The sequence below is a fragment of the Yoonia maricola genome, assembly GCF_002797915.1.
Classification (GTDB): domain Bacteria; phylum Pseudomonadota; class Alphaproteobacteria; order Rhodobacterales; family Rhodobacteraceae; genus Yoonia; species Yoonia maricola.
On record NZ_PGTY01000002.1, the window covers coordinates 57,114 to 114,204 of the forward strand.

At 54.9% G+C, this 57,091-nt stretch carries 56 protein-coding genes (2 of these 56 only partly in view); 23 read left to right on the forward strand and 33 right to left on the reverse strand.

Features of this window, described 5'->3' with window-relative positions; genetic code table 11:
- From BC777_RS10480 to BC777_RS10505, 6 genes are all read left to right on the forward strand, one after another.
- A protein-coding gene (locus BC777_RS10480) for a KpsF/GutQ family sugar-phosphate isomerase (protein WP_100368146.1) crosses the window boundary here: on the forward strand, positions 1 to 365 show its final stretch. The gene continues 604 nt to the left of window position 1, outside the view; only the last 365 of its 969 coding nucleotides appear in the window; its start codon lies off the left edge, out of view; it ends in the stop codon at positions 363 to 365.
- 2 nt (positions 366 to 367) lie between these two features.
- Positions 368 to 970, forward strand: coding sequence for a hypothetical protein (locus BC777_RS10485; RefSeq protein ID WP_100368147.1), 603 nt, complete (start codon positions 368 to 370; stop codon positions 968 to 970).
- A gap of 17 nt (positions 971 to 987) precedes the next feature.
- Positions 988 to 1,473, forward strand: a complete 486-nt coding sequence (locus BC777_RS10490; protein WP_100368148.1) for an LptA/OstA family protein — start codon at positions 988 to 990, stop codon at positions 1,471 to 1,473.
- Complete coding sequence (lptB, locus tag BC777_RS10495) at positions 1,473 to 2,237, forward strand: LPS export ABC transporter ATP-binding protein (RefSeq protein ID WP_100368149.1); 765 nt, start codon at positions 1,473 to 1,475, stop codon at positions 2,235 to 2,237. The genes BC777_RS10490 and lptB overlap by 1 nt, the downstream gene beginning before the upstream one ends.
- A 236-nt stretch (positions 2,238 to 2,473) precedes the next feature.
- Positions 2,474 to 3,049, forward strand: a complete 576-nt coding sequence (gene hpf, locus BC777_RS10500) for a ribosome hibernation-promoting factor, HPF/YfiA family (protein WP_100368813.1) — start codon at positions 2,474 to 2,476, stop codon at positions 3,047 to 3,049.
- Positions 3,050 to 3,078: 29 nt separating this feature from the next.
- Positions 3,079 to 3,543 carry a PTS sugar transporter subunit IIA gene (locus BC777_RS10505; protein ID WP_100368150.1) on the forward strand — a complete coding sequence of 155 codons (465 nt, stop codon included), beginning with the start codon at positions 3,079 to 3,081 and terminating at the stop codon, positions 3,541 to 3,543.
- Here BC777_RS10505 and BC777_RS10510 read toward each other — a convergent pair.
- The 7 genes from BC777_RS10510 to cysQ all read right to left on the reverse strand — a co-directional run bounded on the left by BC777_RS10510 (position 3,540) and on the right by cysQ (position 11,354).
- The gene (locus tag BC777_RS10510) at positions 3,540 to 4,973 is read right to left on the reverse strand and encodes a sulfotransferase family 2 domain-containing protein (RefSeq protein ID WP_100368151.1); all 1,434 of its coding nucleotides are present in this window, start codon (positions 4,971 to 4,973) and stop codon (positions 3,540 to 3,542) included. The two genes, BC777_RS10505 and BC777_RS10510, sit on opposite strands and share 4 nt — an antisense overlap.
- Positions 4,970 to 6,673, reverse strand: coding sequence for a DUF5927 domain-containing protein (locus tag BC777_RS10515; RefSeq protein WP_100368152.1), 1,704 nt, complete (start codon positions 6,671 to 6,673; stop codon positions 4,970 to 4,972). Before BC777_RS10515 ends, BC777_RS10510 begins: the two co-directional genes overlap by 4 nt.
- On the reverse strand, positions 6,670 to 7,680 hold the full coding sequence (locus BC777_RS10520) for a glycosyltransferase family 2 protein (RefSeq protein ID WP_168769138.1): 1,011 nt from the start codon (positions 7,678 to 7,680) through the stop codon (positions 6,670 to 6,672). The genes BC777_RS10515 and BC777_RS10520 overlap by 4 nt, the downstream gene beginning before the upstream one ends.
- A 39-nt stretch (positions 7,681 to 7,719) precedes the next feature.
- Entirely contained in the window at positions 7,720 to 8,745 is a 1,026-nt protein-coding gene (locus BC777_RS10525) for a glycosyltransferase family 2 protein (RefSeq protein ID WP_100368153.1), read from the reverse strand.
- Positions 8,746 to 8,752: 7 nt separating this feature from the next.
- The gene (locus tag BC777_RS10530; protein WP_100368154.1) at positions 8,753 to 9,646 is read right to left on the reverse strand and encodes a UTP--glucose-1-phosphate uridylyltransferase; all 894 of its coding nucleotides are present in this window, start codon (positions 9,644 to 9,646) and stop codon (positions 8,753 to 8,755) included.
- A gap of 110 nt (positions 9,647 to 9,756) precedes the next feature.
- Positions 9,757 to 10,557, reverse strand: coding sequence for a 3-deoxy-manno-octulosonate cytidylyltransferase family protein (locus tag BC777_RS10535; RefSeq protein WP_100368155.1), 801 nt, complete (start codon positions 10,555 to 10,557; stop codon positions 9,757 to 9,759).
- The gene (cysQ, locus tag BC777_RS10540) at positions 10,557 to 11,354 is read right to left on the reverse strand and encodes a 3'(2'),5'-bisphosphate nucleotidase CysQ (protein ID WP_100368156.1); all 798 of its coding nucleotides are present in this window, start codon (positions 11,352 to 11,354) and stop codon (positions 10,557 to 10,559) included. The genes BC777_RS10535 and cysQ overlap by 1 nt, the downstream gene beginning before the upstream one ends.
- Before the next feature lie 120 nt (positions 11,355 to 11,474).
- Between cysQ and BC777_RS10545 the strand changes: the two genes are divergently transcribed.
- From BC777_RS10545 to radC, 4 genes are all read left to right on the forward strand, one after another.
- Entirely contained in the window at positions 11,475 to 12,296 is an 822-nt protein-coding gene (locus BC777_RS10545; RefSeq protein ID WP_168769139.1) for an ABC transporter permease, read from the forward strand.
- 206 nt (positions 12,297 to 12,502) lie between these two features.
- Positions 12,503 to 14,407, forward strand: coding sequence for a molecular chaperone DnaK (dnaK, locus tag BC777_RS10550; protein ID WP_100368157.1), 1,905 nt, complete (start codon positions 12,503 to 12,505; stop codon positions 14,405 to 14,407).
- Positions 14,408 to 14,480: 73 nt separating this feature from the next.
- Positions 14,481 to 15,626, forward strand: a complete 1,146-nt coding sequence (gene dnaJ / locus BC777_RS10555) for a molecular chaperone DnaJ (RefSeq protein ID WP_100368158.1) — start codon at positions 14,481 to 14,483, stop codon at positions 15,624 to 15,626.
- Positions 15,627 to 15,667: 41 nt separating this feature from the next.
- Positions 15,668 to 16,435: a RadC family protein gene (gene radC / locus BC777_RS10560; protein ID WP_100368159.1), complete on the forward strand. Its 768-nt coding sequence runs from the start codon at positions 15,668 to 15,670 to the stop codon at positions 16,433 to 16,435.
- Here radC and BC777_RS10565 read toward each other — a convergent pair.
- Both BC777_RS10565 and secA read right to left on the reverse strand, forming a co-directional pair.
- On the reverse strand, positions 16,432 to 17,424 hold the full coding sequence (locus tag BC777_RS10565; protein WP_133122542.1) for a hypothetical protein: 993 nt from the start codon (positions 17,422 to 17,424) through the stop codon (positions 16,432 to 16,434). The two genes, radC and BC777_RS10565, sit on opposite strands and share 4 nt — an antisense overlap.
- A gap of 103 nt (positions 17,425 to 17,527) precedes the next feature.
- Positions 17,528 to 20,227, reverse strand: a complete 2,700-nt coding sequence (gene secA / locus BC777_RS10570) for a preprotein translocase subunit SecA (protein ID WP_100368161.1) — start codon at positions 20,225 to 20,227, stop codon at positions 17,528 to 17,530.
- Positions 20,228 to 20,422: 195 nt separating this feature from the next.
- Here secA and BC777_RS10575 point away from each other — a divergent pair, with 195 nt between their 5' ends.
- The 3 genes from BC777_RS10575 to mutT are packed head-to-tail and all read left to right on the forward strand — an operon-like array spanning position 20,423 to position 22,884.
- A complete protein-coding gene (locus tag BC777_RS10575; RefSeq protein WP_100368162.1) occupies positions 20,423 to 21,268 on the forward strand; it encodes a peptidylprolyl isomerase in 846 nt (281 codons plus the stop codon).
- 6 nt (positions 21,269 to 21,274) lie between these two features.
- A complete protein-coding gene (gene argJ, locus BC777_RS10580; protein WP_100368163.1) occupies positions 21,275 to 22,489 on the forward strand; it encodes a bifunctional glutamate N-acetyltransferase/amino-acid acetyltransferase ArgJ in 1,215 nt (404 codons plus the stop codon).
- On the forward strand, positions 22,486 to 22,884 hold the full coding sequence (gene mutT, locus BC777_RS10585) for an 8-oxo-dGTP diphosphatase MutT (RefSeq protein WP_100368164.1): 399 nt from the start codon (positions 22,486 to 22,488) through the stop codon (positions 22,882 to 22,884). The genes argJ and mutT overlap by 4 nt, the downstream gene beginning before the upstream one ends.
- Here mutT and BC777_RS10590 read toward each other — a convergent pair.
- The 6 genes from BC777_RS10590 to rimP form a co-directional block, all read right to left on the reverse strand.
- Positions 22,881 to 23,648 (reverse strand): anti-sigma factor family protein, encoded by a 768-nt coding sequence (locus tag BC777_RS10590; protein ID WP_100368165.1) that lies wholly within the window; start codon positions 23,646 to 23,648, stop codon positions 22,881 to 22,883. The two genes, mutT and BC777_RS10590, sit on opposite strands and share 4 nt — an antisense overlap.
- Complete coding sequence (locus BC777_RS10595; RefSeq protein ID WP_100368166.1) at positions 23,645 to 24,151, reverse strand: RNA polymerase sigma factor; 507 nt, start codon at positions 24,149 to 24,151, stop codon at positions 23,645 to 23,647. Before BC777_RS10595 ends, BC777_RS10590 begins: the two co-directional genes overlap by 4 nt.
- 456 nt (positions 24,152 to 24,607) lie before the next feature.
- Complete coding sequence (gene infB, locus BC777_RS10600) at positions 24,608 to 27,088, reverse strand: translation initiation factor IF-2 (protein WP_100368167.1); 2,481 nt, start codon at positions 27,086 to 27,088, stop codon at positions 24,608 to 24,610.
- On the reverse strand, positions 27,085 to 27,717 hold the full coding sequence (locus BC777_RS10605) for an RNA-binding protein (RefSeq protein ID WP_100368168.1): 633 nt from the start codon (positions 27,715 to 27,717) through the stop codon (positions 27,085 to 27,087). The genes infB and BC777_RS10605 overlap by 4 nt, the downstream gene beginning before the upstream one ends.
- Positions 27,718 to 27,742: 25 nt before the next feature.
- Positions 27,743 to 29,359 (reverse strand): transcription termination factor NusA, encoded by a 1,617-nt coding sequence (gene nusA, locus BC777_RS10610; protein ID WP_100368169.1) that lies wholly within the window; start codon positions 29,357 to 29,359, stop codon positions 27,743 to 27,745.
- The gene (gene rimP, locus BC777_RS10615) at positions 29,359 to 29,934 is read right to left on the reverse strand and encodes a ribosome maturation factor RimP (protein ID WP_100368816.1); all 576 of its coding nucleotides are present in this window, start codon (positions 29,932 to 29,934) and stop codon (positions 29,359 to 29,361) included. Before rimP ends, nusA begins: the two co-directional genes overlap by 1 nt.
- 224 nt (positions 29,935 to 30,158) lie before the next feature.
- On the opposite strand from rimP, the gene BC777_RS10620 reads away from it, so the two are divergent.
- Positions 30,159 to 31,094 carry a glycosyltransferase family 92 protein gene (locus BC777_RS10620; protein WP_168769140.1) on the forward strand — a complete coding sequence of 312 codons (936 nt, stop codon included), beginning with the start codon at positions 30,159 to 30,161 and terminating at the stop codon, positions 31,092 to 31,094.
- 52 nt (positions 31,095 to 31,146) lie between these two features.
- Here the strand turns inward: BC777_RS10620 and BC777_RS10625 are convergent, their stop codons facing one another.
- From BC777_RS10625 to pip, 5 genes are all read right to left on the reverse strand, one after another.
- Positions 31,147 to 32,697: an ABC transporter substrate-binding protein gene (locus tag BC777_RS10625; protein ID WP_100368171.1), complete on the reverse strand. Its 1,551-nt coding sequence runs from the start codon at positions 32,695 to 32,697 to the stop codon at positions 31,147 to 31,149.
- Positions 32,698 to 32,771: 74 nt separating this feature from the next.
- On the reverse strand, positions 32,772 to 34,421 hold the full coding sequence (locus BC777_RS10630) for an ABC transporter ATP-binding protein (protein WP_100368172.1): 1,650 nt from the start codon (positions 34,419 to 34,421) through the stop codon (positions 32,772 to 32,774).
- Positions 34,418 to 35,614: an ABC transporter permease gene (locus tag BC777_RS10635; protein WP_100368173.1), complete on the reverse strand. Its 1,197-nt coding sequence runs from the start codon at positions 35,612 to 35,614 to the stop codon at positions 34,418 to 34,420. Before BC777_RS10635 ends, BC777_RS10630 begins: the two co-directional genes overlap by 4 nt.
- Complete coding sequence (locus tag BC777_RS10640) at positions 35,611 to 36,603, reverse strand: ABC transporter permease (protein WP_100368174.1); 993 nt, start codon at positions 36,601 to 36,603, stop codon at positions 35,611 to 35,613. The genes BC777_RS10635 and BC777_RS10640 overlap by 4 nt, the downstream gene beginning before the upstream one ends.
- Positions 36,604 to 36,663: 60 nt before the next feature.
- A complete protein-coding gene (gene pip, locus BC777_RS10645) occupies positions 36,664 to 37,659 on the reverse strand; it encodes a prolyl aminopeptidase (protein WP_100368175.1) in 996 nt (331 codons plus the stop codon).
- A 47-nt stretch (positions 37,660 to 37,706) separates the two neighbouring features.
- On the opposite strand from pip, the gene ubiG reads away from it, so the two are divergent.
- The 3 genes from ubiG (at position 37,707) to BC777_RS10660 (ending at position 40,505) form a co-directional block, all read left to right on the forward strand.
- The gene (gene ubiG, locus BC777_RS10650) at positions 37,707 to 38,459 is read left to right on the forward strand and encodes a bifunctional 2-polyprenyl-6-hydroxyphenol methylase/3-demethylubiquinol 3-O-methyltransferase UbiG (protein WP_100368176.1); all 753 of its coding nucleotides are present in this window, start codon (positions 37,707 to 37,709) and stop codon (positions 38,457 to 38,459) included.
- 67 nt (positions 38,460 to 38,526) lie between these two features.
- On the forward strand, positions 38,527 to 39,555 hold the full coding sequence (locus BC777_RS10655; RefSeq protein WP_133122543.1) for a glycosyl transferase family 90: 1,029 nt from the start codon (positions 38,527 to 38,529) through the stop codon (positions 39,553 to 39,555).
- The gene (locus BC777_RS10660; RefSeq protein ID WP_245834305.1) at positions 39,555 to 40,505 is read left to right on the forward strand and encodes an NAD-dependent epimerase/dehydratase family protein; all 951 of its coding nucleotides are present in this window, start codon (positions 39,555 to 39,557) and stop codon (positions 40,503 to 40,505) included. Before BC777_RS10655 ends, BC777_RS10660 begins: the two co-directional genes overlap by 1 nt.
- 2 nt (positions 40,506 to 40,507) lie before the next feature.
- On the opposite strand, the gene BC777_RS10665 is transcribed toward BC777_RS10660, so the two are convergent.
- Genes BC777_RS10665 through BC777_RS10680 form a run of 4 tightly spaced genes read right to left on the reverse strand, consistent with a single transcriptional unit; the run spans position 40,508 to position 42,791 of the window.
- Positions 40,508 to 40,951 carry a MarR family winged helix-turn-helix transcriptional regulator gene (locus BC777_RS10665; RefSeq protein WP_100368179.1) on the reverse strand — a complete coding sequence of 148 codons (444 nt, stop codon included), beginning with the start codon at positions 40,949 to 40,951 and terminating at the stop codon, positions 40,508 to 40,510.
- Positions 40,951 to 41,781 (reverse strand): carbon-nitrogen hydrolase family protein, encoded by an 831-nt coding sequence (locus tag BC777_RS10670; protein WP_100368180.1) that lies wholly within the window; start codon positions 41,779 to 41,781, stop codon positions 40,951 to 40,953. Before BC777_RS10670 ends, BC777_RS10665 begins: the two co-directional genes overlap by 1 nt.
- The gene (grxC, locus tag BC777_RS10675) at positions 41,778 to 42,035 is read right to left on the reverse strand and encodes a glutaredoxin 3 (RefSeq protein WP_100368181.1); all 258 of its coding nucleotides are present in this window, start codon (positions 42,033 to 42,035) and stop codon (positions 41,778 to 41,780) included. Before grxC ends, BC777_RS10670 begins: the two co-directional genes overlap by 4 nt.
- A gap of 33 nt (positions 42,036 to 42,068) precedes the next feature.
- A complete protein-coding gene (locus BC777_RS10680; RefSeq protein WP_100368182.1) occupies positions 42,069 to 42,791 on the reverse strand; it encodes a ComF family protein in 723 nt (240 codons plus the stop codon).
- Between the two features lie 13 nt (positions 42,792 to 42,804).
- Between BC777_RS10680 and BC777_RS10685 the strand changes: the two genes are divergently transcribed.
- The 4 genes from BC777_RS10685 to BC777_RS10700 all read left to right on the forward strand — a co-directional run bounded on the left by BC777_RS10685 (position 42,805) and on the right by BC777_RS10700 (position 46,597).
- Positions 42,805 to 43,638, forward strand: coding sequence for a methyltransferase domain-containing protein (locus tag BC777_RS10685; protein WP_168769141.1), 834 nt, complete (start codon positions 42,805 to 42,807; stop codon positions 43,636 to 43,638).
- A 52-nt stretch (positions 43,639 to 43,690) separates the two neighbouring features.
- A complete protein-coding gene (gene hemH / locus BC777_RS10690) occupies positions 43,691 to 44,776 on the forward strand; it encodes a ferrochelatase (RefSeq protein WP_100368184.1) in 1,086 nt (361 codons plus the stop codon).
- Between the two features lie 50 nt (positions 44,777 to 44,826).
- Positions 44,827 to 45,078 carry a DUF6522 family protein gene (locus BC777_RS10695; RefSeq protein WP_100368817.1) on the forward strand — a complete coding sequence of 84 codons (252 nt, stop codon included), beginning with the start codon at positions 44,827 to 44,829 and terminating at the stop codon, positions 45,076 to 45,078.
- A gap of 226 nt (positions 45,079 to 45,304) precedes the next feature.
- The gene (locus tag BC777_RS10700) at positions 45,305 to 46,597 is read left to right on the forward strand and encodes a serine/threonine protein kinase (RefSeq protein ID WP_100368818.1); all 1,293 of its coding nucleotides are present in this window, start codon (positions 45,305 to 45,307) and stop codon (positions 46,595 to 46,597) included.
- Between the two features lie 62 nt (positions 46,598 to 46,659).
- Here BC777_RS10700 and BC777_RS10705 read toward each other — a convergent pair whose 3' ends face one another.
- Complete coding sequence (locus BC777_RS10705; protein WP_100368185.1) at positions 46,660 to 47,241, reverse strand: L,D-transpeptidase; 582 nt, start codon at positions 47,239 to 47,241, stop codon at positions 46,660 to 46,662.
- 170 nt (positions 47,242 to 47,411) lie between these two features.
- On the opposite strand from BC777_RS10705, the gene dalA reads away from it, so the two are divergent.
- Entirely contained in the window at positions 47,412 to 47,963 is a 552-nt protein-coding gene (gene dalA / locus BC777_RS10710) for a divisome-associated lipoprotein DalA (protein WP_100368186.1), read from the forward strand.
- Here dalA and BC777_RS10715 read toward each other — a convergent pair.
- The 8 genes from BC777_RS10715 to hslO all read right to left on the reverse strand — a co-directional run bounded on the left by BC777_RS10715 (position 47,960) and on the right by hslO (position 56,739).
- Positions 47,960 to 48,451 carry a L,D-transpeptidase family protein gene (locus tag BC777_RS10715; protein ID WP_245834307.1) on the reverse strand — a complete coding sequence of 164 codons (492 nt, stop codon included), beginning with the start codon at positions 48,449 to 48,451 and terminating at the stop codon, positions 47,960 to 47,962. The genes dalA and BC777_RS10715 overlap by 4 nt on opposite strands.
- A gap of 87 nt (positions 48,452 to 48,538) precedes the next feature.
- The gene (locus BC777_RS10720) at positions 48,539 to 49,741 is read right to left on the reverse strand and encodes a class I SAM-dependent RNA methyltransferase (RefSeq protein ID WP_100368188.1); all 1,203 of its coding nucleotides are present in this window, start codon (positions 49,739 to 49,741) and stop codon (positions 48,539 to 48,541) included.
- Positions 49,742 to 51,574, reverse strand: a complete 1,833-nt coding sequence (locus tag BC777_RS10725; RefSeq protein ID WP_100368189.1) for an ABC transporter ATP-binding protein — start codon at positions 51,572 to 51,574, stop codon at positions 49,742 to 49,744.
- Positions 51,571 to 53,418: an ABC transporter ATP-binding protein gene (locus BC777_RS10730; protein ID WP_100368190.1), complete on the reverse strand. Its 1,848-nt coding sequence runs from the start codon at positions 53,416 to 53,418 to the stop codon at positions 51,571 to 51,573. The genes BC777_RS10725 and BC777_RS10730 overlap by 4 nt, the downstream gene beginning before the upstream one ends.
- A 44-nt stretch (positions 53,419 to 53,462) precedes the next feature.
- Positions 53,463 to 54,044 carry a LysE family translocator gene (locus BC777_RS10735; protein ID WP_100368191.1) on the reverse strand — a complete coding sequence of 194 codons (582 nt, stop codon included), beginning with the start codon at positions 54,042 to 54,044 and terminating at the stop codon, positions 53,463 to 53,465.
- Positions 54,037 to 55,173: a CCA tRNA nucleotidyltransferase gene (locus tag BC777_RS10740; RefSeq protein WP_100368192.1), complete on the reverse strand. Its 1,137-nt coding sequence runs from the start codon at positions 55,171 to 55,173 to the stop codon at positions 54,037 to 54,039. Before BC777_RS10740 ends, BC777_RS10735 begins: the two co-directional genes overlap by 8 nt.
- Positions 55,170 to 55,754 carry a CoA pyrophosphatase gene (locus tag BC777_RS10745; RefSeq protein ID WP_100368193.1) on the reverse strand — a complete coding sequence of 195 codons (585 nt, stop codon included), beginning with the start codon at positions 55,752 to 55,754 and terminating at the stop codon, positions 55,170 to 55,172. Before BC777_RS10745 ends, BC777_RS10740 begins: the two co-directional genes overlap by 4 nt.
- Complete coding sequence (hslO, locus tag BC777_RS10750) at positions 55,747 to 56,739, reverse strand: Hsp33 family molecular chaperone HslO (protein ID WP_100368194.1); 993 nt, start codon at positions 56,737 to 56,739, stop codon at positions 55,747 to 55,749. The genes BC777_RS10745 and hslO overlap by 8 nt, the downstream gene beginning before the upstream one ends.
- 77 nt (positions 56,740 to 56,816) lie before the next feature.
- On the opposite strand from hslO, the gene BC777_RS10755 reads away from it, so the two are divergent.
- A protein-coding gene (locus tag BC777_RS10755) for an NUDIX hydrolase (protein WP_100368195.1) crosses the window boundary here: on the forward strand, positions 56,817 to 57,091 show its 5' portion. 178 nt of this gene lie beyond the right edge of the window; only the first 275 of its 453 coding nucleotides appear in the window; the start codon lies at positions 56,817 to 56,819; the stop codon falls past the right edge of the window.

A 57,091-nucleotide genomic window follows, 5' to 3' on the forward strand; every position in this document is an offset into this window, starting at 1 on the left:
ACCTGATGCATGTAGCAGACGCCATACCGCTTGTGCCTGCTGACACGCCGATGAGCGAAACGCTCTTGGTGATCAGCCAAAAGGGTTTTGGCGTTGTCGGTGTGACTAATGAACAGGACTGCCTGATCGGTATCGTTACCGATGGCGACCTGCGGCGCCATATGACAGGTTTGTTGGACCATACCGCACAAGAGGTGATGACCGCAGAGCCGACAACAGTGGCACCCGAAGCGCTTGCTGAAGAGGCTGTCGCCTTGATGAACGCCAAAAAGATCACCTGCCTTTTCGCCGTTGATCCCAAGGGATCAGGTGCAGCGGCGGGCTTCTTGCATATCCATGACTGTTTGCGCGCAGGGATCGTCTGAACATGGGCCCCACCGACAACCTTTATTCACAGATTGTCGGCTGGGCGAAAATTATTCTGCCGCTTTGTGCACTTGGCCTGTTATCCACACTCTTCCTCTTTGCACGCTCGACCACCGAACCCAGCGACATCGCGCTGGAAGAGGTCGAAGCCATCGCGCGCGAACAGCGCGTGTCCGCGCCGGAGTTTTCGGGTCTGACGGATGACGGTGCAACCATCGTGATATCGGCCAATGCAGCCCGCCCCGATGACACAAAACCCGACACGGTCAATATCGACAACATCAGGCTGCGCATGGACAACACCGACGGCAGTAATATCGAGATCACGGCAACGCAGGGTGAGATTGATGGCCGCGCCGCCTTGGCCAGCTTTCTGGGGCTTGCCCGCCTGACGACATCAACCGGCTATGAGATGGAAACCAACGGATTGGTCGCAGAACTGGAAACCGGACTGGTCACCAGCAGCGGGCTTTTGGAAATTCACGCGCCTTTCGGGCAATTGGCCGCTGGCAAAGTTACCTTTCAGGTGTCATCAGAAGATATCGCGCAGCAGATGCTGTTCACTGACGGGGTACGCCTGCTATACGTACCGCAAACCCCATGACAAAGGATAAGGCAACGATGCTCCGATTGATCGCTTTTTGTGCATCGCTTTTGATTGCGACAGCAGGGTCAGCCATCGCGCAAACCAACGTCAATCTGGGCGGGATCGCAGTTGATACGAGCGCCGCAGTCGAGGTAACGGCCGACAGTCTTGCGGTTGATCAAGCCAGCGGAAAGGCCGTTTTCAATGGCAATGTGATTATCGCGCAGGGCGATTTGCGCCTGACGGCAGGCCAGGTTGAGGTGGTTTATGGCGCTGATACATCGCAGATTGCGCGTTTGATTGCTTCTGAAGGTGTCACCTTTGTCACGGCAGAGGAGGCAGCCGAAGCACAGCAAGCCGACTATGATGTTGTCAGCGGGCTATTGATTTTGGCGGGCGAGGTTTTGCTGACGCAAGGACCAAGCGCCATTTCCGCTGACGAAATGACCATCAATGTCACCGACGGCACCGCCGAAATGGAAGGGCGTGTGCGCACCATTTTACAACAAGGCGATAACTGATGAAGGACGCCAGCCCTCAACTGACAGTTCAGGAAGGCGATGTCGGACTTCACATCGTCAACCTGCGCAAGAGCTATCGCAAAAGGCCGGTGATCCGCGATGTCAGCATCGATCTGGCGCGCGGCGAAGTCGTGGCACTGCTTGGGCCCAATGGATCTGGCAAGACGACGTGCTTTTATTCGATCGCGGGGTTGGTCACGCCCGAAGGTGGGCGCGTTGTGATTGATGGGCGCGATGTCACGACCTGGCCAATGTATCGCCGGGCGCAGTTGGGTATCGGGTATTTACCACAAGAGATGTCGATCTTTCGGGGCATGTCTGTCGAAGACAACATCATGTCAATCCTTGAGATTTCAGTCTCCAACAGCCATCGCCGCCGCGAGCGGCTGGAAGAACTGTTGTCAGAGTTTTCCATTGAACACTTGCGCCGTGCCTCTGCGATGGCGCTATCGGGCGGTGAACGTCGCAGGGTGGAAATCGCGCGCTGTCTTGCGGCGGGGCCAAACTATGTTTTGCTGGACGAACCTTTTGCAGGTGTCGACCCGATTGCCGTTGGCGAAATTCGGCATTTGGTGGCCGACCTCAAGAACCGGGGGATCGGTGTGCTGATCACGGATCACAACGTGCAGGAAACGCTGCAAATCGTCGACCGTGCCTATATTTTGCACGATGGCAAAGTTTTGATGAGTGGAACAACAGCCGAAGTTATTCAGGATGAAAATGTCCGCCGCGTCTATCTTGGCAACAACTTCCGTGTGAACTGATTCTTTTGTGACGTTAACCACTGCATCATTGACAATCGCTAGGGATTCATCGCCAAATAGGATTGATGACTGACCCGTTTAATTCCCCTGCACATGCGCCGGTGTATCGCCGGTTGATGGGGATAACTTTAATAATATCCGGGTGTTATCGTTATCCACTCATATGACGAAACATGGTGAGTCCCTATTTTCGGGCCCCAAATCCTTGTCCTGTCATGATCACCGAAGGAGAAACGATGCGTTACCAAATCAGCGGAAAACAAATCGATATTGGCGCGGCACTGCAAACCCACGTAAAAACCGAGCTGGACGATATCCTGAGCAAATATGCCGGACGACCAACAGAGGCTTACGTTGTTTTTTCCAAGTCAGGGCATGAGTTTGTTTGCGAATCTGTAGTGCATCTTTCGACAGGCCTGAATGCCCAGGCGACCGGCAAAGCGACCGAAATTTATGCAGCTTTTGATGCAAGTTCTGAGAAAATGGACAAGCAGCTGCGTCGATATAAGCGCCGCCTTAAAGATCACCATAAGGAACGCTCTCAACCAGTTGAACTTTCGGACGCGGGATCATATATCCTCGAATCAAGAGATGAGTCCGATGAGGTTGAGCAGGACTCTGTGAATGCGATGATCGTCGCTGAGATGGAGACGAAAATTCCGTCACTGTCTGTTGGTGAAGCGGTTATGCAAATGGAACTGGCGAGTGCCCCGGTACTGGTATTCAGAAATGAGAAACATAACGGTGTGAACGTCGTCTATAGACGTGACGACGGAAACATTGGATGGATCGACCCACGCACATCGGGTTAGACCCGCATATCAACTGAGAGACACGATTAATGCAACTTAGCAGCATTTTGAAAGCCGATGCGGTAAAGTCTATTGCATCTTGCACAAGCAAGAAGCGACTTTTCCATGATCTGGGTGAAGTTGCTGAGTCCTGCTATGGTTTGAATGCCAGTGATGTTGTCGAAGCATTGATCGACCGCGAAGGTTTGGGTCCAACGGGCGTTGGTCAGGGCATCGCCTTGCCACACGCCCGTCTGGAAGATGCAAAGAGCGTCTTTGGTCTGTTCTTGCGTCTGGAAAAACCGCTCGATTTTGATGCGGTGGATCGTCAGCCTGTCGATTTGGTGTTTGCGTTGATCGCACCCAAGGACGCGGGTGTTGACCACCTCAAGGCGCTGGCGCTGGTATCACGCACGCTGCGCGACAAGGCGGTTTGTACAAAGCTGCGGTCAAACAGCGACGCCAATACATTGCACACGATCCTGACCGAGGTTGAGGCGTCTCAGGCCGCTTAGGCCCAGCTTCCAAACCCGAAAGCGGCGTAGTCGCGCGCATAGGCGACGCGCGCCGCGTCCTCAAGCGATTGATCATAGATCTCTGCCAACCGTCCTTGCCAGCGATGCGTGGTATCGCCCAAGGCGGGCGGTTTCGCCACGTGCATCTGCTGCGCTAGATGGTTTAGGTCATCGTCCAAACCTTCTTCTCGCAGCACCATATCCGGTACTGCAAATTGCGCCATACCTTGCAAAAGCGTCAGCTGGCTGGCCCACGAGGGATCAACGCGAATGCTTGTCTGGCCTGATAAATTCATCTTCAGAAATGTCAGGAAACCCAAGAATGCACGGCGGTGATCTTCGTCAGAATAGGCCGCGAGATCATCCAATGCAGGGGCGAAATCAGGCATTTTCAGCTTATGCACTCTGATCAGATTGGCCCGGATTTCAGGTAAACCGCGAGGCCCATCTAGCAAAATCCGGTCGCAAAATGCCGCATGCGCGCGTGCCAAAGGGTGGCGCAGTACGGCAAAGCTGCGGTGTGGCTGATGGGTTTCCTGCCACATACGCAGCGACTTTTGCGTGAACTTTTGGATCAGCGCATCAGTCGGCGCATCATCGACCGCCGCTAACCACTGCCGCACCGCGCGATCAGGGCCCGATCGAAGCGGCATATACATCAGCCCCGTTTTGGGTGCCGCGATATAGGTCGGGATGGCGGGGCCGCGCCCTTGTTCGAAATGTGGAGTGCAGGTGAGGCCGAATGGATCAAGATCGGCCAGGGCCGCTTTCATTTCATCAAAGTTTGTAACCTTGTATTCCAGCGGTTCGGGGTTTTGCTTTTTCAGTTTTTTATGCACGTTTGACAGCCGCGATTTGACACCCAGAAACTGCACCAGACCGTTCAACACATCGACATCGCGTAGGTCATCATAGGCGATATGGAATGCCGTTTGCCCGCTGATCTGCAAGGCGCGGTGAATGCGGGCCTGAAAGGCTTGCGTGGCCTTCAAATGCGCGTCAAATGCGTCCACGTCAAATGTGATTGCTGTCGATTTGGAATGTGTAGCATTGGTCAGCTTCCACTGCCCTGTGGCCTGTGCGATTTTCCAACTGATAAAACTGTCCAGCGGGTTGCGCGTTAGGATGATCTTGGCGCAAAGCGGGTCATCGATACAGATGTCCAGCACCCGTGGGTCATGGTCGTGGAAAAAACGAAAGCCCGCTAAGTCATCGCTTTGCTTGATCTTCTCCAGCAAGGCTAGCGGATCCTTTTCTCGCGCATCCCGATCAATCCCCAGCACCTCATCTATTTTCGGGTAACCCACGAATGACGGATTAAACGCCTCACCATAGCAACTAATGTCATCAAGCATGTTCAGGTTTGCTTCCAACAGGTTTGACCCGGTGCGCATTTCGGCCAGCAGAATGAACGATTGAAATCTGCTCATTGCCCGCTGATCACGTAAGGTTTGCGACGGACCGCTGGTATGGTCTGTTGGGTATTGCCGACGGTAATGTCGCCTGTCAGGAACGGATGCATCCCTTGGTTTTTAAGATCTTGCAGGAAGTCAGGTAAACCCGTCAGATCAGGCATTTTCGGCACTTCCTTCAACGCATTCCCGCGATGCCCGGCGATATCATCAATGATCGTCTGTAACACATCCATCGGTGCCTCGATGAACTGCGCCAACGTCATGATCTTGATCCGTGCGCGTGCATCGGGCGACCGCAGCACCCTAAGGAATTTATCCTCAATGCGTTGCAAGCGCGCGGCCTCGGTCCTGACCTCACTCGCCGACCGGCCAGAGTCATAGAGCGGGATCGACCATGCGCCCGAGACGACCCAGATACTGGCGTTTGTGTCCTTGGCCAATGTCCAGCGAATATCTTGCGTATCGGCAGGCCCGAACTGAAAACAATGATGTTGGTCACGACCATTCCAGATCAGGTTGGTCAGGAACATCTTGCCATTATAATCGCGCAACCGCGCATTATCGGATAGCCCACCGCGATAGACCTCACTTTCGTCGGCAAAATGGGCCCTGTCCTTTGCAAAAAGGTGGCCGTGCACCTGCGCACCGGTCTGTCGGGTCAACCATGCCGAAAAATCGGGAAACACATCATCAAGCCCCTGCAACACCGCATAGGGGGCGGCAGCAATGCTGGTTTGTCGGTCGCTGCTGGGATAGCGGCTTTGCATGTAGAGCCCCGGACGGCCAAGTGTACGCCGCTCGACCGCTTGCGAAAACACGCGGTCCACTGCACCAGAATTGGGTTCTTCATCGGCACGCAGTGGGTCGTCAGGTAAAGGGAAAGTCTGATACAGCAGATGCGCATCATGCCAAATCTTGCGCGCAACAAAGCTTTTTGAGCGTTGTAGCAGTTCGGCATGGTCATCGAAAAAGATGTGTGGCTTACCCTGATAGTCAAACTTGGCCAACGTTAGCGACCGGCTTTCCACAATGCGCGCATGCAGCCGCGTTAGGGTCTGATAATAGCTTTCGTCGGGGATCCAGACTTTGCGAAAGTAGGCATCATAGGTCGGGCGATGGGGATCGCGCAGTATCGCATCAAGCGTTTGCCGTGTGAGGCACCACCATTGTGACCCCATGTGTGGCACGATCCCGTCTGGAATATTGCGCCGGTACCCCAGTGCCTGTTGCAGTTTGACGAACAGGTCAAAGAGTCGGCGGTGTTTCTTCCAAGCAAAGGGAAACTGCAATGTGAACCGTTCCCGGTCCAGCCCACCAACCGTCCAGGGCACATCTGCCGTTGTAGCACTTTCGATAAAATCCGTGTCTGGATGCGCGTCCAGGTAGCGTTGTAACTCTGCGATTGGCCGCAACGGCAGGCAAGTCCCTGAAGCAAGGAACGCATGCTGCACTTCGGGAAAATCTTCAAGCAATAGCGTCGCGGCCTCTTGCGAGGCGGCGACAAGCCCCCAGGTACCCCATTCGCATCGATGACGGGCTGAGAAGCGAACGTTGACCAAATCTGCGAGCGATTGGGAAAAGGCATCATAGGTCGCAACTGGCACATTGCTGTCCACATGCACCACAACCGGGCATCCGGCATGGGCCCAGTGGCGCACCATCTGTTCGGCGCGGTCGAACCCCGTGTGGACCAGCATGATGACACCCAGGCTCATGCCCAATTCCCCTTGGACATCAGCCCCAGCACTTCAAGTTGGCGCCAGTTAATATATCGCTCGCTCCATTGGCACCAAAGATCGGGGTCAGCGCCGTAGCGTTCCGCATAAGACTGATATTCTTGTCCTTTGCGATAATGCTCACCGCGTTTTGCTTCTTCGGTTGCGCGCGCGCCAAAGGTGTTCAGGAACTTGGCATGCAGTAAGACGCCTGACGTCTTTTCGCCCCCTTGTTGGTCATAGACGAGGTTGAGCCCACGTGGCAGCATCATATGGGTTGAACTGACGTAAGCATAAGGTTTGCGCCATTTCACGAAGGGGATTTTGTTCAGCGCTGGTGCTTGTTTCGGCTTGGTCGCAAAGAAACTGCGCGCACGTGGCCCCCCTTGAATCCACAGGTTCTTGAGCAGCTTGTTCTGCGTCATCACATAGTTGCCGGGGTCAAACCAGCTGGCCGTTTCAAACGGGTCATCGCCGCGGGCGTAGGTGGTCTGCCCCACCGGTCCCTTGGGATACATATCCAGCAGCATCGCCCCGAATGACCGCACATCGGATGCATCCAACCAATCGGCCAAGGCACGAATGGGCCGGGTATCGCAGAATGGATAGACAAAAAATTCATCCACATCGACGGTTAGCGTCCAATGCCCGTCGGCGTATTTGCCTTGCAGATAGGTCAACCAGTCAACGCCGTACCGGGCATCACCGTATGGGGCATCGGTGCGCCACAAGGATACATCGGGCTGGTCCCGCGCAAAGTCAGGCCCACCATCTTGGCTGCCGTTGTCGATCATCAGAAAATGATTGATGCCCAGCTTGCGGTAGTAGTCAAAAAAGAACGGCAGCCGCACATCTTCGTTGCGGAAGGTGCAGAACAGCAGCACATCATCGGTGCCAATATGGCGGGTCCGGTCAGACACCGTCTTTAGCTCGCGCCCTTTACGCAAGGCACGGGCACGCCAGCGTTTGCGCTGCCACCGCAGCCGATATGATGTCAAAAAACCCAAGCCTAAAGCTACCTGACTGTCCCGTTACCACTTACCATATCAGACCCAACGCCCCTTGGACATCAACCCTAGTTCCACCAATTGCGCAGGTCCTTCATAGCGGCAAGAGCCTTCATGCCAGAAGTCCGGATTTTTCGTCAGTCTGCGATGATAGTCCTGATACAAAGCTGTGTTCTGAAAATGCTGCCCGCGTGTCAATTCTTCGGCAGACTTTGCTGCCACGATGGGCAGGAATTTGGTGTGTAGCAGGGCACCGCTGACTTTGCTGTCGCCCTTGAGGTCAAACACATCATGCAGACGCGTGGGCAAGATCTGATGGGTTGAACTGACATAGGCATAGCGCCATGACCAACGTACCAGCGGCGTCTTATTGAGCGTGGGCGCGCGCGCCGGCTCGTCCGCGAAAAAGACGCGTTCGCGCACGCCGCCTTGGATCCAAAGGTTGTGATAATAGGGGTGCACCTGATCGCGGTAGTTGTCGGCATCAAACCAGTTCAGCGATGCTGTCGGATCATCCCCGGGCTGATAAGTGGCTGACCCCAATGACCCCTTAGGATAGAGGTCCAGCATCAGCGCACCAAAGGACGCCTCGCCCTGATCATCGAGCCACGTTGTAAGCGCGTGCAGATCGCGGTTTTCGGCGTCAGGATAGGTCAGAAGCTCGTCCGCATCGACGGTCAGACACCAGTGCCGGTTGCCGTATTGCCATTGTAACCATCCAAGCCAGTCCATTCCAAAGCGTGACAACCGATAGCTGTCGGTCGTTGTCCATAGCGATACATCCGACTGCTGCGCCAAAAAAGCGGCCGTGCCATCGTCACTGCCGTTATCAACGAACAGAAAATGGTTAATTCCAAGTTCGCGGTAGTAGTCAAGGAAATGGGGCAACCTGACGATTTCATTGCGCACCGTCGCAAAGGCAAGGATCGCATCAGAGGAAATCTTTGTGGTCCGGTCCAACGAGACCGTCAACTCATTACGCTTGCGCCATATCCGAAAAAGAAACCGCCTGCGTTTCCAACGCAGGCGGTAAGCATGCCAAAGGCCAGTTTTGGGCGGCGCCATGGCCGGCTTATTGCGCGGCCTGTTTGGCCGCATAAAGCTGGGTCAAGAACCCATCAAGCTCATCACGCAGATCGTCGCGCGCCAGTGCGAAGGCCACGGTGGCCTGCAAGAAACCCGCTTTGGATCCACAGTCATACCGCTCGCCTTCGAATTGGAAACCAAACACATCGCGGCCAGACTGGATTTCCTGGGCAATCGCATCTGTTAGTTGAATTTCGCCACCCGCACCGCGCCCAACGCTGCTAAGATTAGCAAGCACCTGCGGCGTCAGAATGTAACGCCCGATAACAGCGTAGTTCGACGGGGCTGTGCCAGCGGCAGGTTTTTCCACCATACCGCGCGCCTTGACCAGTGGACCGTTTTGTTCGGCCACATCCAGCACACCATAGGCAGATGTCCGATCCGGGGCGACCTCCATCGCGGCGACCATTGCACCGCCAGTGTCCTGATACGCTTCGACCATCTGTTGCAAACAAGGTGTTTCACCAGCGATCACGTCATCTGGCAGAATAACAGCAAAAGGCTCATCCCCGATCAATTTACTGGCACAGGCAACCGCATGACCAAGCCCAAGCGCCTTATGCTGGCGCATATAAGCGATAGTGCCACTGTCCATGTTCGTATTGCGCAGGATTTCCAGCAGCTCAGTCTTGCCCTTCGCCTCAAGCGAGGCTTCTAAATCAGGGGCCAGATCAAAGTAGTCCTCAAGCGCAGATTTGCCGCGTGATGTGACAAAGATAAAGTCCTCGATCCCGGCTGCGCGGGCCTCGTCAATCGCGTATTGGATTAGTGGGCGGTCCACCAATGTCATGATTTCTTTTGGCACGGATTTGGTTGCTGGCAAGAATCGGGTCCCCAGTCCAGCGACAGGGAAGATTGCTTTTGAGACTTTTCTGTTCATGGAATTTATCCTTCAAACTCATTAAACTAAAATAACAGCTTATCTGCGATACTATAAAGACAAAGCCATCCGATTGCAGCCACCCTGCGCGATAAATCGCGCGCTGATGCTTAGTCTTGGCCCATTTCCGCCAGCATTGCCTCAATACGTGGCACATCTTCAGGGTTGTTTAATTCCCAAAACTGGCGGCCCTTTGCGGCCACTTCGACACATAACATGGGCACACCACGTTCCAGAAAGCGTAACTGTTCCAACCCTTCAAGCTTTTCAAGCGGTCCCGCACCCCATCCCGCATAGGCTGCCAGCGCCTTTGGACGATAGGCATAAACGCCAACATGATGAAAAACGGGTGTTTCGTCGTGATCAGCAAAGTCTTGGCCGGTATAGGGGATCACCTCTTTCGAAAAGTAGAGCGCGTTGTAATCGGCCCCAAAAACAGCGGTCGTCCCACCAACTCGTCCTTCGCGGCGGTCTTGCAGCAGCCCGTTCAGCGCACGCCCTTCGGTGCGTAAAACCGGTGTCGCAACATCCGCATCAGGATTGTCACGCAGCCCTTGCACCAGGTCTTCGATAAACCAGGCTGGCGTAAGCGGTGCATCGCCTTGCAGGTTAACGACGATGTCATAACCCGCCCCCAGATTTTCCAAAGTTTCAGCGCAGCGTTCTGTTCCATTTTGACAATCTGTTGATGTCATGACGACCTCAGCACCAAAATCCTCTGACGCTTTGGCAATCCGCGCATCGTCAGTGGCAATCACCACCTTATCCACTCCGGCCACTTCGCAGGCCGCATCCCAAGACCTGCGGATCAGGCTTTTGGAATCGCCGTTGGCACCACGCAATGTGACCAGCGGCTTGCCCGGATAGCGGGACGAGGCATAGCGCGCGGGGATAACAATAAGAACAGGCATCAGGGTTGCTTCAGCGCGACACCGGGGGCGTAGGCGATGAAGAACGGGTTCTCAAATCCCGGTTTTCCATAAGACAAAGGCGTGTGATCATCAAACCGCACAACATCACCGCCTGCACCTTTCAACACGGCATGACCGGCTGCCGTATCCCATTCCATTGTGCGGCCAAGACGCGGATAGATATCCGCCTCGCCAGTGGCGACAAGGCAGAATTTGAGCGATGAACCCGCGCTTTTCATATCGGCAGTTGCGTATTTATTGATGTAGTCATCCGTCGCTTGATCGCGGTGCGATTTTGACGCCACAACCAAAAGGGCCGTGTTATCAGGTGTTGAAACGGTAATCGGCTGTGTCGGACCGGGGGCGCCTTTGGCAAACGAACCTTCTTCTTCAACAGCAACACCAGCGGCATCCGTATAAAACAAACGGTCTTTGGCAGGCGCATAAACGATACCACGGATCGGCACGCCATCCTGCACATAGGCGATATTTACAGTGAAATCGCCCCGACGCTTGATGAACTCTTTCGTGCCATCCAGCGGATCAACGATCAAGAATGTGCTGACCGATTGTGCATGTGATGCGGCCTGTTCTTCGGTCACAAGGGGGATATCGGGGAAGGCGGCACGTAACCCAGCACTGATGATGGCATCGGCGGCTTCGTCGGCTATCGTGACCGGGCTTTCATCACTTTTCGATCGGACCTCAAAATCATCAGAGCCATAAATCTCCATGATCTTGTCACCGGCCTGCAGGGCCAGATCACGCATCACATTCGTTAATTTCGCAAAGTCCATAATATACCGCCCGTCATTAAAAAGCCCTGTTCGGCCCGTTTATGCTGTTTCGTCAAGCGATCAGCAAGGATATCGTGAGACACAGCAAAAAACCGCAAGGATAGCCGGACCAGCCCCGTAATGTTCCAAACGCCCATCCATAGATCACGCCGCAGCAGCCTGTTTGGCATGCTTGAGGTGACCTATCATACCATCGTACGCAGCGCGCGCAGCGGGCACCGGAATGCGGTGATTGCGCTGGTGCTGAACATGGTACAAGGCCTGACCATGATCGTTGCATTTTTGCTGTTCTATCAGGTTCTGGGGCTTCGCAGTTCACCTATCCGCGGCGATATGCTGCTTTATATCATGACTGGGATTTTCGTTTATCTCACCCACATCAAATCCGTATCCGCTGTCATGGGGGCCGCCGGGCCGACATCTGCCATGATGCTACATCGCCCAATGAACACAATTATCGCCATTGTGGCAGCGGCAGTATCCACGTTTTATCAGCAGTTCATCACGATGGTGATCATCTTAACGCTGTATCATATTCTTTTCACACCCATCACTATTCATGATCCCATCACGGCACTTGGGTTTCTGATCCTGGCATGGTTTTCGGGCTGCGCCGTGGGCATGATCTTTCTTGCACTCAAACCCTGGTTTCCCCGGTTTACGGGCATCGCCAAGGCCATCTATATCCGGGTGAACATGATCGCTTCGGGTAAGCTTTTCGTGGTTAACACACTGCCCGCAACAATGATCGCTATGTTTGACTGGAACCCCTTGTTTCATATCATCGACCAGATGCGCGGCGCTGTCTTTCTGCATTACAACCCGCAATTCACGAACGTCGAATACCCGATCTACCTGTCGCTGGTATTCATCATGATCGGGCTAATGGGTGAATTCTTTGCCCGTCAGCACGTTTCGCTAAGCTGGTTTGCCGGGCGATAAAGGGCGCTTCATCTGCTCACACAAGAAAAACCGATATTTTAGCTGTTTTGCTGCCCTTCAAGCGCTTGCAGCCCCAATATCGCATCCCTATATACGCCAAGATCGAAGTTTATGGGTGAACGCCCTGAACATCTAACATGCAACTGGCGCGGGTGCCGAAACGGGTTCGCGCTGGTCAAACCGCCTAAAGTAGAGGGATTTGAAAAATGGCCAAAGTTATTGGTATCGACCTGGGAACCACGAACTCCTGCATTGCCATCATGGATGGTGCAAAGCCGCGTGTTGTAGAAAATGCCGAAGGTGCGCGCACGACGCCATCTATCGTCGCGTTCACAGATGATGAGCGCCTTGTTGGCCAGCCAGCGAAACGCCAGGCTGTCACCAACCCTGAGAATACAATCTTTGCGGTCAAGCGTCTGATCGGTCGTCGGTTCGACGACAAGGACCTTGCCAAAGAGAAAAAGAACATGCCGTTCGAGATCATCAATGGCGGCAATGGCGACGCATGGGTCGAAGCCAAGGGTGAGAAATATTCCCCCAGCCAGATCTCTGCCTTCATCCTTGGTAAGATGAAAGAAACCGCCGAGAGCTATCTTGGCGAAGACGTCACACAGGCGGTCATTACGGTCCCTGCGTACTTCAACGACGCACAGCGTCAGGCAACCAAAGACGCCGGTAAGATTGCAGGCCTCGAAGTGCTACGGATTATCAACGAGCCGACAGCGGCGGCACTTGCCTATGGTCTGGACAAGAAAGACAGCAAGACCATCGCCGTTTATGACCTTGGTGGCGGTACGTTCGATGTGACCATTCTGGAAATCGACGACGGTCTGTTCGAAGTGAAATCCACCAATGGTGACACGTTCCTTGGTGGTGAAGACTTTGACATGCGCATCGTCAACTACCTGGCTGATGAGTTCAAAAAAGAGAACTCGGTCGATCTGACCAAGGACAAGATGGCGTTGCAGCGTCTGAAAGAAGCGGCTGAGAAAGCGAAGATCGAGCTTTCGTCTTCTTCCAGCACCGAAATCAACCAGCCGTTTATTTCGATGGGCTCTGACGGTCAGCCGTTGCACATGGTCATGAAGCTGACACGCGCCAAGCTGGAAAGCCTTGTTGGCGATCTGATCAAGTCTTCGCTGAAGCCTTGTAAGGAAGCGATCAAGGATGCGGGCCTGTCCACATCTGACATCGACGAAGTCGTGTTGGTCGGTGGTATGACGCGTATGCCGAAGGTGAAGGAAGAAGTTGCCAAATTCTTTGGCAAGGAAGCCCACCAAGGCGTGAACCCTGACGAAGTTGTTGCCATGGGTGCCGCCATTCAGGCCGGTGTTCTGCAAGGCGACGTCAAAGACGTTGTTCTGCTGGACGTGACACCATTGTCACTGGGTATCGAAACCCTTGGTGGTGTGTTCACACGCTTGATCGACCGCAACACAACGATCCCGACGAAGAAGTCTCAGGTCTTCTCGACTGCCGAAGACAACCAGAACGCGGTGACTTTGCGCGTGTTCCAGGGTGAACGTGAAATGGCCGCTGACAACAAGATGTTGGGCCAGTTCAACCTTGAAGATATCCCGCCAGCACCACGCGGCCTGCCGCAGATCGAAGTGACCTTCGACATTGACGCCAACGGCATCGTTGAAGTCGGCGCCAAGGACAAAGGCACCGGCAAAGAGCAGAAGATCACGATCCAAGCCTCTGGCGGTCTGTCCGATGACGACATCGAAGCAATGGTCAAAGACGCCGAGGCAAACGCCGAGGCCGATAAGGAACGCCGTGAGCTGGTTGATGCGAAAAACCAGGGTGAAAGCCTGATCCACTCGACCGAAAAGTCGATGGAAGAGCATGCTGACAAGGTGGACCCAACCACGATCGAAGCCATTGAGCTGGCGATTGCCGCGCTCAAGGATGATCTGGAAGGTGAAAGCGCAGACAAGATCAAGTCTGGCATCCAGAACGTGACCGAAGCGGCCATGAAATTGGGCGAGGCGATCTATAAGGCACAGCAAGAGGCAGAAGGCGAAGCAGAGCCTGACGCACCGGGTGCCGATGAAGAAATCCTTGATGCGGATTTCGAAGATCTGGATGACGACAAGCGTGACAACTAAGGCCATGCGCCGTTGAAAAGTGACCGGCCCCTAAACCGGGCCGGTCGTTTTCATTCCCAAGGGGGAAAAATTCATGGCAAAACGTGACTATTACGATGTTCTTGGTGTCGCCAAAGGCGCAGATGCTGCTGCCATCAAAAAAGCCTATCGCCAAAAGGCGAAAGAGCTGCACCCAGACCGCAATTCCGACAATCCAAACGCCGAAGCACAGTTCAAAGAAGCCAATGAGGCTTATGAAGTTCTAAAAGACGAGAATAAGAAAGCCGCCTATGACCGCTATGGTCACGCCGCTTTTGAAAACGGCATGGGCGGTGGCGGCGGGCCACGCGGTGGCCAAGGCGACTTTGGCAGCGCGTTCTCTGACGTGTTTGACGATCTGTTTGGCGACTTCATGGGCGGTGGCCGTGGCGGCGGTGGCAGGCGAAGTACGGCGCAGCGCGGGAATGACCTGCGCTATAATCTGCGGATCAACCTTGAAGATGCCTTTGCAGGCATGCAGAAAACCATCACCGTCCCAACAGCCGTTGGCTGTGGCGCCTGTAACGGCACCGGCGCCGAGGGCGGATCAGAACCGCAGACCTGCCCCACATGTTCCGGCATGGGCAAGGTCCGCGCGCAGCAAGGTTTCTTCACCGTTGAACGGACCTGTCCGACCTGTTCGGGTATGGGCCAGATTATCAAGGACCCCTGCAACACCTGCCACGGTCAAGGCCGCGTCGAGAAAGAGAAGTCGCTTTCCGTCAACATCCCAGCGGGTGTTGAAACCGGTACGCGTATCCGCCTTGCTGGCGAAGGCGAGGCAGGCATGCGCGGCGGGCCAACCGGTGACCTTTATATCTTTATCGAGGTTCAGGATCATGCGCTGTTTGAGCGTGAAAGTACCAACCTTTACTGCCGCGTGCCTGTGTCCATCGCGACTGCGGCGCTTGGTGGTGAGATTGAAGTGCCAACAATCGACGGTGGTCGCAGCCGGGTGAAAGTACCCGAAGGGTCGCAATCAGGTCGCCAAATGCGTTTGCGCGGCAAAGGCATGCCCGCGCTGCGTGGCGGTAACACAGGCGATATGTTCATTGAACTGGCCGTTGAGACACCCGTAAAACTGACATCGCGCCAGCGCGAAATCCTCAAGGAATTTGACCAACTCAGCGAAGAGAATAATCCACAAGGGTCCAGCTTCTTCGACAGTGTCAAAAGCTTTTGGGACTCGATGAAGGGTTAGCGTTAACCACGCAGTAACCATGGCTTTGGCAGAGTAGGGGGATGACTCACTTTGCCGAAGCACCCTCCTTGTTTGCAGACCATGATGATGTGACCGAAGTTTTGCCTTTGGCCAAAGGCAAGGTCCCATCCTACATGCGCGACCACCGCAAACGGCTGCGCGAACGCTTCTTGTCTGGTGGTGCGGCAGCGATCCCCGATTATGAAATGCTGGAACTTGTTCTGTTTCGTGCCATCCCGCGACAGGACGTCAAACCGCTGGCGCGGGACCTGATCGACACTTTTGGCGACTTCAATCGTGTGCTCTCAGCGCCGGCGACCCAACTATCCACAGTAAAAGGGGTCGGAGACGCCGTTCTTCTCGAACTGAAAATCGTAGAGGCGGCAGCCCACCGCCTGTCACGCGCTAAGATCATGCAACGCCATGTGTTATCCAGCTGGGACGCGCTGCTGGACTACTGCCATACCATCATGGCCCACCGTGAAACTGAACAGTTTCGCATTCTGTTTCTGGACACCAAGAACACTGTAATCGCAGACGAAGAACAGGCCAAAGGGACGGTTGATCATGTTCCGGTTTACCCGCGCGAGGTGGTCAAACGGGCGCTGGAACTGAACGCCAGCGCGCTGATTCTTGTGCATAATCACCCCTCTGGTGATCCCACACCGTCTGACGCTGACATTCAGATGACCCGTCAGATTGATAAGGCTACCAAGGCACTGGGAATCACAGTGCACGATCATCTGATTATAGGAAAGTCGAATGAGACCAGCTTTCGTGCACTTGGTCTGTTTGACGATGCGGGCTAGTTTGACGCGATTGTAAGATCAGAAAACTTGTCACCAAAGAAAACAACTTCGCCAATGTAGCTGCAGGGTGGTATCAGCGCCACGATTTGGGTGCTGACAAGCGTTTGTCCAGCATTCGTTTGAATGGTCGTCGCATCGATTTCGCGACCGCAATTCTGAGGGCTCACCGTCACACCCACCCGCAGATCAACCCCGCCATCGCGGTTCATCTGACCCTCAGGAAAGGTGTACACTTCGGCTTGGTATGGAATTTCCGCATCGGCATCGCCAACATAGACGACGAAACCGTTCTTGCCCTCGCGGGTGTCTTGCGGTGAATGCAATGACGCCGACCAGACATGGCCGGGATCACCGATCTGCGCGCCGTTTTCCAACGCATGCAGGCGCATGTTGTCGGCAGTCTCCCACTGCAGGACGGCGCGATCATATTGGCGCAGCTCTGGTACAAAAATTTTTGTTGAGGCCTGCAGAACGTTGTTAAACGTCACCTTGAATTCGGCGTCCGTCATAAGCGCTGGAATGCGCACGGTGGCGTTGCCGTCACTGTCGGTATTGGATGCAACCCGCATGCCGCTGTGGGACACAGCAAACGCCTGATTTTCCGCACACGGGGCAGAAAGGGACAAGGCAACCATCGCAGCAGGTTCGCGCGCGGCAGATAACGTGGCTTCACATCCCGCGATCGGTGCGGCCATGATCATCTCAAATGCGGGGGTCGCCATTTCGCCATAAACAGCATCCACTGCGACCACGCGTTGGACGTTGGCCGCATGGTTCAAAGGTGTCGTCACGATGTCTGGCATCCCAAATACAGGTTGCCCCTGCGCATTGGTCGACAACATCAAAGTGCGCGGTGCTTTGTTATAGGCGTCTTCACCCTTACCATCACCAACACGTGGCGTCGTTTCACCGTACTGCACAAGAAACCCAAGGGTCACAGCAATGGTCAGCGTCGACGCGACAGTTTTGATCGTGTTAAAGCGAGACATCCCCATCCCTCACAGCGGCAGAAAGCTGGGATAATGATGTCGTGTTAACGTGACATGAACAGGACTGGCAAAAGGTCTTAGCGTGGCTCAAATATGTCCGCAATTAGGCGAGCCTGCCGTGACAATGCTTAAATTTCTTACCTGATCCGCAAGGGCAGAGGTCATTGCGGCCGGGGTTACCCCATGTCGTGGGATCATTTTCGTCAAAGCCTTCACGCACCGTGCCCACCGAAGCAGCAGCCGGGGCTGCCGCAGCAGCCGCCGCGGCAGCTGCTTGCTGTTGCTGACGGATCTGGGCAACCATCTGTTCCTGTTCTTCCTTCGACATAGGCCGGATCTGAGACAGCTTTTTGGTCACATCTGTGCGCAACCCATCCAGCATGCTTTCAAACAGTTGGAACCCTTCGGTTTTATATTCGTTCAGCGGATCACGCTGCGCATACCCACGGAACCCAACAACTGAACGCAAGTGTTCCAGCGTTAGCAGATGCTCGCGCCATTTAGCGTCAATCGTTTGCAGCAAAAGTTGTTTTTCAACGTTGCGCATCGTCTCATCGCCAAAGGCTTCGGCCTTTTCGCCCATGAACTTGTCAGCAGCCTCTTCCAGCCGTTCGCGGATGTCGTCATCATCGACACCCTCTTCTGCGGCCCAGTCAACGACCGGCACGTCAAGACCAAGGGTTTCCACCACGCTATCGTGTAGTCCTTGCGTATCCCATTGATCTGCATATGTTTTTGGTGGCATGTAATCGTCAACCAGATCATCAATTACCTGGTCGCGCATATCCTTTGTGACCTCAGATAGGTCTTTCGCCTCCATGATGTCGCGGCGTTGCGTAAAGATAACCTTCCGCTGCTCATTCATCACATCATCAAATTTCAAAAGCTGTTTACGGATGTCAAAGTTACGACCTTCGACTTTCGCCTGTGCCCGTTCCAGCGACTTGTTCACCCAAGGGTGTACAATCGCTTCGCCCTCTTTCATGCCCAGACCAGACAGTACCTTGTCCAACCGGTCGGAGCCAAAAATGCGCATCAGATCGTCTTCCAAAGAAAGGAAGAAGGCCGAACGCCCCGGGTCACCCTGACGGCCCGAACGGCCACGCAGCTGGTTATCAATACGGCGGCTTTCATGGCGTTCGGTCGCCAGCACGAACAGACCACCGGCAGCTTTCACCTTTTCCTTCTCGTCGGCTACTTCCGCTTCAATGCGCGCACGTACCTCTTCGATGTCAGCCTCTGGGGTCTCGGCCATCGCTTGTAGCACGCGCATTTCCACGTTGCCGCCCAACTGAATGTCAGTACCCCGGCCGGCCATGTTGGTCGCAATCGTGACGGCATTCAGCTTGCCCGCATCTGCAACGATCTGCGCTTCCTGCTCATGTTGCCGGGCGTTAAGCACGTTAAAAGTGATTCCCTCGGCTTTCAGCATCTCCGCCAAGGCTTCGGACTTCTCAATCGATGTCGTACCCACAAGAATAGGCTGACCTTTCGCATGGGCCTCTTTAATTTCATCAACGACACCGGCAAATTTCTCACGCGCGGTGCGATAAACCTGATCGTCTTCATCAATCCGTGCGATGGGGCGATTGGTCGGCACCTCAACAACGCCCAAGCGATAGATTTCCTGAAATTCCTCAGCCTCGGTCGCCGCTGTACCGGTCATGCCGCCCAGTTTGTCGTAAAGGCGAAAGTAGTTCTGGAAGGTAACCGATGCCAAAGTCACATTCTCAGGCTTGATCGAGCAGCCCTCTTTCGCTTCAATCGCCTGATGAAGACCATCGGACAAGCGCCGACCGGCCATCATGCGGCCAGTAAATTCGTCAATCAGCACAACTTCATCATCGCGCACGATATAGTCTTTATCTTTGGTAAAGAGTTTGTGGGCCCGCAACGCCTGATTGACGTGATGCACCAACGTAGCACTTTCCGGGTCATAAAGCGTTTGGCCCTCCGGCAGGAGGCCTGATGCGCTGAGCTTTTCTTCCAGAAAGTCGTTGCCTTCATCGTTGAATGTCACCTGACGGGTCTTTTCGTCCAGCGTATAAAGCTCATCAGCGACGTCTGGGATCACTTTATCAATTGTCGCATACATCTCAGACCGGTCCTGGGCGGGACCAGAGATAATCAGCGGCGTCCGCGCCTCGTCGATCAGGATACTGTCGACTTCGTCTACAATCGCAAAGTTGTGGTCACGCTGGAACATCTGGTCCAGCTCGGACTTCATATTGTCGCGCAGGTAATCAAAGCCCAGCTCATTGTTGGTGGCATAGGTCACGTCACAAGCATAGGCAGCCTTCTTCTCATCCTCAGGCTGCTGGGGATAGATCACGCCGGTTGTCAGGCCCAAAGCGCCGTAAACCTTGCTCATCCATTCCGCATCACGCCGCGCCAGATAGTCGTTTACGGTCACGATGTGCACGCCTTTGCCTGTCAGCGCGTTCAGGTAGGCGGGGAAGGTCGCAACAAGGGTTTTGCCCTCACCCGTCTTCATCTCGGCGATGTTACCCTGATGCAAAAAGATACCACCCTTCAGCTGCGTATCAAATGCACGCAGGCCCAGCGCGCGCTTGGCCGCCTCACGGCAGTTGGCGAATGCTTCGGGCAACATCGCATCAAGGCTTTCACCACCCATCGCACGTTGGGCTAGCTCTTCCGTCTTGCTCTTGATCTCCTCGTCAGACAGCGCCTCGAATTCCGGCTCCAACGCATTGATCTTGTCAACCAAGGGGCGAGCCGCTTTGACTTTGCGGTCGTTTGCGGTGCCAAACACCTTTTTGGCAATCGTTCCGAAACCCAGCATATTTTCTCCGGCGGCGCGTCTGCGCCTGTCTGACATCTATTTGAGAGGAGGTCGCTTGTAGGCCCGGTGAAGGCCACATAGAAAGGGCCAAGATTGGGGAACTATCCGGCCTCCTCGAGGCATCTCTGGGATGTAAGGGGCCGCTCCTACAGTGTCAACGCCGCGGGCTTTCGCGGCCTAACAAGGGAACGTTTAATGCTGAAACATGTTACATTTTTGGGTGCGACAGCCGTAGCTGCGATTTTGTCCACCAGCGCTGTCGCCCAAGAGGACGTGACCGCCGAAACTGTTGTGGCCACTGTCGGTGATACGGAAATCACCATGGGTGAAGTTATTATCGCACGCACGCAGCTTCCCCCCCAATATGCACAGCTGCCGGTTGATGCGCTTTTCAATGGTTTGATTGATCAGCTGATCCAACAGCAACTGTTGGCAGATGAATCCGAAGGCGCATCCGCCAAGATCGAATATACCCTTACCAATGAACGCCGGGCGTTGGTCGCTGGTGATGTCATCACGGCGATTGCAGATAACGCAGTGACAGATGCTGATGTGCAGGCCGCCTATGATGCGCGCTTTGCAGATGCCGAAGAAGTTCAGGAATTCAATGCGGCACACCTGCTTGTCGAAACCGAGGAAGAGGCCATCGCCGCCAAAGCGCGGCTTGATGAAGGAGCCGCCTTTGCAGATGTGGCGCGCGACGTGTCCACCGGACCGACAGGACCGAATGGCGGCAACCTTGGCTGGTTCGGCGCTGGCGCCATGGTCCCCGCATTCGAAGAAGCCATCGCAGCGCTTGAGGTTGGCGGCATCACAGAACCGTTCGAGACGCAGTTTGGCTGGCATGTAGCCACCTTGCTGGAAACACGGGTGCAGGAACGCCCAACGCTGGAACAGCTCAAACCCCAACTCACGAGCGAACTGCAAGAAGCCGCCGTTTCCGCGCGTCTGGAGGAGCTTGCTGCGGCCCAGACGATCACAAAGCCGGAACCCGGTGAATTCGACCCGGCCCTGATTGACGCGCTTAATTTGCTGGATTGATCAGCCGTGCCTGTGTCACCACTGGCCCCCGCCGGATTTCCACAATTGCCGGAAATTGGCGGGGCCACATTCGCAGCCACCGCTGCGGGTGTGAAATATGAAGGCCGCAAGGATGTGATGCTCGCGGTATTGACGGCCGGCACATCAATCGCCGGTGTCTTTACGCGGTCAGCAACGCGTGCGGCACCTGTATTAGACTGCCAACACAAACTGAGCGGTGACAGCAACGCGCCAGCAGCAATCCTTGTGAACGCAGGCAACGCCAACGCATTTACCGGCAAAAATGGGGATGGCAGTGTCGCGGCGCTCACTGCGGCGGTTGAGACCACGACAGGCGTGCCGCAATCACGGGTCTTTACCGCATCCACCGGCGTGATTGGTGAGCCGCTGCCACATGACAGGATCACCAGCAAGATTGCCACATTGCACGCCGATCAGGCACCCGCTGCCATCGCGGATGCGGCAGAGGCCATCATGACAACCGATACTTTTGCCAAGGGGGCATCGGCAGAGGTCAGCATTAACGGTCAAACCGTCAAGATTGCTGGCATCGCCAAAGGCTCTGGCATGATTGCGCCCGATATGGCGACCATGTTGGTTTTCATCTTTACGGATGCGCAGATTGCACAGGATGACCTGCAAAATGTTCTGTCTAAACTGAACACCAAGACGTTCAACTGCATCACTGTTGATAGCGACACATCGACCTCTGACACGCTTTTGGTTGCCGCAACCGGGGCATCCGGTGTGGATGTGACCGGGAACGTAGCCTTCGACGATGCTTTGCATAACGTCATGCGTGATCTGGCCCATCAGGTTGTACGCGATGGCGAAGGGGCAACAAAATTTGTTGAGGTTCAGGTCACCGGCGCGCAAAGCGACACCGACGCGCGCAAAGTGGCCATGGCTATCGCCAACTCTCCCCTCGTGAAAACGGCGATTGCCGGGGAAGACGCCAACTGGGGGCGCGTCGTCATGGCCGTTGGAAAATCCGGGGCGGCGGCGGATCGTGACCGGCTGAGCATTCGGTTTGGTGATATCACCGTAGCAGAGAACGGATGGCGCGCGCCCGACTATTCGGAAGAGGCGGCAAGCATCTATATGAAGAATGCGGAACTGACACTGGGTGTTGATCTGGGAATTGGAAGCGGCGAAAGCACGGTCTGGACCTGCGATCTGACCCATGGCTACATCACAATCAACGCAGATTATCGGTCATGAAGACGGTCTTGGTTTCAGCGGTCGCGTTGATCGACGCTGACGGGCGCATCCTTTTGGCGCAACGCCCGGAAGGCAAATCAATGGCAGGGCTGTGGGAATTTCCCGGCGGCAAAGTCGAGGATGGCGAAACGCCAGAGGTCGCCTTGATCCGCGAGTTGCAGGAAGAGTTGGGGATCGACACTTGGGCGTCCTGCCTTGCCCCCCTGACATTTGCCAGCCACAGCTACGCTGATTTTCACCTGCTGATGCCGCTGTTTGCCTGCCGCAAGTGGGAGGGCACGCCACAATCACGCGAAAGCCAAGCGTTGAAATGGGTGCGGGCGAATGAGTTGCGGGATTATCCGATGCCCGCAGCAGATATCCCGCTGATCCCGATCTTGCGGGACTGGCTTTAGATATCCAAAGCCGCCGCCGCGGCGATCTCATTCAGGTTTGGCTGGTTTTCCGGACCGATGACAACATAATCCGCCTCACCCGCAGTCCATGACACAAAGTCAAAACCATTAATCGACTGTTCATTGAACGTCGGTGTTTCTGGCGGCGTCTTACTGGTGCGCTGCAAACACAAGGCGACCACCACGCCATCCGCATCCCGGTACATCAGCTGGGCCACTGGTTTGCCGTTGGCAACCACCAGACGGCCACCTTCAAAGGTCAGGCCAAACTCTGTCAGTTCAGGGATGGTAAAGGTGGCCCCAACAGTACTACCCAGCCATGTTTCGATGTGATCGGATTCGTCAGCACCCACTTCGACCAAGTGGCGTACCTGACTGGCGTAGATCGCATGATAGTCGGCGATATCTGCCAACCACCCAGCCGTTTGGACCGGCGGGTTTTCACCACGAAGGGCATAGCCACCAAAACCACCGATGGCAAAGACAATAAGGCTCGCCGCCAAAGCGCCCCAGATCGGACGAGACTTCGGAACCTCAGCTTCCGGCATAGGCGTGGATTTGATCAGTTGCGCCAAGGCGAATGGAACAGGGGCGTCCAACTCTGCCTCAAACTGCTCTTGCGCCAATGCATCAGCCGCAACCAGCGCATCAAGCTCTGCCTGTGCCGTAGGATCTTTTGCCAGCCGCTCTTCAACCGCCTGCGCTATTGCAGGGTCCAGCTCACCATCCAGATAGGCACTGAGTTGGGTGGACAAATCGGTCATGGCGCGCGATGTTCCTCCATTGCCAAACCAGTCATGAGCTGTTTTCGGGCACGATGAATGCGGCTCATGACGGTTCCAATCGGGATACCCAAAAGGTCAGACGCTTCGCGGTAGCTATACCCTTCGGCACAAACCAGCATCAAGGGCTGCGCAAGCTGCTGATCAAGGTCAGCAACTTTGCCCCGCACCTGCTTGGCCTCAAGAACCTCATCAGCGCTGCCTGCGGCCAGCAATTCGGGTGCGACCTCAGCATCAACTTGACCGGCACCTTGGCGCACCTTGCGCTTTCGGGTTTCGCTAACCCAAAGATTGCGTACGACACGGAACATCCAGCGGTCAAAAGGCTGGGCCGGGTCATACTGCTGCCACTTCTGGAGTGCTGTCGTACAGGCGTCTTGCAACAGGTCATCTGCATCCGGACCCGAACGTGTAAGGCTCAGCGCAAAACGACGCAGGCGCGGCAGTAGCGCAATCATTTCGGATTTGAACTGATTTGAGGTCATTGCTATCGCATTAATCATCATTGTGTGAACAGCGACAATATGTCTGATGATCGACAGATTTAACAGTGACTTTCGATAGATTTTCCCATCACAAAAACCCCATTCGGGGTTATTTTCTGGAAAGACTGAAAGAACGCTGTTCACTGTGTTTCACCCACCAAATCACACGCAATTTCACACGCTTGAAATAGGACATACAACGGAAAAGCAACAATAAGAGTCACTTTTAGCTGTATCTCTATTGCAACAGTACAAACGACCATCACGCCATTGATGCACAGCTTACGCGGTAGGTCGCGAAATTATTCTAACAGATATGAATTTTTTGGGCAGAATTTTGGTGTATCTAACGGAAATGACGCCACGTCAGTCAGGTCAAATATGAAGTTTTACCGCTCAGAAACGAAGAGGGCGACACCGCAGCGCCGCCCTTTCCATAACTAACAAGCCCGGAGATCAAAGGTTACGCTCGACCTCTTCACGCTCGAAAATTTCAATCACGTCATCAGGACGGATATCTTCGTAATTTTCAAACGCCATGCCACATTCCTGACCGGATTGTACCTCTGGCACCTCGTCCTTGAAGCGCTTGAGCGTTTTCAACGTACCTTCGTGGATCACCACGTTGTCGCGCAGCAGGCGCACACCTGCAGAACGACGCGCCACACCTTCGGTAACCAGACAACCAGCCACTTTACCCACGTTAGAGACCTTAAAGACCTCCTGGATTTTGGCGTAACCGATGAACTTTTCGCGGATTTCAGCAGAGAGCAGACCAGAGGCCGCCGCTTTCACATCATCCACAAGATCATAGATGACCGAGTAATAGCGGATCTCGACACCTTTCTGGTTGGCTGTGTTCCGCGCGGATGTATTCGCACGCACGTTGAAGCCGAACACAGGGGCACCTGATGCCTCGGCAAGGCCAATATCCGTTTCCGTGATCGCACCCACGCCAGAGTGTAGGACGCGCACGCGTACCTCATCGTTGCCGATTTTCTCCATCGCCTGAACGATGGCTTCCGCAGAACCCTGTACATCGGCTTTCACCAGAATTGGCAATTCGCTAACATTCTCGTCGGCCTTGGCATTCGCCATAAGCTGTTCGAGGGTTGTCGCAGCACCGGCAGCCGCACGTTTTTCTTTCGCGGCCTTTTCACGGTATTCTGCGATCTCACGTGCCTGCGCATCAGTTTCAACAACGTTCAGAACGTCGCCTGCTTCTGGTGTCCCGTTCAGGCCAAGAACCTCAACAGGGACCGCAGGGCCAGCTTCTTCGACGCGTTCGCCCTTGTCGTTGATCAGCGCACGGACCTTACCGTACTGCTCACCCACAACGAAGATATCGCCTTGGCGCAATGTGCCGTTCTGAACCAGAACAGTGGCAACAGGGCCACGACCCACGTCAAGCTGTGCTTCGATGACGGCACCTTCGGCAGCACGATCAGGGTTGGCTTTCAGTTCCAGAATTTCCGCTTGCAGCGCAATCGCCTCAAGCAGTTCATCCAGACCTTGACCCGAGATGGCCGAGACCTCAACGTCCTGCACATCACCGGACATCTTCTCAACGATGACCTCATGTTGCAGCAGATCGGTACGGACCTTATCTGCGTTCGCTTCTGGCTTATCGATCTTGTTGATCGCAACGATCATCGGCACTTCCGCCGCTTTCGCGTGATTAATCGCCTCGATGGTTTGCGGCATGACCGCATCATCAGCAGCAACAACAAGCACAACAATATCAGTGACTTGCGCACCACGGGAACGCATCGACGTAAACGCTGCGTGGCCCGGAGTATCAAGGAACGACAGAACAGCACCGCTGTCGGTTGTCACCTGATAGGCACCGATATGCTGTGTGATCCCGCCTGCTTCGCCAGCCACAACCTTTGCGTTGCGGATCGCGTCAAGTAGCGACGTTTTACCGTGGTCAACATGACCCATGATCGTGATGATCGGTGGGCGACCTTGCAGGTCTTCCGGCTTATCTTCAATCGCTGTCAGCACATCTTCGACATCGGCATCAGACACACGCACAACAGTGTGGCCGAACTCTTCGATAATCAATTCCGCAGTATCAGCATCGATTGTCTGGTTCTGGGTCGCCATGATGCCGTTGGTCATCAACGCCTTCACAACGTCTGCCACACGTTCGGTCATCCGGTTGGCAAGTTCAGAAACGGTAATCGCCTCTGGCAGCGCCACTTCGCGGAATACCTTTTCACGTTCAGCCGATACGCCCATTGCTTTCGCGCGGGCGCGGTCCTGCTTGCGCTTCATGGCGGCCATCGAACGCTGGCGGCCACCGTCGCGGCCTGCCATGGCGTCGTTGACTGTTAGCTTACCAGAGCGGCGGCCATCATTGCCACGACCAGGCTTTGCCTTGGTCTTGTTGTCACGGTTTTCCGCAGGGCGGTCCGTTTTGCGAGGTGCCGCCGTGGGGCGTGAAATCTCTGTCTCGCCTGGAACAGCTGCCGCAGCAGGTGGCGCAGCAGCAACAGCAGCAGCCTTAGCTGCTTCGGCCTTTTTGCGCTCTTCTTCCTCGGCTTTCGCCTTTGCACGCTCTTCGCGGGCTTTGTCTTCGGCTTCTTTCGCCTCGATCTCAGCACGACGCGCATCGCGTTCAGCGGCGCGTGCCTTTTCTTCTGCATCGCGCTTCGCGGCTTCTTCCACCTCGCGTGCTTTCGCGAGCTTGAGTGCCTTCATCCGGCGCTCAAGTTCCACATCCGAAATGCCCGCAGGCCGCTTGGAAGGATCACCACCTACGGGGCCACTGCCACCGGTTGGCTTGGCCGCACCGGGCTTGGGCACCACAACGCGTTTACGTTTGGTTTCCACCACGACGTTCTTGGTCCGCCCATGGCTAAAGCTTTGCTTCACGTTGCTGGGACGTGAACCACCAAGGCCGAGTGTCTTTTTACCGTCGTTATCGCTCATTTAGCTTCTTTATCCTTCCCGACAGCCGTATCGCTGTCGTTCCCTTCGCGTAGCCCGCGTAGCTTTGTGGCTTCCTCTACAACACGATCGCTGAGTCTGCCAGTGGCTAGCGCGCCATGTATCACAGTTTGCCGTCCAAATGCCAAACCCAATTCCGCTGCGGTCAAACAACCGAAATATCGGGCCCCTTCGGGCGTCCATAGTTTTGTTTTGCCCCGTTCAGACCCATCAGAGGCCTGAACCAAGACGCGAACCCGCTCACCACCGGCAAGCCAGCCCTTTACCTTCTCAAATCCGCAGACCGCGCGGCCCGATTTCCGGGTCAGTGCGATCAGATCAACGGTGCGGCGGGCAAGTTGACGTTCAACTTCATCCACCAGACCATCCGGCACGGTCACCGCTTGCTTGGCCGCGCGTGAAAACTGGCCTTTTTTCGCCTCTTCAAGCGCTTTGCGGTCCGCCGTCACATACATGCCCCGGCCCGGCAGCTTGCCCAGAACATCAGGCACAACCTGATTATCCGGCCCCACAACAAAGCGGATCAGTCCAGCCTTTGGCTGCACTTCGCCAGTGACGATGCACTTACGTTCCGCATCGCCCCGATCTTTGTTATGGCCACCACGCGCCATCTACGAAACCCTCAGAGGCCGGAAATCAGGCCTCCTCCTCCGCAGCTTCCGCTTCTTCAGCGACCGCTGCTTCGGCGGCAAGCTCATCCGGGTCAACCCAGCCCAGCATCACGCGGGCCGTCATGACCATGTCCTGCGCTTCTTCGAGCGAAATCTCGAACGGCTCCAATACACCGTCGTCTTTCACACGCTCGCCATCAACTGTGGTCCAGCCACCAGCCAGTTCCCAGTCAGCGCAGGTTGCAAAGTCTTCCAGCGTTTTCACGCCGTCTTTGCCCAACGCCTCTAGCATCGCAGGTGTCAGACCTTCAAAGTTCGCAAGGCTGTCTTCGACACCCAACGCACGGGCCGCTTCCATGGCTTTCTTAGCTTGCGCTTCGAGGTAGTCACGGGCGCGGGCCTGCAATTCGCTGGCAGTATCTTCGTCAACGCCTTCGATCACCAGCAATTCGTCGACTTCAACGTAGGCGACCTCTTCAAGGTTCGTGAACCCTTCTGATACTAGTAGTTGGGCAAAGAATTCGTCCAGATCAAGAGTATCCATGAACAATTTCGTGCGCAGTTCGAATTCAGCCTGACGACGCTTGCTCTCTTCTTCCTCGGTCATGATGTCAATGTCGAGGCCCGTCAGTTGCGATGCCAAGCGCACGTTCTGACCACGACGGCCAATAGCCAGCGACAGTTGTTCCTCCGGAACGACAACTTCGATTTTGCCGGCTTCTTCGTCCAGAACAACTTTGGACACTTCGGCTGGCTGCAACGCGTTCACAAGGAAGGTCGGCATATCTTCATTCCAAGGAATGATGTCGATCTTTTCGCCCTGTAGTTCATTCACAACCGCCTGCACGCGCGAACCACGCATACCAACGCAGGCGCCGACAGGGTCGATGGAACCGTCGTAAGAGATGACGGCAATCTTCGCGCGCGAACCGGGGTCACGGGCAACCGCCTTGATCTCAATGATGCCTTCATAGATTTCTGGCACTTCCATCTTGAACAGTTCGGCCATGAACTCTGGCGCGGTACGGCTTAGGAAAATCTGCGGGCCACGCTGTTCGCGGCGCACTTCCTTGATGTAGCAACGGATACGATCGTTCGGGCGATAGGCTTCGCGACCGATCTTTTCATTGCGGCGCAGAACAGCTTCGCCAGCGCCCACATCGACGATGACATTGCCATACTCTTCGCGCTTGACCAGCGCGTTGATGATCGTACCGGCGCGGTCCTTGAATTCTTCGTACTGCTTGTCACGCTCGGCTTCGCGAACCTTTTGCAGGATAACCTGCTTGGCGGATTGTGCGGCGATCCGGCCTAATTCAACCGGTGGCACTTCTTCGATGAACTGCTGACCCACTTCGGGGCTTTCCATATACTCTTTGGCCTGCTCGACGGTGAACTCAGCCTGATAATTCTCAAGCTCTTCGTCCTCGACCACGGTGCGCACGCGGGTAAAAGTCGCCTTACCGGTCTTGCGGTCGATGGCGACGCGAATGTCCATTTCCGCGCCGTAGCGGGACTTCGCCGCACGGGCGAGCGATTCTTCCATCGCTTCGACAACAAGCCCGGGCTCGATGTTCTTTTCGCGGGCCACGGCCTCGGCTGTTTGCAGCAATTCCAGCTGGTTGGCTGATGTGTATGCCATCAGGTGTTCTCCTCACCGTCTATGATCGTTTCGATTTCATCAAACTGGGTCTCATCGATCTGACCCGCATCTTTTCGTCCACGCAGTACGTCGCGGATCAACTCATCTGTCAGGACCAATTTGGCGTCTGACAGCCATTCAAATTTCAAACCGATGGTGCCTTCAGTGATCGTGATCAACACCTCATCACCCTCGGTTCCCGCCAGCGCACCCTTAAAGCGGCGGCGGCCATCAATCAGCTCATCGGTTTCGATCTTGGCCTCAAAGCCTTCCCATTGATCAAAATCTTTCATCCGCGTCAGCGGACGGTCGATGCCGGGGCTAGACACCTCAAGGTTATAAACGTCCAGAATAGGGTCTTCGACATCAAGCGTCGCACTTAGCGCCGTTGAAATTTGCCCACATTCATCAACCTCGATCTGGCCATCAGGACGCTGCACCATCACTTGCAAGATCGTTTCCTTGCCTGACATCAAGCGAACGCGCACAACTTCGAACCCCATGTCTTCAACGACAGGGGTAATGATTTCGGCGATGCGGCGGTCAATGGCCGCTTTGGCGATCAGATCGTTCATCATGGTTTCCGACTTATCATTCGGCACAAAAAAACGGGCGCGCGGCCCGTTGGTGATTTCGGTGGTGTCTGGGGGTGGAAGCCAGATGCCGCTGTTACGAAGGATATACGGACGGATTGCACGGATTGCAAGCCGCATGTGTCAGACCGCAACGATCTGCATGGATTGCACCACGACAGTCGAACGGCCTATACGAAACCCAATGCACCATAAGGAGCAAGACAGTGCGGTTGTTCAAAAGCAACTCAAAGAAACACGAGGCCGTACAGTTTTACGTTCAGCCCTCAAAGGTGGCGGCGCCAAAGCATGGGCTAGCGCTCGCGGTGATCGTCAAGAATGAAGCGGCGTCAATTGCCGAATGGTTGCGGTTTCACAAGGCAGCGGGTGTCGACAGGTTCATCCTTTATGATGATGGCAGCACGGATACGACGATTGAAAATGCCATCAATGCTGTCGGTCAGGATGCCCTGATGATCATCCCTTGGGGTCAGCGTATTCAGGATGCTGCCCTTCAACGCGCCATTCACAATCAAGGTTTGGCTTTTGCCCATGCTATCGGCAATTTTCGGCAGGATTTTCGGTGGATGGGGTTTATCGACATCGACGAATTTCTGTTCCCGACCCAGGCAAATAGCCTTGCAGAGTTGCTGGATGCCCTACCGCATGTCGATAACATCCTCTTGCCGTGGCAAATGTTCGGCAGACAGGGTTTTGCGACAACACCGGAACAGGTGCTGCCAAATTACACACATCGCTACCGCGATCCGTTCGATACCACGGTAAAAGGCGTGCTGAACTTCAAATGCCTCGTGAACCCCTCAAAAGTGACCAAAACCTATGTGCATGGGTTTGAGACGAACGGAAATCAAACCATCTGGAATTCAAATGGACAGACGTTTCAGTTCGGTCAACATCGCAGCCCCGAATTTCATCAAGACGCGATGCTTCAACTGAACCACTATTACGTCAAATCAGACGCCCAGTTGTCTGAGAAAACCGACAAAGGATCTATCGGGGACTCAACCTTCACCGCAGCCTTCAAAAAGCGATCTGACAGGGCGGACATGCTAACCCGGCGTCTGAGTGAAATTGAGCGCGATACGGTCGAGGATCGTGGGATTCTGGATTTTTGCGACCGCATTGGGTTTGAATATCCATAACGAAAAACGCCCCGCCTTTCGGCAGGGCGTTTTGATTTCGTTCAGGCTTGGCTTATGCCACAGACCAACGCTCTGCCATGCGTGCGTTATCCATCTGCCAAAGGTTACCCACCATATCCGGTGATGAGATTCTGTTGTTCACAGCCTGCACGTAGTTGGCAAACATTGGGATCAACACGCCACCTTCGTCGCGCAGGATCTGCTGCATTTCGCCATACTGCTGACGGCGTATCTCGCTATCCAGTTCAGCACGTGCCGTGATCAGCAGTTCCTGGAAGCGGGCGCTATCTTTCTCGTCCCACTGGCTGTCGTTCCATGGAACACCAGCTTCGTAAGAGGTAGAGAACATCCAATCCTCGGTTGCACGACCCGACCAATAGCAAGCGCAGAATGGCTTTTTCAGCCAAACGTTGGACCAGTAGCCATCGGCAGGTTCCTGCACCACGTTGATGTTGATACCACCAGACGCCGCAGAGGATTGGAACAGCTGGGCTGCATCAACCGCACCTTCAAACGCTGCATTGGAAGCCGACAAGTCGATGTTCAGGCTGTCCAGACCCGCTTGCTGCAAGTAGAACTTTGCCTGATCTGGATCATACTCAAGCTGTTCCATATCGGCAGCATAGTACTGGTTTGCCGGGCCGATCGGCGTATCGTTCGCGACCTGACCATGGCCCAGAAGGATCTTGTCGACCATTTCCTGACGGTTGATGCCATACTTCAGCGCCTTGCGTACGTTGACATCATCGTAAGGCGATGTGTCCGTCAGCATTGGGAAGCTGTAGTGCTGGTTCCCCGTCACTTCCTGAATGCGCAGTGCCGGGTTGGCGCGCAGCAAGGCCTCGGTTTTGAAGTCGATCCGGTTGATCGCATCCACCTGCCCGGTCATCAGTGCGTTCATGCGGGCGGTGTTGTCGTTGATGGCGATATACTCGATCTCATCAAAGAAGCCGGCACTGTCGCCCTTATAGTGATCCGCATAACGTGTCGCGACCATGCGCACGCCGGGATCGAAAGACTGGACCTGATAAAGCCCTGTGCCGATTCCGTTGGCAATCGCCTCCTCAATCTGACCCGCAGGGAACATCAGAATATGATAGTCCGACATCAAATAAGGGAAATCAGCATTTCCGTTCGCCAGCGTGAACTGGACCTGGTGATCAGTGACTTTCGTCATTTCAGAGATCGCAGCAACAATAGGCTGCGCTGCAGATTTCGCGCCTTCCGCGACATGCATCTGAAGAGATTCGATTACATCATCAGCACCAAAGGACTTGCCATTGTGGAAAGTCACACCCTGACGCAGGTTGAACATCCAGGTCTTGGCATCTGCTGACGCTTCCCAGCTTTCAGCCAGTTCACCCTTGAGCGAACCGTCAGCGGCAACCTCGGTCAAGCAATCAAAGACCGTTCCGTGCGCCGATGCGATCATGAACAAGTCGGAATGCGTCCGCCCGTCCCAGCTATCTGATGTGTTGGCACCCGACAGGCCCGCTGTCAGCTTACCGCCACGTGTTTGCGCGCGCAGCGGCATGCCGGACAGGCCCAAGACGCCTGCCGCAACACCTGTTTGTAATAGACCGCGTCTACTAATTCCGTGCATATTTCCGTTCTCCCTCATTGTTGGTCTAGGTGTGAACCACCCAATTGTGTCGTCACTTGCGTGACCGATTCGTGTTACATCTTATCAACTGCGGCATCGCCGATGTTATCAACTCCGCGTTCTGCCAACAGATTTGTCAGCCAATCCGGGTCCATCTGTGGGACCGAAGACAGTAGAAGATCCGTGTAGGCGTGATGCGGCGGCGTAAACATTTCCGTCTTTGGCCCTTGTTCAACCACACGCCCATCTTTCATCACAACGACCTCATCCGCGATGGCCCGCACGGTCGCAAGGTCATGGGTAATGAACATATAGGTAAGCGACAGCTCGTCCTGCAAGCGCGCCAAAAGTCGCAGAATCCCTTCCGCCACCAATTGGTCCAAGGCTGAGGTAACTTCGTCACAGATGATAAACTTGGGTTCAGCCGCCAAGGCCCGCGCGATACCAATACGTTGTTTCTGCCCGCCAGACAGCTCGGACGGCAGACGGTGATAGTATTGTGAAGGTTCCAGTTCGATCTGCTCAAGCAACGCGTCGACGCGTTTGCGTTTTTCCGCACCTTTCAGCCCCAGATAGAATTCAACCGGGCGCGCGATGATCTGGCCAATCGACATGCGCGGGTTCAGCGCCGTGTCTGCCATCTGATAGATCATCTGCACCTGACGCAGCTGATCTTTGCTGCGCTTGCGATAGTCAGGCGGCATCACTTCGCCATCCACCAAAATCTGGCCTGCTTTGGGCGGCAAGAGCCCGGTAATACAGCGCGCCGTGGTCGATTTACCCGATCCACTTTCACCCACAACGGCGACAGTGCGGCCTTCATGCATATCAAAGCTGACATCATGCAAAACAGGTACTGTGCCATAAGACGCATCAACGTTTTGCACGCTGACAACTGGTACGGACCCAGTTTGAACAGCCGGTTTTTGCGGGCGTTCAAAACTGCGGACCGCCCAAAGTGATTTGGTATATTCTTGGGTTGGCGCAGACAGCATGGTGCGCGTATCCGCTGTCTCGACCTCGTCGCCTTTCAGCAGAACTTTGATCGTATCGGCCATCTGCGCCACGACCGCCAGATCGTGGGTGATATAGATCGCAGCCGTGTTGAACTGTTCAACAATATCACGGATCGAGGCCAAAACTTCGATCTGCGTGGTCACATCCAGTGCTGTTGTGGGCTCATCAAAGATAATCAGGTCAGGGCGGCACGACATTGCCATCGCCGTCATGCAGCGTTGCAGCTGACCACCGGACACTTGGTGCGGATAACGGAAACCAATCTGATCAGGGTTGGGCAGGCGCAGCTTGCGATACAGCTCCATCCCGTCTTCTTCGCTGTCACTTTTGCTCATGACGCCGTGCTGGACTGGCCCTTCGACATGTTGGTCCATCAACTTATGTGCGGGGTTAAAACTGGCGGCGGCAGATTGGGCGACATAGGCGATACGCTTGCCCAACAACTCGCGTTTGACCGCAGCAGATGCTGTCAACAGATCGATCCCGTCGAATTCAACGGAACCTTTGCTGATGCGTACGCCATCGCGGGTGTATCCCATCGCAGCCAGCCCAAGCGTGGATTTACCCGCACCGGATTCGCCAATCAGGCCCAGCACTTCACCTTTTTTCAGTGTCAGATCGACACCGTTGATAATGGGGTTCCATGTCTCATCGCTCCGACCTTCCAGCCAGACATCGCGCATTTTGACGAGGATTTCTTCACTCATTCCTTGAGCCCCGATGATTTCTGTAACATCCAGTCGACGACAAAATTCACTGCGACCGTTAGCAGAGCTATAGCGCCTGCCGCCAATAAAGGTGCGGTCGCGGCCATGGGTGCAAACTGTGCAAAGTTCACGAAGCCGCCCAAGTCACGTACCATGGTGCCCCAATCCGCCAACGGTGGCTGGATACCCACACCAAGAAACGACAGCGCCGCGATGGTCAGGAATACAAAGCAGAAACGCAGGCCAAACTCAGCCAGCAAAGGTGCCGTCGCGTTTGGCAGAATTTCCTTGAATACCAGATAGCCAAGGCCCTCGCCCCGCAACTTGGCCGCTTCGATATAGTCCATCACCACAATGTTTTGCCCCACAGCACGGGCCAGACGGTAGACGCGGGTACTGTCGATCACGGCGATGATGACAACCATAAAGACAGTCAGCGGAATACCCAGTTCCGGCGCCCAAACGCTGGCAATGGTCATCAGGAGCAGGGCAAAGATCAAAGAAGGGATCGCCATCAGCACATCAACCGTGCGCGACAAAAGCTGATCGAGCCAACCACCCAAGGTCGCGGCAAGAAAACCAAATGTCCCGCCCAGAAGAAACGCCAGCACAGTCGTTGCAAAGGCAATACCAACAGTGTTTTGCGCGCCATAGATCAGTCGGCTTAAAATATCGCGACCAATCTGGTCTGTCCCAAGAGGAAAGTCCGGGTTGCCGCCCAGCGTCGGGTCACCGCCGGGGATCACATTCGCCGCAACACCCGGAATAATCTGTTCTTGCCCATAAGGTGCTATGACACCAGCAAAGAGAGCAAAAATCGCGTATATCAGGATCGTTAGGATACCAAAAGAGGCCGTCAACGGCATGGAGCGGAACAGTTTCTTCGTACCGGACGTGCCAACCGAACGCCCCAGCAGACGAAACAGCCATGCCGCAATCGCGAAGATGATGAAGCCTTCAATCGCGATACGCAGGAAGAAAAACTTATTCGCAATCGCCTGATCTGGGCTGCGTCCTTGGGTATAAGCCCACACCAGCCACGCCAAAACTGCCACGCCAAGCACATAGCCGTAGGCCACCCCATAAGGCATATCGCGAAACTTGGGCGCATTGCCGGTAACGGCCTGCCCCGCAAACCGAAATCCCCATGCGACGGCTGCCATGCCCACCAGTGCTGCAACAAACCAGATCATTTCGGATGCCTCAGACGCGGGTTCGACAAGATCGACATAATGTCAGCTGTCAGGTTCAGCAGGATAAAAGCGGTCGCAAAGATCAGACAGCAGGCCTGCACCACAGGGATATCGCGGATCTTCACGCTATCAACGAACAATTGACCAATACCGGGATAGACAAACACGACCTCAACCACGACCACACCAGTAATCAGATACGCAAGGTTCAGTGCAATCACATTGATGATCGGCGCCAGCGCATTCGGCAGCGCATGCTTGACGATCACACGCATCGGGGACAGACCCTTCAGGCGTGCCATCTCAATGTAAGGGGATGCCAGAAGGTTAATAATGGCGGCACGTGTCATCCGCATCATGTGCGCCGTAACCACCAGTGTCAGGGTCAGTGCAGGCAGCATGGATTTCTCAACCCGCTCACCAAACGGCATGCCTTCAAAAATGTTCGATAGTGAAGGGAAAATCGGGTTCAGAACCGCCAAAAACAGGATCAGGATATAAGCCAGAAAAAATTCTGGGCTGGAAATGGATGACAGCGTGAAGATGTTGGTGGCACGGTCAAAAACAGTATTGCGGTAAAGTGCTGCAAGCACGCCAAGGAAGATCGAAAAAGGCACAGCGATAATCGCAGTGATCATTGCAAGAAACATGGTATTCGCAAACCGTGGCGCAATCTGCTGCGCAACTGTGGTTGCACCAGAATCCGTCCCGGTAAAGCTGGCAAAGTTGGCCTGTGCAAAGCTGGTGCCCAGATCACCCCGCAACACGCCGCCCAGCCAGTCAAAATAACGGGTCACCATCGGCTGATCGAGCCCGAGGTCTTCGCGAATGGAAGCAACTGCCTCTGGCGTGGCACCTTGGCCAAGAATGGATTGCGCAAAATCACCGGGAAGCAGGTTCACCGCAACGAAAATGACGATGGACACTATCAACAAAGTGAGCAGACCAAGCGTTAACCGCTGTAGAATAATCGTCAGGACGTTGCCCAAAACTGAAGTGTTCCCCGTAACTTGCTGTAAAGCTTAACGGCATATTTTCAGCTGTAAAGGCTAAAGCCCCAAGGAATGGCGCTGAGCTGCCATCATATCCATCGTGCGCACAAGTTCTGCGCTAATCCCCGGCTCTGACAAGGCGTGGCCGGCGCGACCGATGAAAGACAATCGGGATTTTGGCCACATCTTTGACAACCTATGCGCCGAAACCGGCGGGCAGATCATATCATAGCGGCCTTGCACAATCACACCGGGGACATCTGCAATCTTGGCCATCTGACCGGGGTGCAGGATTTGCTGATCCGCGTTCAGGAATCCACCGTGGTAGAAGTAATGGTTCTCAAGCCGGGCAAAAGCGCGGGCATAATCGGCAGGGCTTTCACCCGTTGCACCATCGCTATCGATTGAAGCCAGCGCATTCTCCCAAGAAGCCCACGCGCGGGCATAGCGCACCTCTAGCCCGCGATCATCCGAAAACAGGCGGCGATGATAGGCGGCGATATAGTCATCGCTTTCATCCTCTGGAATGAGGGATGCGAATTGTTCCCACAGATCGGGCCAGAATTTTCCGGCGCCACCGCCATAAAACCAATCCAACTCAGGCTGGGTCATCAGAAAAACGCCACGCAAGACCAAAGCCGCCGCATGATCGGGATGGGCCTGGGCATAAATCAACGCCAGTGTCGCCCCCCAGGACCCGCCAAAGACAATCCAGCGATCAATGCCGAGCGTTTTTCGGATCAGCTCAATATCCGCTACCAAATGCCATGTCGTATTCGCCTCAACACTGGCGTGGGGACGTGACCGACCACAGCCGCGCTGATCAAACAAAATGATGCGAAACTTATTGGGATCAAAATAACGGCGCATTGCCGGGCTGCACCCGCCACCAGGGCCACCATGCAGGACGACAACGGGGATGCCATCTGGGTTGCCGCACTGCTCTATGTAGATGCGGTGACCGTCGCCCACCTCCAGCATCCGCTGATCAAAGGGATCAATCGGCTGGTAAAGATGCGCACCTGGGCGCTTTTGTCCTACGACTTTGTCCATAACCATCCTATATCGCGTGTTGAACGCACTGACCATGACGCGGAGTGATGAAAATGTCGGCAACGAACACAGTAGACCCCAGCGAGATTGCCAAGTTTGAGGCGATGGCTGCCGAATGGTGGGATCTGAAGGGCAAGTTCAAACCGTTGCATATGATGAACCCGGTGCGATTGGACTATATCACCAGCCAAATCGCCGCTGAATTCGGGCGCGACTTGAGCCAGCCGGACCCTTTTAAGGGCTTGCGCCTTCTTGATATCGGCTGCGGTGGTGGATTGCTTTGCGAACCCATGGCGCGGCTTGGGGCCACGGTAGTGGGTGCAGATGCCGCGGAAGGGAACATACCAGTCGCGAAAATCCACGCTGAGCAGTCAGGGTTAGAGATCGACTATCGTCACACCACAGCCGAGGCGATGGCAGAAGCGGGTGAGCAGTTCGATGCGGTCCTGAACATGGAAGTGGTTGAACATGTGGCCGATCCGCAAGGCTATCTGGATGCTTGCCAACAATTGATGAAACCAGGCGCAATCCACATCTGTTCAACCATCAACCGCAACCCAAAGTCCTTTGCGATGGCGATTGTTGGCGCAGAATACGTGATGCGTTGGCTGCCCAAGGGGACGCATGAATGGAACAAGTTTATCACGCCGGATGAACTGTTTGGATTTATCGAAAAGGCCGGGATGACCCCAGTGGACCGCAAAGGGTTTGTTTTCAACTTTGCGAAATTCACCTGGTCGATCTCAGACAAAGACCTATCGGTAAATTATGTGACGGCAGCAACAAAGCCGGTTGAATAGGTTTACCGCGTGATCCACAGTTACCAGTGTAGCGCAATCTGATCGCACTTGGTATTCGGAAAAACTATTGAAATTCTCAGCATCACGGCTCAAGCGTCGATTCTACACACCACTGATACGTTATCAAGATCGCCGTTTAGTTATCGAGGACAGTAATAAGCAGTGCGAACAGGCTGGCGTCGCTCCAATTGCGCTTAAGGTGCGTGAGTCGGCAGAACCTACTGCTCCAACCGATGTCATCCTGACAAAAGAGGGTGGGCATATTATAGCGTTGGTGAACCAAAGCTGGCCTCGCGGTTACTTAGCCGGTAATCGCCACAAACTCGCTGCGTTTGCCTATTGGCTGAACCAAACAAGTGCCAGCGTCCAACGCATAGTCGTCAATATTTCTGACGGCCACAAAGTGAGTGTAGCACGCTACAAATACGCAACATCGTCATCCGATGACACATTGGTTCCAGACGCACATTTCTTCCGAGACTACGGATATATTGCAACTGATCGGTTTGCCGCAGATCATGCGCCAGCATGGAATGACCGCAAAGATGATATCGTCTGGCGCGGTGCACTAAACGGTGTGGGCTTGTTCTCACTTGATCCGGATACAATCAATAATCCAGGCGTTCTTCAGCGGCTTCGTATGGCCAAAGCATGTGAGCAGCTTGATGTTGATTTCCGGTTCGTTCTGAAACGCCGCGAAGAATACCAAAACCTGCTGCGTCGGGCGGACCTGATTGGCAAGCGCGTCGACACATTTGAATGGGCAAACATGAAATATGCCATCGATATCGATGGCTATACCAACGCCTGGTGCAATTTCATGCAACGTCTAAAGCTTGGATGTTGTGTGTTGAAAGTCGAAAGCCAGTTTGGCTTCTATCAATGGTACTATCACAAGTTGGTCCCGTGGGAGCATTTTGTACCTATTCGCGCTGATCTGTCGGACTTGCAGGAGCGAATTGACTGGGTCAAAAGTAACCAACACAAAGCACGTATCATTGCAGAACAAGGGCAGGCCTTTGCCAAGGCAATGACCTTTGAAAGCGAATGCAATGTTGCGGTGGAAACCATCGAGGAACGAGAAGCACGCGGATGATGTTCTGGCAAAATAAAACAGTCGTCGTTGCAGGCGGAGCGGGTTTCATCGGCCAGCACCTTGTGCAGGCCCTCTTGAATGCAAACGCCCACGTGCATGTCATCGACAATTATTCAACCGGGCACACGTTGGAGGTGCAACCCCGCCACCCTCACCAGCTAACACAACAACAGCATGATATCTGCGACCCCGCAACGGTGCCACATGCCGATGTAATCTTTAACCTCGCAAGCCCAGCATCACCCCTGCATTATCAAAGCGATCCGATCCAAACGTGGAAGACAAACCTTCTGGGCACGATGCATATGCTCGATCATGTGTTAGCTTGCGAAGGCACGCTCGTGCAGGCCTCAACCAGCGAAGTCTATGGTGACCCATTGTCCCATCCGCAAAAGGAAACCGATTGGGGCAATGTGAACCCGATTGGACCCAGAGCCTGCTATGACGAAAGCAAACGTGCGGCAGAAACGCTCTTGATTGATGCGGTACGCACCAAAGGCGCCGATATACGTATCGCGCGTATCTTCAACACCTACGGTCCGGGGATGGGCGTTTCTGACGGACGCGCGATACCCAATTTTGCCGCACAGGCCAGCGAGGGAAAACCGATAACCATCCACGGCGACGGCACGCAAACCCGCAGCTTCTGCCATGTCAGCGATACCGTTGCGGCATTGCTGCGGCTTGGCATGGTGGCTGACGCAAAGGGCGAAGTGGTGAACATCGGCAACCCATCCGAAGTGACCATTCTTGAAATTGCCGAACTGGTGAATGCGCTTTTTGGCAACAAAAGCGAGATCCTATTCACACCAAGACCTATCGATGATCCGCAAAGACGCTGCCCTGACATCAGCAAGGCTAGGCGTCTGTTAGGATGGACGCCGCAGACCACATTCAAGGATGGCATTCTGACGCTTTATCAAAGTGATCGCGCCAGCCTACGCGTCTAGGATCACTCAACTGCACCCAGCTTCAAACGCATCTCGCGCAGTACGGGCAGAACCGTGCGGGCTTTGTCTTCACCTACCTTATTGACCACATCAGCGATCACCGGGGCAATCGCAGCCAATGCAGCATCGCGGGCCGCCAAACCAGAGGGGCTGATGGCGACCATCTTGCGCCGTGCATCGTCCCAATCAGGACGCACATGCACCCAGCCTGCCCATTCCAGTTTGTGCAACGTGTTGGTCATCGCGCCGCGCGTGAGGTGAAATGTCTTGGCCAGCTGCGCCGGTGATCGTTCGACACCCGCATGCGCCAAATGATTCAGCACGGAAAAGTGCGACAGCTCCATCCCCTTGGGCAGGACACGCGCTACATTGGCCCGCGCCAATTGATCAACCGCCAAAATTTCGCTGAACAATGATACGGCTAAATTATTCGCAGCGTCTGACATCAAGGACCTTCGAAAGGGCGATCATGGCTCAGTGCCGCGATCCGTTTGCGGCTTTGTGCCACTTCCCTAAGGTCAAGATCAACCAATGCGATACCCGGCTCTGTACCTAAATCCGCCAGAACCTCGCCCCAGGGCGAAATCGCCATGCTGTGCCCATATGTTTTGCGTGGTTTGTCCGACGCAGATGCATGAGCACCCGTCTGTGCTGCAGCCAGAACATAAGAACCCGTCTCAATCGCGCGGGCGCGCAAGAGCGGTTCCCAATGCGCAGCACCGGTCACAGGCGAAAATGCAGCGGGCACCAAGAGAATCTCAGCGCCAGCCTGCGCCAAGGCCCTGTAAAGGTAAGCAAAGCGTATATCATAGCAGACGCTCATGCCGATTTTGGCGAACGGTGTATCGGCCACAACAGCCGTTCCACCGGGACGGTAGCCTGCGGATTCGCGGTAAGTCTCGGTTTCAGAGACGGTCACATCGAACATGTGAATCTTGTCGTAGCGCGCAGCGATCTGGCCTGCGGGATCGATCAGAAATGACCTGTTGGCAAACCGGCCGTCTGCATCATAGGTCTTAAGTGCGAGTGAGCCGATCGAAAGCCAGATGCCATGCCGCACCGCCTCTTCGCGCAGTTTCTTCAACGTGATGTCATCGGCTTCATGCTGCAAAACAGCTGTCTGGTCCGCGCGATCCCGCGAAATGCAATTGGTCACCTCCGGGGTCAGGATGAATTCCGCACCCTTGGACGCGGCCTCTGCGACCATGGCAACGGTCTGAGGCAGGTTTGCCACCGGATCATCGCTGACGTTCAGTTGAAGCAGTGCCGTTTTCATGCCGCTAACAGCGCATCCAGTTTGCCGCCGCGCTCCAATGCAAACAGATCATCACAACCACCCACATGGGTGCCATCAACGAAAATCTGCGGGACTGTGCTGCCACCGTTCGCGCGCTGGATCATTTCGGCGCGGCGTTCGGGTTGGGCAGAAATATTAACCTCGGCAAAGCTGATACCCTTTGAGTTCAGCAGGCGCTTTGCCATGTGGCAAAAGCCACAGGTTGGTTTGGTATATATCTCGACAGTTGCCATTATTGTGGTCCTTAGATCGGTTTCGCTCCTGATCTAGGCATCTTTGACCACTCTTGCCAGTGTAACAATCGACACGTTTGTGGCACCGGCAGCCTTCGTAGCCTCGGCGCTCGCGGCAAGGGTCGCGCCAGAGGTCATAACATCGTCAACAAGGATGACCTGTTTGCCTACGATCTGATCCACGCGCTTAGGGTTTGGTACAATTGCCCCCGAAAGCTCTGCGAAGCGGGCCTCGCGATTATGTCCTTCCAGCGCATTTGTCTTTTTTGGGCGCAGCAAAGCGTCAACGCAAACGGGCAAGTCCACGACCTTGCCTAGCTCCTGCGCCAGCAAAGCAGACTGATTATACCTGCGCTTGACGACACGCACCCAGTGCAACGGCACCGGGATTAAAACAGTGTCTAACATAGAAGGTTTGGACAATTTTTGCGCCATCCATTGCGCTGCTGGACGCGCCAAATCTGTCCGGTCCCCGTGTTTCAGCCCCAGGACCAGTCGCCGACCAACACCCGTATAGATCAATGCCGCGCGCCCCCGGTCCCAAGGCCGCGCGATGGTCATGCAGTCATCACATTGGACCACTTCGCCGTGGTCTTCGCCCGGCAGAGGCGTTCCACATGTATCGCAGACCAGCCCACTTATGAACTGCGTTTCACGCCAGCAGGCCGCACAGAGCCCATTGTCATCCTCGGTCTGTGCATCGCAGGCAACGCATTGCGGCGGATAAATTGCCCGAATGACGCTTTGCAACCGCATGAATGCACCCTAAATGACCAGCATGGATATGCCCCAAATCACCGACCGCGCAGCCCTGATGCGCAACCGCGCACGTGCAGAACCTGACGCGCTGTTCCTGCAAGAACACGCCGCCGATGAGCTGCATGAGAGACTGATCGAGGTTAACAGAACCTTTACATCAATCGCGATTGTGACCGGTTTTCCTGATTTTTGGGCGGCGCGTTATCCAGAGGCCACGATTGTGGCTGATGAAGAGACGCTTGATCTGAAACCGCGGGCCCACGACCTGATCCTGCACACGATGTGCCTGCATTGGGCGAATGATCCCGTAGGACAACTGGTGCAGACGCGCCATGCGTTGAAACCGGATGGCTTATTGCTTTGTACCTTCCTTGGTGGGCAAACCCTGCATGAATTACGCGCCTCGCTGGCTGAGGCAGAGGCTGTCGTCGCAGGTGGCCTTTCGCCCCGTATCGCGCCAATGGGTGAAATTCGTGATCTGGGTGGGCTTTTGCAACGCGCTGGCTTTGCCCTGCCAGTTGCAGATGCGACGCCACTGACGGCAAGCTATGTCAACGCATTCCACCTGATGCATGACCTGCGCAAGATGGGTGAAAACAACGCCCTTGCCCAGCGCATCAAACATGCAACCCGGCGCAACGTGCTGACCGAGGCGGCCTGCATTTATGCCGCAAATTTTCGCAATGCTGAGAATCGGGTGGATGCCACTTTTGAAGTCATCACGCTGACCGGATGGGCCCCCGCTGATAGCCAACCGCAACCTTTGCGCCCCGGTAGCGCGAAAACCCGCCTTGCCGATGCATTGAATACGCAAGAAACGCCTTTAGATAGGTCCAATGACTAACGCCGTGCGTATCCCATTTAACTAGTAAAGAAATAGCGCTACCTAGAGGGCAATGAAGATGTTCGATGCACAAGCCAACGCCAAAGAGCGCCAAGCCACATGCCCTGTGCATGCGCAGCCCGATCACCCGGTAGTTAAACCGGCGCGCGTTGGTATTCTGGTCGCTAACCTTGGGACACCTGATGCGACAGATTATTGGTCCATGCGGCGTTATCTGAACGAATTTCTATCTGACAAACGCGTGGTCGATTATTCGGCGTGGATCTGGCAGCCTTTGTTGCAGCTGATTATCCTGACCAAGCGGCCCTTTTCATCCGGCGCAGCGTACAAATCGATCTGGAATGAAGAAGACAACGAAAGCCCGCTTCTGACGATCACCAAAAAACAGACAGCTGCGATCAAAGCACAAATGGTGGAACGCTACGGGGACGACGTGCGCGTTGATTTCTGTATGCGCTATGGCAACCCGTCGACAAAATCCAAAGTGCGAGAGATGGTCGAGGACGGATGCACCAAAATCCTGTTCTTCCCACTTTACCCACATTACGCAGGCGCAACCTCGGCCACGGCAAATGACCAGTTCTTCCGCGCATTGATGGAAGAAAAATGGCAGCCTGTCGCACGCATCGTTGAGCCTTATTTTGAAGAGCCCGCATATATCGAGGCCCTCGCCCAATCGATTGAACATGCCTATGCAGATGCGGAAACGAAACCTGAAAAGCTCGTCTGCTCGTATCATGGCGTACCAGAGCGTTACCTGCGCGAGGGCGATCCGTACCACTGCCAATGCCAGAAGACGACGCGCTTGTTGAAGGAACGTTTGGGCTGGGATGACACGCAGATCGTAACGACTTTTCAATCGCGCTTCGGACCTGAAGAGTGGTTGAAACCCTATACAGTCGAAGAAGTCGCCCGCTTAGCCGAAGAGGATGGCGTCAAGAACATCGCCGTCTGTGCGCCCGCCTTTTCGGCCGATTGCATCGAAACGCTCGAAGAGATCAACGAAGAGATCAAGGAAAGCTTTGAAGAGGCCGGGGGTGAGCATTTCACATATATTCCGTGCCTCAACGACGACCCTGCGCATATCGATGCGCTGTCCGGCGTGATCGAAAAAAACCTCAAAGGGTGGATCGGCTGACGCTGGGCGCGACTTGAGTGCAGTCAAACGGGACCTTTGCAATTGATCCGATGAAAGTAACCCTGACTGAGAACGGCGCGACTGTTGACGCGCATGATCTTGGCCCCCTCTTGGGTCTTGATCCTGCAGAGGTGCCTGCAAAAATGCGCGCAGGTGAGATCACGAGCCAGTCAGAAGAAGGCGTTGACGCAGATTCGGGTCGCAGACGCCTGACATTCTGGTATGCAGATCAGCGAGTGCGTTTGATTTGCGACGCGGATGGGGTGGTCATTAAGACAACACGGATCAAGGTAAAACGCTAAACTGATTCTATTTAACTCAACCCGGCTCTAAATGAACGCCGGATGAATAGAGGCCGAAAAGATGCGAGAATTAGCGCTAACAGCCGAAAAAGATGCAGTTTTTCAACCCAATAACATAACTTTTTTACAGACCCGCCGCAAAGCCAACATATTTGCATGAGATCAATCACACTGCGTTAGTATTGTGTTTGGATTGTGCCAGAAGCTGGTGCGATGAGTGATGGAAATGACAGCAGTATCCCAATCGGAAGAAGGGGCAGTCCCAAAAGAGCGTAGTGAAGCGCTTCCTAATGGTACGGCTTTGCTTGGTGATCAGTTTACGATCGACAGAGCGCTAAGTAACGGCGGCTTTGGCATTACGTATCTTGCAAAGGACAACTATCTCGAACGTGATGTTGTCATCAAAGAATGCTACCCGGAAGTGTTTTGTATGCGTCAGGGCAAAGATGTCCTTGTCCGGTCAGATCAGCATGCCGAAAAATATCGCACAATCGTCCAGATGTTCATGCGCGAGGCGCGGAGCATCGCAAAAATGCGCCACCCGAACATCGTCGGCGTGCATCGGATTTTTGAGGACAACAAGACCGCCTATATGGTCCTTGATCTAATTCATGGCCGTGATCTGCTGAGCATCATCAACGATGCAAATGATCCGCTTCCCCCTGCGCAGATCAAAGAAACGCTGATCAAGATATTGGACGCTGTTGATCTGGTGCATCAGAACGATCTGTTGCACCGCGATATTTCGCCTGACAACATTCTTCTTGATAAATGGGGCAGCCCATTCCTGATCGACTTTGGCGCAGCGCGCGAAGAAGCCAGCCGCGAGACGCGCGCGGTATCTTCCGTACTGATCGTCAAGGACGGCTATTCACCGCAGGAATTCTACTTTGCCGGTGGTAAACAAGGCCCAAGCAGCGACCTGTATGCGCTGGGCGCAACCTTTTATCACCTGATCAGTGGCACAGCACCGCCCAACAGCCAAACCCGCATGGCCGAGTTTGCAGGTAACAACCCTGATCCTTGCGAGCCTTTGGCCGGGCGTTTCCCCGACTATGATCAGGCCTTCCTTGCTGCGATTGATAAGGCGATGCAAATCTTGCCAAAGGCACGTCTGCAATCTGCCTCCGAATGGCTGAATATCATCAACAAAGAAGGCAAGCGTGTTCAAGAGCTCAAGGTTTCATCACGGTTCAAGCTTGAGAAAACTCTGACCCGTCTGGTCTCTGAAACGAATGAATATGTGCTGAATTCGCAGCCACGTGATCCAAAAGAGGCAGCTGCGCAATCGCAACCGGTACAGACTACAGCAACAAAACCGCCTGGCTGGGTGGAAGAGTTCAATAAAGAAACAAGCGAAACGGTTGAAGAGCAACGTGCCGTGAAAAATACGGTCGCCGAACTCCAAACGCGGAAGGCCGAGCGCCAAGCCGAACATCTAGCCGCGCAAGAACTTGCCGCATGGAAAAAGAAGAACTGGTGGCGCATTGGTTTCTTAAAAAAGTCACCGCCAACTTGATCACTTCGTAAAAAAGGGGCGTATCGGATGATACGCCCCTTTTTCTTTTCCTGTGACCGTCCTCAGATCAACAGAACCTGTGTACCCACCTGTGTCAGGTCGTAAAGTTCAGCGATCTGTTCATTATAAAGACCGATACATCCGTTCGACGAACGGCGCCCGATCTTGCGTGTATCGTGGGTGCCATGAATACGGTAATACTGCCACGTCAGGTGCAAAGCATGTGTGCCAAGTGGATTATCCGGACCGGGGCCAATAAAATCGGGCCATTCTGGATTGCGCAATTTCATGGAAGGTGTTGGTGCCCAGCTAGGTCCTTCGACTTTACGTGTGATGGCGGTACGGCCGGTGCGGGTCAATTCCTGCGACAAAGGCACGCTTGTTGGGAACAGCTTGTAAACTGATTCATCTTCAGACCAGTAGTGTAGCGCCCGTGACTGAATATCGATCAAGATAGCGCCTTTGTTCAGATTGCTGAAATAAGGTTGCCAATCCAGCGACCGAAAGCTGGCGACGTTACGCTGCACACTGGCTGAGATATCAGCCTCCAATTCAGTGCTACCAGCGGTCTGGGCAACGGCACCAGTACCGATCATTGCAGCCGATGCCGCCAGAAATCCGCGGCGTGATAAGTCTTTTGTCATAACGGTCCTCCTCAAAGGATCAGTTGTCTTTCAGAAGTGATAGATAAAGTGTCTGGCAAAGCGCTGCAATTCAAACAAATGTCATCCCCACAGCTATGTAAAGATGTGGGTTTGAAGTGTCATCCTATTCCCGCTAAAGAATGGCGACCAAAGCAAAGGCAAGTAGTAAAATGTTACGACGCGACTTATTTTTGGGGCTAGCAGCCCTCGGCCTTACGGCCTGTGGCTCAACCTCGAACCGCCCACTTGGTCCGGATGGTCTGCCTTTGCCATCGGCTTATGTGATCCAATCAGGTGATGAAGCGGCAATCCAGTTCCGCATGCTGGATAGCGTCAATGCCCTGCGCCAAACGGCAGGCGCGGAACCCGTCACACTCGATGCCCGCCTGAATGCCGCCGCCGCAACACACGCACGGGATATGGCGGTGCAGAACCGTCCTTGGCTTTTCGGCTCTGACGGGTCCAGCCCGGTGGAACGCGCACGTCGTGTTGGTTTCCCTGGTCGGCTTTTGGGCGAAAACATCTCGGAATCGTTTGAATCTGAATTGCAGACACTCGGTGCGTGGATGGCCCAGCCTGATACACGCGCTGTCATACTGGACCCCAATGCACGCTTTATGGGCTTTGCCTGGTATCAGGAAGAATCAGCAAAGCTGTGGTGGACCTTGAATATGGGTAGCGATCCAGCGGTTAGCCAGCCCATAGCAGGGCGCGGGTTCTAAGCGTAGATATAGATCAGCGTGCCGTTGTTAATCATCGGATAGATTTCGTCCATCTCGTCATTGGTGACGGCAATGCAACCCCATGTCCAATCCGGCGTGCCTATCCACTTTTGCGGGGTGCCATGGATGAAAATGTCGCCGCCCGGATCAACCCCTTTTGCGCGCGCATAAGCGATATCATTGGCATTGGGATAAGAAATGCCCAACGAGAGATGAAAGCGGCTATTCGGATTACGCCGGTCGATACGATAACCACCCTCTGGCGTACGCCCGTCACCTTCTTGGGATTTATGGCCTTCCGGTGCAAAGCCAAGATCAATGCGGTAGGACTTTAACAAGCTCTGGTGGTGAAGAAACTGCATCTCGCGCCGGTTCTTGAGCACTTGAATGCGCGTCACCTCTGGGCCGCGGTATGTTGGCAATTGCCCGCTACAAGCCGTAAGCCCAAACGCGGCAGTTCCTGCCATCATAGAACGTCGTGAAATCATTATATCTGCCCATCGTTACGGTCTGCGCCGTTTACATCTAATTACACCAAACAGCGCTTTCGCAAAAGATAACCTAACGTATTAACTTCATTTCCGCGTGAATGATGCAACAACTTCAACATGCGGCGACCATCGAAATTGGTCCACAACCTGCACCCAATGCATCACGAAACCTGCATCAACCAAAACACGCGCATCCCGCGCGAAGGTGATAGGGTTGCAGGACACCATTGCGATTGTGTTAACGTCCGATGCGGCGAGCGTTTCGATCTGTGCGTCGGCACCGGCACGCGGCGGGTCAATGACGGCTGCATCGAAATGGCGCAGCTCATCAGCCTCTAATGGACGGCGGAACAGATCGCGCGTCTCCGTCGTAACGCGTTTAAGGTGGTGACCCTCGCGCCAGCCGCGATCCAAGGCCGCCAACATCGTCGCTTCGCCCTCAACAGCATGTATTTCGGACCGCTTCGCCAACGGCAATGTAAAGGTGCCGCAACCAGCGAAAAGATCAACAATCCGACTTGCCTTCGCGGTGATCTCTTCAACCGCGCCCAGCAGGGTCGCCTCTCCATGCATGGTTGCTTGCAAGAAAGCACCAGCGGGGGGCACAACGCCAGTTCCGCCGAAATCCTGCACCGGTGGGTTGATCATCACGACAGGTTCATCGTTCCAGACCAGTCGGGATAATCCAAATTGATTGGCGAGCGCTGCCAGTTCGACCCGCAATTGCGGTGTCAGTTCTTTGTCCGTCTGCACCAGCACATCTGGGCCGACACCAGCATCGGTCACAGTCAGATCAATTTCGCCTTTGCGAGAGCAGGCCAGCACCGTCAACGCCTCAAGCACGGGAAAGCTGGCAATCAAGGCCGGGGTCAGCAATTGGCAGTCGGGAACCTGCACCAGCGTATCAGACGCACGGGTGTGAAAACCAACCATGGCCCCCTTTTTGGTCCGCCGACCCGATAGCTTCGCCCTGCGTCGGGATTGGGCTGGTGATGTCGCGACTTCACGAAAATCAGACTCTAACCCGCGCGCTTGCACCGCTTTCACGACAATATCCTGCTTCCATGCCGCGACAAAATCATCCGTCGCATGCTGCATCGCGCAGCCCCCGCAGGATTTGAAATGACGGCAAGGTGCCGCGACCCGGTCCACCGATGGTGTCACGATCCGCGTTGTCCCATCCTGGGCCACATCCACCTCTTCCCCTGGCAGAACACGCGGCAAGAGCGAACGCCCATCGGACGCGCGTCCCATCCCAAGATGGGTCAAACTTTCGATTGTCAGCATTTATTCCGCCGCATCTTTTACATTGATGAACCCACCCGATTGGCGGTTCCAATAGCGTGCATAAAGGCCGTTTTGGGCCAGCAACACATCATGGGTTCCTTCTTCGACAATGCGGCCTGCGTCAAGCACGACGATGCGGTCCATGCGCGCCAATGTGGACAGGCGGTGGGCAATGGCGATAACGGTTTTGCCATCCATAATAGACTCTAGCGCAGCTTGAATCGATGCTTCGACTTCGGAATCCAACGCGCTTGTGGCCTCATCCAGCACCAAGATCGGCGCGTCTTTCAAAATGGCCCGTGCGATGGCGATCCGCTGACGTTGCCCACCAGAGAGCTTTACCCCACGCTCCCCCAGATGCGCATCATAGCCGCCGCGACCTTTGTGATCCTTAAGCGTTCTAATGAATTCATGCGCTTCGGCCTGCTTTGCCGCCGCTTCAATCTCATCCTGCGTTGCGTCCGGCTTGCCGTATTTGATGTTGTCACGGGCAGAGCGGTTAAACATCGCCGTTTCCTGCGTCACCATTGCGATCTGGCGGCGCAGGCTTTCTTGCGTCACATCACGCACATCGGTGCCATCAATCGTGATCTTACCCGCTTCGGTATCGTACAAACGCAAAAGCAGCGCCACCAAGGTAGACTTACCCGCGCCAGAAGCCCCGACCAGCCCCAGCTTTTCGCCAGGACGCACAGCAAGGGTTACATCATCCAGTCCACCCGGTCCGCCACCATAGCTGAACGTCACCCCATCAAGCGCAATCGCGCCGTCCTTGGCGCGCAGATCAAATGCACCCGGTGTATCTGTCAGCGTATGTGCAGGGCTCAGCGTATGCATCGCATCCTCAACCTCGCCGACATTCGCATACATGCCCATCAGTGTGAAACTGACCCAGCCTGTCATTTGCGACAAGCGCAGCGAAATGGCGCCCGCAGCGGCAATATCACCGGCAGAGGCGGCCCCAGTCGTCCAGAAATAGAGCGTCATGCCAACTAGAATGACAGGCAACAGCCCGCCCAACGCCATGAGCCAGAACCGAAAAGACGCGGAAAGCCAGCCGTAACGTACCGCTGTTCCCCAGTAATTCTCCATTGCGTCAATTGCAGCGCGGTCTTCGTGATCGTCATGGGCAAAGAGCTTCACGGTTTTGATGTTCGTGATCGTATCAACCACTTGCCCTGTCACCATCGCACGCGTCGCCGCGCGTGCCTTGGAGCGTTCGCGAATACGCGGCATGAAAAAGCGAATAAGCAGAATGTAAGAGATCGACCAAACGGCCAATAACAGCGCAGATCTGGGGTCAACCGTGAACAGCAAAATCACCGATCCAACCAAAGAAGCCAAAGCAAAGGCGACGGTGTGGATCATATCCACAATCAGATCTGTCGTCGCCCTCGCCGCTTGCATCTGCTTTTGCGAAATGCGCCCGGCAAAGTCGTTATCAAAGAAGGTAACTGACTGACCAAGCGAATGACGATGCAGCCGCGATAGGATGAGGTTGCCCAAAGAAGGGCCTACCACCACGGCCTGCATGATCCCCGATACACCCAGAACGATGGGGCGCAGAACCACGAAAAATGCGGTGACGCCGAGCAAAAGCAGAACGTTTTCCGAAAAGTACCCTTCACCGGGTGAATTCAATGCCGCGTCAATCACCCAACCCAACATCAGCGCCGTTGCCACCTCGAGTGTGCCTGCTAAAGCAGACACTAATCCAGCAAAAAGCGTGACTTTTGTGCTGCCTTTCAGACACCATCGCAGGAACGCCATCAGCGTTTGTGGTGGCGCTCCTTCGGCACGTTCAAAAGGGTCGATCCAGCGTTCCGGGGTCATTCGGCTACCTTGTCGCTTTGCCCCAGAAAGCCCCCTGATTGGCGCGCCCAGAACCGTGCATATTGTCCATTTGCCGCAAGCAATGCGTCATGCGTACCGTCTTCGACAATGCGCCCTTGGTCCATCACGATGATACGGTCCAACTGGGCAATCGTCGAAAGGCGGTGGGCGATGGCGATGACGGTCTTGCCTTGCATCATCCCATAGAGCGTTTGCTGAATTGCGGCTTCGACCTCACTATCTAGTGCGCTGGTCGCCTCATCCAAGAGAAGGATTGGCGCATCTTTCAAAATCACACGCGCAAGGCTGATCCGCTGGCGTTGGCCCCCAGAGAGCTTGACACCGCGTTCGCCGACGCGAGCGTCATACCCTGTGTTGCCCTCGTTATCTTCCAACCCAAGAATGAATGCATGCGCCTCGGCCTTCAGGGCCGCTGCGATCATTTCTTCCTCAGTTGCACCCGGGTTGCCGTAAAGGATGTTTTCCCGCACGGACCGGTGCAGCAACGCACTGTCTTGCTGGACCATGCCAATGGCACTGCGCAGACTATCCTGAGTTGCCCGGCTGATATCCTGCCCATCCACAAAAATCGTACCGCGTTCGGCGTCATAAAACCGCAAAAGCAACTTAACCAAGGTTGACTTACCAGCACCCGACTGACCGACAAGACCCACCTTTTCACCCGCAGCAATCGTCAGGTTGATCTGATCCAGCCCCCCGGTTTCTTTCCCATAATGGTGAGACAGGTCTTTAATCCGAACCTGACCTTCTTTGACGACCAGCGGCATCGCTTCTGCCTGATCCAGCAATTTCACAGGCTGCGCAATCGTCTTCATCCCCTCGGCCACGACGCCCAATTCGCGGAAAAAGTTGGTGACGGCCCACATGATCCAGCCTGACATCGCGTTCAAACGCAACGCCAGAGAGGTTGCAACCGCAACCACACCAACAGAGGCTGCACCTTGCATCCAAAGCCAAATCGCCCAACCGACGACACCGACAACCAGCAGCCCATTCAACAACATCAACCCCGCATCCATGATGGTATAAAGCCGCATCTCGACCTGAAAGGTGCGGCGGGCCTCTTCGATGGCTTCTTTGGCATAATCGACCTCTCGGTCATGATGGGCAAACATCTTGACCGAATGGATGTTGGTATAGCTGTCAACAACGCGGCCCGTGACAGCGCTTCGCGCGTTTGACGCAGCCTCTGACGCGGGTCCAATCCGCCGCACGACCCAGAATAGCAGGAAGCTATAGGGCACAATCCACAGCATGAGCGGCACCAGCAAACGCACATCGGCCTGACCCATCAGAACCGCAGCAGCGATAACATAAGCCAGCGCAAAGGTAATCGCGTCGAACAGTTGAAAAACAACCTCACCCGCTGCGGGCGGTGTTTGCATGATGCGGTTGGCAATGCGGCCCGCGAAATCATCCTCAAACCACCCAACAGATTGGCGCAAGACATGGCGGTGCGCCCGCCAGCGCACCAGCGTGCCAAAGTTCGGCAGGATGGTGTTATTCAGCAACATGATCTGAAACATGTGGACCGCAGGCCGCATCGTCAGAAGCAAGATCGCCACGACGATAAACTCACCCCCGTTGTCAGTCCAAACCTGCGCCGGGGTGCCAGAAGCCAAAATATCCACCAGCCGCCCCAGATAACCCAGCAACCAAATCTCAACGATAGCGATCACGATTGAGGTAAGGCCGGTGATCCAGAACACACGTTTAAACGGCTCTGCGTAATCACGCAGAAACGGATAGAGCCGCTGAGGCGGCGTGTCGGTCTCCTTGTAGGGCACATAGGGATCGACAAGACCTTCGAAGAATCGAAACATGGGTCTGCCTTTGGGGTTATGAGGCAGCTATAGCAAAGGTTCAGTCAGAGAAAAAGCAGGACCGAAAAACCAACCAAAGCAAGCGCCATGATGCGCATGAATACGCGCCAGGCAGTTGCATTTGTAAGCAGATAAGAGAGCAAACTACCCGCGACCGCCCAGAAGGTGCAAACGCCAAGGTTGATGGTCGAGAATGTACTGGCCAACACTACCGCCTGTTGGACAGGTGCGAAGGTCGCGACATATGCGGTGGCACTCAGGGCGACGGCCCAGACCTTGGGGTTCACCCATTGGAACAGCACAGCTTCGGTGAATGTGAAGGGCGTGTCTGTCTCTTTCTGTTGCGCCGGATTTGCACGCCAGAGGTTATATGCCATCCACAAGATCCAAAGACTCGCGATGATTTTAAGAACGAAGCCCAGCGCAGGCTGCGCCGTGATCAATGTACCGATGCCAATCCCTGTAACCGCGGCGATCACACCAACGCCAAGGGCGACCCCGATAATATGAGGGATGGTGCGTTGAAACCCAAAGCGCGCACCGGATGCCGTAATCAGGATCACGTTGGGTCCCGGCGAGAATAATCCGAAGAAGACAAAGCCGATCAGGGGCAGAAATTCAGTCAAGCAATTGGGCTTTCGTCAAAGTGAAGCCCGAGCTTATCCAACGCGCTTCGGCCTCTTTCAAGGCCTTGCCCAGCGCAGGGCCATTCAGCTTTGGCATCAGGTCGGCGGCTGTAAGGGGAAAGACCTGTTGCGCTGCGTTTTCGATGGGCTTGAGTGCTGAGGCATCGACCAGCTGACTGAGCGACGCGGATTGAACCAACAGCGCATCACGCCCAGCGCGCGCGCCATGGCGGTAAGCCGCCTCAATCGGTGTCAGCCCCGATGTAATATACGACAAATCACGCGCTTGAGCCTTTGATAATCGTAGTGTTTCGTCCGGTGCACCGCCAATTACGGCCAGCCGCCGCAAAGGATCGGCACCGATATTCAGAGATTGTTCAAGATGGACGAGAACGGCGAGGCTGCCAGCATCCGCGCCCGGCAAAACCTGCGCTAAAGCGCCAATCGAAGCCATGGCAGCCATGGCGGGGGCTGGGTCGGGGGCCGCAAGCAATTTGAGCATCTCGGCAGTCACGCGTTCAACCGACAGCGATTGCAGCCCTTCGATATTCTCCGCACAGGCGGCAAGCCCTTCGGCATCCGGCCCTTCGTTCGTATCGCCATACCACGCGTAGAACCGGAAGAAGCGCAAAATGCGCAAATAGTCTTCCTTAATCCGGCGATCGGCATCTTCGATGAACCGAATGCGCTTTGCCTGCAAGTCCGGCAGCCCACCTAACGGATCCACAACCTCCCCGTCCGGGGCGGCATAGAGCGCATTCATCGTGAAATCACGGCGGCGGGCATCATCGGTCATGTTGTCAGCAAAGGCGACGGTCGCGCGCCTGCCATCGGTGGCGACATCCTGGCGGAAAGTCGTGATCTCATAGGGGACGGCATCAACGACCAGCGTCACAGTGCCATGGTCGATACCAGTGGGGACGGCATGAATATATGCTATCTCGGCCAGTTTCATCACCGCCTGCGGCGTCGCATCTGTTGAAAGATCAAGATCGGCGACAGGTTCGCCCAACAATTCATTACGCACACAACCACCAACGAACCAAGCCTGATGGCCTGCGTCCGTCAACAGCTTGCACACCGCTTGCGACGCGTTATTCAACAACCAAGGTGCCGATATCCGTGTCATGCCATACGCTCTGCAAAGGCGCGCAGGATACGGGCGGTTGCACCCCAAATATAGTAGGGGCCAAAAGGAACGGTGTAGTAATGGCGGCGGCGGCCCTGCCAACGACGACCTTCGATAAAGAAATTGTCGGTGTTCAGCAGATGGGCCAAGGGCACTTCGAAGACCTCGCTGACTTCGCCGGCCTCTGGTATTGGATCATAGCCGCCGGTGACCAACGCGATGACAGGCGTGACACGATAACCAGTGACTGTCTGATGCGGCGGCAAATTGCCGATCACATCAACAATGCCAGACGGCAGCCCGATCTCTTCGCGCGCCTCACGCAACGCTGCAGCAACAAGGCTTTTATCGGTCGGGTCCTGCTTACCGCCGGGAAAGGCGATCTGACCGGGGTGATGCTTCAGGCGGGCAGAGCGTTTGGTCAGAATAACAGTCTCTAACTCTGCCTGAATGCCCATCAAAACAGCGGCTGGGGTCAGATCACGCTGAGGGATTTTCACATCGGTATTCAGGTCAAAATCAGAAGACGGGCTGCCCGGTCGGGCCAGCGCGTCTTCCAGTCTTTGGCGCAGGTCAGGCACTGGCGTCCTTGGCCTCGAACCCCAGCGTTGCAGGGTCAAAGGTATAGTGCGATCCGCAGAACTGACAGTCTGCGGTGACGGTACCTTCTTCCGTGGTCATCGTTGCGATGTCCTTGGCCGAATAGATCGACAGGCTTTGACGGACCTTGTCATCCGAACAGCTACAGCCGAACTTGATCGGCTGGGCATCGTAAACGCGCGGTTGCTCTTCGTGGAACAAACGCACCAACAATTCTGTCGGCGAAACAGTGGGGCCGATCAGCTCAATTTCGTCAACCGTATCCAGAAGTGCATTTGCACGGTTCCAGTTTTCGCTTTCATCAGCATCCAAAATGTCCGTCGCATCCAACAAGCCATCCTCGCCAGATCCGCCTTCACCGGTCACATGCGGCGATGCTTTCGGCATGTGCTGCAAGATCACACCACCAGCGCGCCAATGCGTGTCTTCACCCGGCAATTGCGACTGACCATAGGTCAGTTGGAACCGGGTCGGTATTTGCTCGGATTGCGCAAAATAAGTCTCTGCGCAGGCGGAAAGTGAACCACCAGCGATGGGGGTAATGCCCTGATAGGGCGTCATATCCTCGCCTTGGTCGATCAGGATCGCAAAGTAACCGTTGCCGATCTGGCTGAAGGGATCAGCGCTCTCATCCAGCGTTTCAGCATCATAAGACGCATAGGCACGAATGCGGGCTGGTTCACCATCATCTGTGGGACCATAATAATCCGTTGCAATCAAACGGGCGGGGCCGGAACCGCGGACCTGTAAGGACAGCTTCCAACGCAGCTTCATTGTTTGACCAATCAGTGCGGTCAGCAACGCCATTTCCGCCACAAGACCTTCGATCATCGGGGGATAGTTGTGCTGTTTGAGAACCTGTTCCAACACGCCATCAAGACGCGCCACCCGGCCACGGATGTCAGAGGCATCAAGTTGAAACGGCAGGACGGTATCGTCCCAGGCGATTTGGGTGCCTGTGGTCATAGTCTTTCCTAACAAGTCTAGGGGTGGCATACCGCGCCTATATAGGTGGGGCAAGGTGGCGTCCAAGGGGGCAAGCTATGATCAGACGGTATGGCGAGGTGCCGGTAGCTGGGCAGCGATACAGAATGCGGGCGGGCGCTTATGCGATCTTGCCACGCTGCGGCAAACTGCTGCTGACATACCAAAGCGCCCCACACAATGAGATTCAGCTTCCGGGGGGCGGGATAGATCCCGGTGAAAGCCCGTTGATCGCGCTGCACCGCGAAGTCTTTGAGGAGACCGGCTGGCGCATTGCCGCGCCACGCAAACTCGGCGCCTTTCGGCGGTTCGTTTTCATGCCGGAATACGACAT

Excerpts from the sequence above, each read along its gene's own strand:
- BC777_RS10485 (WP_100368147.1), top strand. The coding sequence starts at position 368 with ATGGGCCCCACCGACAACCTTTATTCACAGATTGTCGGCTGGGCGAAA.
- BC777_RS10490 (WP_100368148.1), top strand. The coding sequence starts at position 988 with ATGCTCCGATTGATCGCTTTTTGTGCATCGCTTTTGATTGCGACAGCA.
- lptB (WP_100368149.1), top strand. The coding sequence starts at position 1,473 with ATGAAGGACGCCAGCCCTCAACTGACAGTTCAGGAAGGCGATGTCGGA.
- hpf (WP_100368813.1), top strand. The coding sequence starts at position 2,474 with ATGCGTTACCAAATCAGCGGAAAACAAATCGATATTGGCGCGGCACTG.
- BC777_RS10505 (WP_100368150.1), top strand. The coding sequence starts at position 3,079 with ATGCAACTTAGCAGCATTTTGAAAGCCGATGCGGTAAAGTCTATTGCA.
- BC777_RS10510 (WP_100368151.1), bottom strand. The coding sequence starts at position 4,973 with ATGAGCAGATTTCAATCGTTCATTCTGCTGGCCGAAATGCGCACCGGG.
- BC777_RS10515 (WP_100368152.1), bottom strand. The coding sequence starts at position 6,673 with ATGAGCCTGGGTGTCATCATGCTGGTCCACACGGGGTTCGACCGCGCC.
- BC777_RS10525 (WP_100368153.1), bottom strand. The coding sequence starts at position 8,745 with ATGGCGCCGCCCAAAACTGGCCTTTGGCATGCTTACCGCCTGCGTTGG.
- BC777_RS10530 (WP_100368154.1), bottom strand. The coding sequence starts at position 9,646 with ATGAACAGAAAAGTCTCAAAAGCAATCTTCCCTGTCGCTGGACTGGGG.
- BC777_RS10535 (WP_100368155.1), bottom strand. The coding sequence starts at position 10,557 with ATGCCTGTTCTTATTGTTATCCCCGCGCGCTATGCCTCGTCCCGCTAT.
- cysQ (WP_100368156.1), bottom strand. The coding sequence starts at position 11,354 with ATGGACTTTGCGAAATTAACGAATGTGATGCGTGATCTGGCCCTGCAG.
- BC777_RS10545 (WP_168769139.1), top strand. The coding sequence starts at position 11,475 with ATGTTCCAAACGCCCATCCATAGATCACGCCGCAGCAGCCTGTTTGGC.
- dnaK (WP_100368157.1), top strand. The coding sequence starts at position 12,503 with ATGGCCAAAGTTATTGGTATCGACCTGGGAACCACGAACTCCTGCATT.
- dnaJ (WP_100368158.1), top strand. The coding sequence starts at position 14,481 with ATGGCAAAACGTGACTATTACGATGTTCTTGGTGTCGCCAAAGGCGCA.
- radC (WP_100368159.1), top strand. The coding sequence starts at position 15,668 with ATGACTCACTTTGCCGAAGCACCCTCCTTGTTTGCAGACCATGATGAT.
- BC777_RS10565 (WP_133122542.1), bottom strand. The coding sequence starts at position 17,424 with ATGTCTCGCTTTAACACGATCAAAACTGTCGCGTCGACGCTGACCATT.
- secA (WP_100368161.1), bottom strand. The coding sequence starts at position 20,227 with ATGCTGGGTTTCGGAACGATTGCCAAAAAGGTGTTTGGCACCGCAAAC.
- BC777_RS10575 (WP_100368162.1), top strand. The coding sequence starts at position 20,423 with ATGCTGAAACATGTTACATTTTTGGGTGCGACAGCCGTAGCTGCGATT.
- mutT (WP_100368164.1), top strand. The coding sequence starts at position 22,486 with ATGAAGACGGTCTTGGTTTCAGCGGTCGCGTTGATCGACGCTGACGGG.
- BC777_RS10590 (WP_100368165.1), bottom strand. The coding sequence starts at position 23,648 with ATGACCGATTTGTCCACCCAACTCAGTGCCTATCTGGATGGTGAGCTG.
- BC777_RS10595 (WP_100368166.1), bottom strand. The coding sequence starts at position 24,151 with ATGACCTCAAATCAGTTCAAATCCGAAATGATTGCGCTACTGCCGCGC.
- infB (WP_100368167.1), bottom strand. The coding sequence starts at position 27,088 with ATGAGCGATAACGACGGTAAAAAGACACTCGGCCTTGGTGGTTCACGT.
- BC777_RS10605 (WP_100368168.1), bottom strand. The coding sequence starts at position 27,717 with ATGGCGCGTGGTGGCCATAACAAAGATCGGGGCGATGCGGAACGTAAG.
- nusA (WP_100368169.1), bottom strand. The coding sequence starts at position 29,359 with ATGGCATACACATCAGCCAACCAGCTGGAATTGCTGCAAACAGCCGAG.
- rimP (WP_100368816.1), bottom strand. The coding sequence starts at position 29,934 with ATGAACGATCTGATCGCCAAAGCGGCCATTGACCGCCGCATCGCCGAA.
- BC777_RS10625 (WP_100368171.1), bottom strand. The coding sequence starts at position 32,697 with ATGCACGGAATTAGTAGACGCGGTCTATTACAAACAGGTGTTGCGGCA.
- BC777_RS10630 (WP_100368172.1), bottom strand. The coding sequence starts at position 34,421 with ATGAGTGAAGAAATCCTCGTCAAAATGCGCGATGTCTGGCTGGAAGGT.
- BC777_RS10635 (WP_100368173.1), bottom strand. The coding sequence starts at position 35,614 with ATGATCTGGTTTGTTGCAGCACTGGTGGGCATGGCAGCCGTCGCATGG.
- pip (WP_100368175.1), bottom strand. The coding sequence starts at position 37,659 with ATGGACAAAGTCGTAGGACAAAAGCGCCCAGGTGCGCATCTTTACCAG.
- ubiG (WP_100368176.1), top strand. The coding sequence starts at position 37,707 with ATGAAAATGTCGGCAACGAACACAGTAGACCCCAGCGAGATTGCCAAG.
- BC777_RS10660 (WP_245834305.1), top strand. The coding sequence starts at position 39,555 with ATGTTCTGGCAAAATAAAACAGTCGTCGTTGCAGGCGGAGCGGGTTTC.
- BC777_RS10665 (WP_100368179.1), bottom strand. The coding sequence starts at position 40,951 with ATGTCAGACGCTGCGAATAATTTAGCCGTATCATTGTTCAGCGAAATT.
- BC777_RS10670 (WP_100368180.1), bottom strand. The coding sequence starts at position 41,781 with ATGAAAACGGCACTGCTTCAACTGAACGTCAGCGATGATCCGGTGGCA.
- grxC (WP_100368181.1), bottom strand. The coding sequence starts at position 42,035 with ATGGCAACTGTCGAGATATATACCAAACCAACCTGTGGCTTTTGCCAC.
- BC777_RS10680 (WP_100368182.1), bottom strand. The coding sequence starts at position 42,791 with ATGCGGTTGCAAAGCGTCATTCGGGCAATTTATCCGCCGCAATGCGTT.
- BC777_RS10685 (WP_168769141.1), top strand. The coding sequence starts at position 42,805 with ATGACCAGCATGGATATGCCCCAAATCACCGACCGCGCAGCCCTGATG.
- hemH (WP_100368184.1), top strand. The coding sequence starts at position 43,691 with ATGAAGATGTTCGATGCACAAGCCAACGCCAAAGAGCGCCAAGCCACA.
- BC777_RS10695 (WP_100368817.1), top strand. The coding sequence starts at position 44,827 with ATGAAAGTAACCCTGACTGAGAACGGCGCGACTGTTGACGCGCATGAT.
- BC777_RS10700 (WP_100368818.1), top strand. The coding sequence starts at position 45,305 with ATGACAGCAGTATCCCAATCGGAAGAAGGGGCAGTCCCAAAAGAGCGT.
- BC777_RS10705 (WP_100368185.1), bottom strand. The coding sequence starts at position 47,241 with ATGACAAAAGACTTATCACGCCGCGGATTTCTGGCGGCATCGGCTGCA.
- dalA (WP_100368186.1), top strand. The coding sequence starts at position 47,412 with ATGTTACGACGCGACTTATTTTTGGGGCTAGCAGCCCTCGGCCTTACG.
- BC777_RS10715 (WP_245834307.1), bottom strand. The coding sequence starts at position 48,451 with ATGATTTCACGACGTTCTATGATGGCAGGAACTGCCGCGTTTGGGCTT.
- BC777_RS10720 (WP_100368188.1), bottom strand. The coding sequence starts at position 49,741 with ATGCTGACAATCGAAAGTTTGACCCATCTTGGGATGGGACGCGCGTCC.
- BC777_RS10725 (WP_100368189.1), bottom strand. The coding sequence starts at position 51,574 with ATGACCCCGGAACGCTGGATCGACCCTTTTGAACGTGCCGAAGGAGCG.
- BC777_RS10730 (WP_100368190.1), bottom strand. The coding sequence starts at position 53,418 with ATGTTTCGATTCTTCGAAGGTCTTGTCGATCCCTATGTGCCCTACAAG.
- BC777_RS10740 (WP_100368192.1), bottom strand. The coding sequence starts at position 55,173 with ATGACACGGATATCGGCACCTTGGTTGTTGAATAACGCGTCGCAAGCG.
- hslO (WP_100368194.1), bottom strand. The coding sequence starts at position 56,739 with ATGACCACAGGCACCCAAATCGCCTGGGACGATACCGTCCTGCCGTTT.